This window comes from Methanococcus voltae, from assembly GCF_017875395.1.
Taxonomy (GTDB): Archaea; AGJL01; Methanococci; order Methanococcales; family Methanococcaceae; genus Methanococcus; species Methanococcus voltae_C.
In genome coordinates this window covers 115,344-169,746 of record NZ_JAGGMO010000005.1, presented here as the reverse complement: position 1 = coordinate 169,746, position 54,403 = coordinate 115,344, and the positions used below count along the sequence as shown (strand labels likewise).

Sequence of the window (54,403 nt, the reverse complement as noted above, 5' to 3'; positions counted from 1 at the left end):
GAAATAAAAACAACTTAACTGTAGTAGCTCAAGACAATCTTGGAAATGAAGCTACTGAAGAAGTTATTTACGTAGTAGATGCAGAAGCACCTACATTTAGTGGGGTAAGACCTGTAAACGATCATGTTTTCATCGACGATAAAAATATAATTATTAAAGCGGTAGTTAACGATGAAAATATCGATACAGTCAAAGCTATAATCACACCGGTAGATGGAGCTTCATTACCTGCTGAAACATTATCCCTTAAAGGTAACGTTTATCAAAGCAACCCTATTGCAGGATTAACAAACGGTACATACTTATTTACAATAACTGCTAAAGATACATTAGGAAATGAAAACACAACTGAAGAATATAACTTCTCAGTTAAATTAGTAAGTAACGATACAGTTAAAGAAGCATTAAAAAACATTAACATTAGTGCTGATGTTTGGGATGAAATAAACATTAGTAACGTAACAACCGAAGAAGAAGAAGGTTTCAATGTTACATCAATTAACTTAAACAATGAAACTTTAGAAATTCCGGTAATGAAAAATGTTTCAACAAATATTTCAAAAGAGCTAATCATAAAACTTAAAAAGTCTAATGAGAAAGCTAAAGAATTAAAAACTACCTTAAAAACTTCCGCTGAAGCTCAAGACTCATTAAATAAAATTAAAGAAGCAATGGCTGATGCAAAAGTTTTAAACAATGGATTTAACGTTACAAACGTTACTTCAGAAATGACTGTAAATTCAAACAAAGTTTCAGCAAACCTTAAATTTATTGCAAATAACACCACCAAAAAAGGATATGTTATATTTAGAATACCATTAAGTGACTTTACCGTAAAAGGAGTATCAATTAAAGTTAACGATAAAAAACACGCTATAACAACTGAGAAGTCAGAATTTGGTTGGTATAAACTCTTAGATAATGATGGTGCTAGAGAGTTAGAATTAACTTTATTACAAGACCCTGAAGTTGACGTTGAATTTGAGAAAACCTTACCTACTACATCATCTGGTTCCTCTAGTTCATCAAATAATAGGGGAAGTAGACATCACAGTACCTCAGATTCAATTACAACAAGTAGTATGATTTCAGGTTCAAAAATAGTTTATGCAAATCTCGATAAAGACTATGCAAAATCATTAAAAAGTTCAGTTTGCGAATGTACAGAAGGTCTTAAAATAGACGATGATACAATTATCGTTGGCGGTCCTTTGGCAAACGCATTAACAAAAGAATATATGAACCAATTCCCAGTTTCAATTACAAATTCAAACCCTGGAGAAAATAAAGGTACCATACAAATGATGACTATTAAGTCAGAAGGAACTGGTATAGTAACTGAATACAACATTGTATTACTTGCTGGTTCAGATAGATTCGGTACACAAGCTGCCGTAGAATACTTTAAAACACTTGAAGAAGTTCCTGAAGAACCTATTTATGTAGAATGGACATCTTCAGGCGTTAAAGTAGTAAATAACTAAGTTGATAAAACTTAAAAGTTTTATCGAGTATACCAAAATAGTAATTAATATATTTAAACACAAAAATACATATTACATATTTAAAATTTTTATTTTTATTTTTATTTTTCAAATGTTTTTTACAAATATAATCTCCTAATTAAAAAATTATATTTTTAAAATTAACATTTTTTACAATTTTTTAAAACATGGTATAATTTTTATTCAATTTAGGGTAACTTTTATATATTGAGATTTAAATATATAAGTGGGTTGAATAAATAATAGATATACTAAATGTCGTATGACGTATATATCTAAATTTGAGGATATTTAAAATTTTTAAAATTTTTAAAACGGTGATTAAATGAAAAATAAAGTTGTAGTAGTGACTGGAGTACCTGGCGTTGGTAGCACCACATCATCACAATTGGCTATGGATAACTTAAGAAAAGAAGGCGTAAACTACAAAATGGTTAGCTTTGGTTCCGTAATGTTTGAAGTTGCAAAGGAAGAAAACTTAGTATCTGATAGAGACCAAATGAGAAAAATGGACCCTGAAACCCAAAAAAGAATTCAAAAGATGGCAGGTAGAAAAATAGCAGAGATGGCTAAAGAATCACCTGTAGCAGTAGACACCCACAGTACTGTATCAACACCTAAAGGTTACTTACCAGGATTGCCATCATGGGTATTGAACGAATTAAACCCTGACTTAATAATCGTTGTAGAAACAACCGGTGATGAAATCTTAATGAGAAGAATGGGCGACGAAACAAGAGTTAGAGACATTGATTCAGCTTCAACAATCGAACAACACCAATTTATGAACAGATGTGCGGCAATGTCATACGGTGTTTTAACAGGAGCTACTGTTAAAATCGTTCAAAACAGAAATGGATTATTAGACCAAGCTGTTGAAGAATTAACAAACGTTTTAAGATAATAAAATAATAAAATAATAAAGTAGTAATAAAATAATAAAGTAAAATAGTACTATAATAATATATTAATAAAGTAGTAAATAAAAAATAAAATAAAAAATAAATTCTAACTTTTTTGATTTTTGATTTTTGATTTTTAGCTTTTTTAAGTTAATATTCTGTAAATTAGATATCTGCAACAGATTTGCAGTAATCCCTAAGTACATCTACAGATTTTTTAAACGAGTTGTATTCCCAATCTTCCATTTTAATTGGTATTATTTCTTCGATTCCTTTTTTACCAACTTTTACTGGTACTCCTACACAGGCATTACCTTCTATACCTTCTATTTCATCTTCGAGAAATGTGGATAACGTTAATAATCTCCTATCATTGTTCGCCATACATTTAACAATATTAACTATTGCAGACGCAGGACCATATTCAGAGCCGTTTTTTAACCCATTTATACGTTTCCCGTGTGTTTTTATACTATTTAAGATATCATAGTAAGGGAAATTTTCATAATTCGGTAATCTACGCACTGGGATACCACCAATAGCTGCAGAGCTTATCAACGGTACCATACTGTCGCCATGTTCACCAACAATCCTCGCCCTAACATCATCTATATGGACATCAAAAAATTTAGCGATTGCCACCTTAAAACGCATCGAATCCAAGTGCGTACCTAACCCAAACACCTTGCTTTTATCGTATCCACTTTCCATTAGTGCTTTGTATGTCATTACATCTACCGGATTAGATACCATAAATATTTTAGTATCACAGTGCTTCGCAATCTCTTTTGAATAATTTTTTATAATTTTGGCGTTAGTCTTTGCTAAATCCAAACGGGACATATTGCCGTTACGTTTAGCCCCGGATGTTACAATTATCATATCACTGTTACATAAATTTTCAATTTCTGTATCACTATGAATTTTTATTTCAGCATCTCGCCCAGAAGCTGCTAAAGCATCATAGATATCCATTTTTACGCCTTCAAGCATATTCAATGATTTTTCACGAGCCACAAGGTTAATATTTTTAATGTATTTCTCACGTGCCAATAAAAATGATAGTTGTGAACCAATTTTACCGGAAGCCCCTATAACAGATATCTCCATAATTTCACCATTAACGCATGTGTTACATTTTTAATATTAATTTTTAATCTTAATATTAATTTTTATTGTTATTTTTATTTTAATTTCTAAATCTATTAATTTACCTATTTACATATTTTAATATTGTATTTTTTAAGTTTAATATATTCAGAATTATAATAAGTTTTTAAATTTCTATTGTATAAAATAAAACCAAAATTAATGACAATAATATGTGTTTGAAGTATTTATATTTTTATACAACTATATAATTATACAATTACACAAAATTTTAAAAAAAGATGAAAATTGATAGTAATGGCAGATAATTAATCTAATTTAATCTAACTTAGATTTCAATATTTTTACAACCTTTCCAGGTTCTGCCCTACCACGTGTTAATTTCATAACTTGCCCAACAATTGAGTTAAGAGCTTTATTGTTTCCAGATTTGTAATCTTCAACCGCTACAGTACTATTTTTAATAGCTTCTTCACAGAATTGTTCTAATTCGCTATCGTCACCCACAACGGTAAGACCTTCTTCCGCAATAATTTGTTTCGGTGACTTTTCACCCTTGTTTTCAACCATTAATTCGATAATTCTTTTACCGATTTTCTGGCTAATGGTTTTGTTGGTGATTGATTCGATTAACTCAACGATTTGTTCGGTTGTTAATCCACTATCTACGAAATCAACTTTATTGTACGTAAGAACTCTTTTTAATTCGTTTCTAATCCATGTTACAGATAAAGCAATGCTTTTTTCATCTGCTCCAAAGTGTGAAACTACTTTTTCAAACACATCTGCAAGTTCAAGGTCTGAAACTAAAACTTTAGCGTCATCTTCTTTAATACCATACTCTTCAACAAATCTTTTTTCCTTGTCGATAGGAGTTTCAGGCATTCTTTCTTTAACTATCTCAACCCATCCATGGTCTAATACGATAGGTTGTATATCCGGGTCAGGAACGTACCTATAATCGTCAGCGGTTTCCTTGCTTCTCATGGACTTTGTAATCATCTGAGCTTCCATAAAAGCCCTTGTTTCCATTTTAATTTCTCCGCCCCTTCTTAATACGTTCTTTTGTCTGATGATTTCATACTTTAATACTTTGAAAACACCTTTTATTGAGTTAACGTTTTTAACTTCAACTCTTTTACCTTGAACGCCGTTGTAATTAATGGATATGTTTGTATCTGCTCTCATGGTACCTTCTCCCCTAAGGTGACCAATGTATCTAAACAATCTCATTAACTGTCTTAAGAATTCCCTTGCTTCTTCAGGGCTTTTCATATCTGGTTCGGTAACTATCTCTACTAATGGAGTACCGCTCCTGTTGTAGTCTACAGTACCTAAATCAGGTTTATATTGCCCAGGGTCTTCTTCCAAGTGAACTTCTGTAATTTCAACGCCTAAGAAGTTACCTTTTACTCCAATAGGTACGGAAGTTTTTTGATATCCGCTTGGTAAATCAGGGTAGTTGTAATGTTTCCTTTGGAAATAGATATCTTTATCATAAACCATTTCACAGCCTAACATTTTAGCAACCATAATTGCAACATCGATTGCTTCTTTGTTAGGTGGCATTGGTTTTGCACCTGGATGACCCATACATACAGGACATACGTTCGTGTTTGGTTCTACATCTTTGTAGTTTGTAGGGCACATACAAAATAATTTTGAATTTGTATCCACTTGTACGTGAATTTCAAGTCCACATTTCATTGACAAATCATCGCTCATTTTTCCACCGAATGTATCAATATTAATTTTATAAATTTTATAAATTTTAAATTTTCATTATTCTATACACTTTATACGTTTTTACGTTTATATAAGTTATACTATTTAAATTTAAATAAATCTATCCATTTTAATTTATTAACGTATAATAACATAATAAAAGAATAGTACAATAATCCAACAATCCAACAATCCAACAATATCATAATTAGAATGGTAATAAAATATTAATACAGCAATAAAATATTAAAATAGAAAAATAATTTAGTTTATAATTCTTTCAATTGGTACAACTAAAATATCTCTTCCATCTAATTTTTCCAACTGATTAACGATTGTAAATATCTGATTTTCCTCTACAACAGCTTGTATTGCAACCATTGGCACATCGGTATTTTGATATGATTTTACTTCGGAGATTGTAGGTCCATTCATACCTGGAATAACCTTTATAATTTCTTCTACGTTACTTTTTGGCGCGTTTAACATGATAAGCCTTTTAGATTGTGCATACATAACGCTTCTTATTGCATTCATCAATTCGCTTATTTTTCTAGCTTTTTCCTCATCTTCAAGAGCGTTTTTATTTGCTACAAGTCTCGTCGTTGATGAAACTACTTCACAAACTTCCTTAAGTCTGTTTAATTTTAAGGTTGTACCTGTAGATGTTAAGTCACAAATTAAATCGGCAATCCCAATAAATGGAGCTATTTCTGTAGCACCACTTAACTCGATTATTTCAAGGTTTAAACCCTTTTTCTCCAAATATTTTCTGGTTAAACAAGGGAATTCCGTAGCTATTTTCATTCCGTCTTTAATATCTTCAAGACTGTTTATTTCAGAATTTTCTGGGGATGCGATAACTAATCTAGCGCTTCCAAATTTAAAATCAAGAAGTGTATCAATTTTATCTTCAGTATCCCTTTCCAACATTAAATCGTAGCCCGTAACTCCAACGTCTGCAACGCCATCGGCTACAAATTCAGGAATATCTTTCGCTCTCGCAAACATTACTTTTATTTCGTCGTCAACAGTGTTTGCAAATAAGCTTCTTCCTCTAACGGTTATTTTTAAACCCGCTTTTTCTAATATTTCATTAACTGGTTTTGAAATTCTTCCTTTGTTTGGTAGTGCAAGTAATATCATGCCATCACCTAAATAATTAGAAATCCTAGTAAATTTTAATAAATCTAGAGCTAATAATTTTAATACATATAATAAGTTAATAATTTTAAAATATCATGAGATATTAAGTACATCAAATGTATATAAACTTATTATTTATATTTATTTGATGTAATTTAACAAAATTTCGCAAAAATGTAAAAAATTCTAAAAAAAAATTTAAAAATCAAAAAAGTTACTAAACTTTTACCCATTATAACTAATATGGTCGTTATAAAGTTTAATTTACTGTTAAATCACAATCGAGTGCATATAATTAATTCTTGCAGTTATTTTATATATGATAAAGGGAAATAATTATAGGAATAGTTATATTGTTGACATATTGCTAATATATTTATAAAATTAACGACATAATATACTTATTAAAAAATAAATAAATATTAGAATAATAAGTCAAAAATAAGAAAAATAGCGGACATATGAAAAATAATCGACAAAATAGTCCCAAAAACTATTTATTCTTATAAAAATATAATCATATAAGTGTAGTTTTATATAAAAATTAAGTTTAATTCTAATTAATTCAAATTTAATTCTAATTAATTTAAAATTAATTTAAAATTATAATTAACGTTAAAACTAGCATAAAACTATAAATTTAGAAATTATTATTTATTTGTATCTATTCGATTGTTAGATTTATTCCTACGTAACTTAATGCCCTAATAACATAATCGTACAATCTTATACTAGTACCTTGTATACATTATGTAATATTGAGTTATATTCGGATAATTGTAGTTTAATCGTGTATTTAATGTAATAACCAGTATATGGGAGAAAATATGCATAAAGAACAACTAATGGAACTTCATCAATTTTTTGTACATGTATTCAAAGAAATAATGCCTGACCAAAATAAATGTGAATACTATGAAATCTATGAAAAATTAGATGTAAAACCTCACCACATCCACAAATTAAAAACAGAACAAAGAGCAGCTATATTTTTACTTGCAGCATGTATTGCAGAAGGTTTATCTGAAAAAGACGAAGCAATCCCTGATAACCTATCTAAAAGACTTGCAGACAATGCTTTTAAATATATAAATACAAAGTCAGCAGATAAGTTAAGCACAACGTCTGAAGACGGTCTCCATAAAATAAATGCAGGAGATTCCAAAGGTTTAGTTCGTAACTAAGTTGTTTTAGTGTATTATTTAGTTTATTACTAATTTAATACCCTAATACGGATTAATTCTCGAGATACTCCTCAATATTTTAAAATATAAAAATACATTCTTTAAATATTTAATAAGCTTATTATCGTTTATTTTACTTTTAATTTTACTTTTAATTTTAATCCATATATTAGTCAATTTATCCGTATCGCTATATGTGTGTATAAAATAATATATAACCCTAATTTTCAAATAGTTTAATGTAATTTAAAATAATTTAAGATAATTTAATGTAATTTAAAATAATTTAAAATAATTTAAGAGTGATTTCATGGTTCATAAAAATTTAAATTCCGATAAAAGTGCAAAAGTGCAAAAAATGCAAAAAATACAAAGTATCTTAAATGAAGTTTTAAAGGATGTTAAACCCTGCGAAGATGAAAAGACTCATTTAACTACTTTTTCAAAAAAGGTCATTGATACAATAAATAAAATGAAAGAATACCCTATTTTAAATGTTGTACGGGTGGGTTCGACTGCTAGGGGTACCAATCTAAAAAATGACCACGATATCGATATTTTTTTAAAATTTGAGAAAAATACTGATAGAGAAGAATTAAAGGAAATCGGTTTAAATTTTGGAATGGAACTTGTAAAAAAATTAAATGGAAAATATTGGATAAAATACGCAGAACATCCTTATATCACTGCAAAAATTGATAAATTTTCATTAGACCTCGTACCTTGCTATGATATCCAATGGGGCGAAAAACTTATATCTTCAGTTGATAGGACGCCATTACATAACGAATTTTTGTTGAATGCCTATAAAAGATATGAAGCTTGCTCTAGCAATGCAATAACTGACGATGTAATAATCTTAAAAAGGTTTTTAAAGGGCATAGGACTTTATGGTTCTGATTTAAAAACTGCTGGCTTTTCAGGTTACCTATGTGAATTATTGATTTATTATTATGGTGGCTTTATAAATCTATTGGATTCCGCTAGAATGTGGAAAGCAGGTAAGAAAATACTTTTAACGGATATTTTGGAGATATACAACATAAAAAGCCCAGAATGGAATACAGAATATTTAAAAAATCCAAATATTTATTTCAATGAACATTACGCCAATATAAGTTTAATAAATTTAAATAATTTAGATGAAAATAATTCCAACATCATAAAATTAAAAGAATACAAATTTTTGGATAATAAAGATTATAAAAATCAACCATTAATTGTTTATGATCCATCGGATTTAGATAGAAACGTAGCAGCCGCATTAAGTACTGAAAATTTCTATAAATTTGTACTTTACTCTAGAAAATTTTTAGAAAATCCAAATATCGAATATTTCTATGATTATGATAAAAAAGTGCTAAATAACATAAATGATAGGGAAAAAGGTTATGAATTATGCTTAAAAATACCTAGAAATCCTGAAATAGTGGACGATATCATATATCCGCAAATGGATAGGCTACAAAAGAGTATTTCTCACATATTTGAGGACAATGACTTTACCATTGTAAGATTTTCAAACCATGCAAATGAAAGTTTCTGTTATATATCTTGGGAATTCTTAATTTCCGAAATGCCTGACGTAATGTGTAAAATGGGACCTCCTATTTACTCACCCAAAGGTGTTGATAATTTTATAGCACATAATCCAAAATATTTCGTGAAAGAAGATAGATTATACGCATATTGCCCAAGAAAGTACAAATCGGTTGATGAATTATTGTACAATATCGTAGAAGGTAACTTACGAAAAATAATAACTTATCCTAAGTACGTAAATCCCGAAGAAGGGGAAATTTTAAAGGATAAGTATATCGAAAGAATTTAAAATAATAAATAAAAATAATAAATAAAATAATAAATAAAAAATTTGATAATGAATAAATATAAATATGTTGATATACAAATATAAAATACTAAACTAGTGATAACTATATAAACTATAAAACAATATCTAATTAAATTACTAAATACTACTTTAATATAACCTATTTTTACGGTTTATGTATTATGTTATTTTTAAAGGAATATAATACATTTTTAGCAAATTTATTCAAAATTAACACTATAGTTTAATTATAGGGTCAACTATAACGTGTAAACTATGCTTTAAACTATAATTTAATCTACAAACTATAAATTATAACCCATATAAATTATAATTATAAATTATAATTATAAATTACAACATATACTCGCATAATATGACAACAGGACGCAAAGTGAAATTATGGATAGCAGTACATTAATCTTAGAATGTAATGAATTTTTAGATAGCTTGGCGGATTTAAATTTAAAGGTATATTGTACTGTATACGATAATTTAAGTATTTTAAATGATGATAATCCACTTAATAAATTTGATAATGTAGAATTTGATAATTTAAAAGATGAAAATGACACAGATGTAGAAAATACCATAGATAATAAAGATAATAAAGATAATAAAGATAATAAAAACAATAAAAACAATACCGAATATAAACCCAATAAATTTGAAAATTTTGATAAATATAGTATTTATTCAAATGAAAAGCAACTTTTAAATGATTTAGAAAAAAACTTGGTAATTTTAGAAGATTATAGGGAAAAAATGGAGTTAAAAGGTTTTGATACTCCATATATAGGTGTTGGTAGACTAAACGGTGGTGAAGAAGACGATATATACGATATATTGAATTATTCATCTTATTTAAGACGCGTAGTCGATGAAAAAAAGGGCTCGCTCGAACGTGTTAAGTATGCCATAGTTTCCCATAAAATAGCAATCGGTAACTTACAGGACTCCGGAAATTTAGATTTAATATGTAATTTACCCTACGATGGCTCTTACAAAGAATTTTTATTACAATTGCCTCATTACGTAGTCAAAACTTACAAAAAATTCCTAACAATCTTAAATTCGGAAGGTAAATCTACTTTAAGCTCTACAACATTATCTATTGTTATAAAGGAAAATGGACGGAGAAAATTTAAGCGTATTAAAGTCGAAGAAGAAGATTATGAAAAATATATTCGGGATACGTATGGAGACGCGATAATAACCTCTATAAAAAAGAATTATACAAAAAGTAAGCTTTTAAACGACCAATACGTTAAAAAAATTCTAGCTTTATCTTATCTGCACACTTACCAGTCACTAATTGGGGATAAAATATTAAAAAACATTTCAAAAATGTTAAACATGAGCGAATTATCCTTAATAAGTCAGTACAAGCAAATTTGTCAAAATTATGAGCGTGCCGACTGTGACGGTGGTATCATAGATGTTAGGCAAATAAATGAGTTAAAATTTAAAAAATTACAATTAATTTCTAAATTGGAAGATTGCGGATTATATAAGGACGGAAAACCTTTAAAATGTCTCGAAAAATCTCTTGAAGTTGAGAATGCCATATTTGAAGACGCCTGTTTAAATGTTCCACTATCTTATTTATCAAATGATTTATTGAAATATTACTTAAATAACACGGCAGATGAAAGGACACGTTCAAATTTATTCCCTTCGATATTGGTAACCCCCTCAAAATCTCAATTAGCATGGTTAAGGCTCAAAAATGACCATAAAAAAGTTTTAAACTACAAACTAATATTGGAAAAGGAATTCCCAAAGTATGATTTACCGATAAAATTAACTGGTGGTATTTTATTGTATTTGGCTTACGATTGGGATCTTGTAGAAAACTATGGTTACTCTAAATCTGAAATAGAATCAGTCTTAAAAATTATTTGCAATCTTGAAGATATAACTAAAAAATTAGACTGTGAGCCTTTCGATATTGCAAAATTAAAAGAATACAATAACATTAAGAAAAAGAAGACTAAAAAATTCTTAAACGCATTGGGGAAAATCTAAATTTACTTAAAATAATTTATTTAACATAATTTAATCAAAATAAGTTATTTAAAATAAGTTATTCAACTTAATTAAATTTCTTGGATTTTTTCACATATTTCACATATTGTTTTAGAGCCAACTGCTTCAAATTCATGATTACAGAACTTACAAACTACTTTTTTAACTTTTAACTTATTTTCATCAATTACAGTATATTTTTTCAATTCATCACTTTCAAAATCCAAATTACTCACCTTACATTATTCAATTTCATGATATTTGGTTATATCTATTTTTATTATTTATAATTTCGTATAATTTTTTAATTTTTTAATTTATTATAGTTTATTATAGTTTATTATAATTTTTTATAATTTCTTATCTAACCCACAGCCCCTAAAATCTAAACGTTCCGTAACCATACCTTCAGGTTTTAATTCCCTAAAAACCTGTGCTTCAAATGAATAGATGTTGACATCATATTCTAACCATGCAGTGGGGTGCATACCTGCTTTAGTACACAAATTCGAAAGATACTGCTTTTTACTCCAATTATATTCTTTTGCAATTTGGGGTAGTAATAACCCTCGATATGTACCAAACTCAATAATCAAACCGTGTTTACCTATGCTCATTTTTTTTATATAGTCCATTGGGTTTTCGACGTCCAAAAGTTGAGGATGTGTCAATATACTAACTTCTATATCTATTTTCTTTAATTCATCACGTGTTATGGGTGTAAAACGTGGGTCGTGGACTGCAGCACTAATTGCAGCTTCCTTTAAGGCATCTTTAAGGGGCATAACAGGTTCTGGTATTCCAATACATCCTCGCAAGTTATTGTCGGACTGAGTGTATAAAGATATAAAAACCCCTCTAGTCTCACTAAATATTTTCGGAGCATTAGATATAGAGTAATCCGTACCGTTTAAATAATTCTTCAAAATTTGCCTTGTTTCATGTACTGCAAAAGTACCTTCTTCAAGAGATAGCTTCAAAAGGACCCCCTCCTCAATATCGAAGTTTACCCGTATTTTTGTGTTATTTTTCTTAATTTACTTATTTTATATTCCCATACAATATTTTCGTACAATATAATTTTCATATAATATATATTATATTTTTACGGTATATATTAATGTTATACAAATTAACGAATATTGAAAATAAAAATATTAAAAATAAAATAAGAAGTACATAAAAAAGAATAAAATATTAAAACTAATAAAAAAATAAAAAAATAAATGTAATAATAAAAAAATAATAGATAATAGATAATAGATAATAAATAAATTTTATTGTTCTATTAATTCAGATAATCCTATTTTATCAATTGTTTCAAGAATTTCGAATTTTAAAGATTCTATACCTTCTTTATTGATGGATGAAACCTTAACAACGTTAAAGTCTTCTAATTCTTTTTCCATATCTTCAATTCTTGCGATTTTGTCTTCATCCATATCCACATTTTCTAAATCGGATTTTGTCATAGCAACAATTACCGGAACGCTAAAAGTCTTTTCTACTTCCTTGAGTAAGCTCATCTGTGCGTCAACTGTAAAACCGCAATGTTCAGTAGGGTCTATAACGTAAATTAAAGCATCAGACAAGTAGTTTATCGCAATAACCGCGTGAAGCTCAATATCGTTTCTTTCATAGATAGGTCTATCCAAAACACCTGGTGTATCAACAACCTGGATTCCTTCTTCAGTATATCCGATGTTTAAACCTTTTGTAGTAAATGGGTAAGTGTTTACTTCTGGTTCTGCGCCTGTAAGGGTTCTTAATAATGTAGATTTACCTACGTTAGGGTATCCTGCAATAACTATTGAAGGTAAATCCTTAACTGTTGGTATATTCTTTAATTTGTTTTGTGCAACACCTAAAAATGCCAAATTAGGGTAAATCTGTTTTATAATTGAAGAAACTCTACCTACAAACTGTTTCCTGTAGAATGAAGCATCCTGTGGAGATTTAGCTTTTTTAGCTCTTCTTGAATATTGTACACCTAATCTTTTGATTATATCTGAAGCCCATTGAATTGCAGCAAGTGATTTTTTAAATTCGTCACTTCCCACCATAATTTCCAATATTTCCCTATAAAATGGCTGTAAATTGTCAACTGATGGCGTTTTTTCAACAATTTTTATTAAATTATCTGATAAAACTGATGAAATAACCCTAATTTTGTTATCTTCAATAATTCTTGATTTAGGGGTACTTAATCCTCTAGTTGTAGTCCTTAATTCCCCAGCTAATTTTTCAGCTCGCAAGTATGCTTTGTCCATTAATTCATCAGGATATAATATGGACGGCATTTCTTTAAACGGGTTTGCTTCTACTCTTCTTTTTCTTGCCATAGTTCTCACCATTTCCTACACTAAGTTATAATCTTTGTTATTGATTAGTGCCGTGTTTATATAACATATGCTAACGTGTCTTAGCATATTATTGTAACTTGTAATTAGATAATAATCGTTTAACTATATATATCTTATTTAAAACCAAAAGTTAAACAATTAAATATAGTTAAAAATGAATAAAAATATTAAAAAATATTAAAAAAATAAAATAGGAGATAAATCAATGTATTTAATCGAATACTATAATTTAATCTCAAATTCTTCTAAATCTTCTAATTTCATTTTATTTTCTGTTATTTTAGTAGGTATGTTATATACCTTTTTAGGTTCTGACGGTTTTCCTTTAAGCCCCAATATTACAATATCGGTTTCTGGCTTTTCTTCATAAATAGACACTAATTCGTTAACAGGATATGAATCTTGGTATACTGCATAGACTGATTTATCAAACAAGTACAATGCACCATTTTTCTCAATAAGTCCATTTGATTTTAAATATTCTACGAATTTTTTATGATCTAAATTATCAAATTCGATAGTTTCTTTATTTTCTACATTATTTGTTATTTTAATATCCTTATCTGTGTCTATTTTATTATTGTCATTATCAATATTTTTATTTGATATGTTAATTTCAATGCTATCGTCAGTTTCAAATTTTTCAATTTTTATGGGGGTAACTGTATCTTTTTCAGTATTTTTATTATTGGTATTGTTACTAATATTAGTATCATTAGTACCGTTAAATTCTTCAAAACTTACGTATTCGTCCATATTTTCATTTTCATCGATTTTAGTACCTTTTGAATTTCCAAAAGGATTTAAAAATCTTTTAAGATTAAGTGAATTTATAAAGTCTTTAAATTCTCCAAAAAATGAACTGGAGCTTTTTGAATTATTAAATTCTTCTTCGCTTTCGTAAATTTTAATTTTCTTAGTCTTAAGTTTTCTATCTACCTTGGTAAGTTTTTTATAAATCCATTTTATTGTGAAATATCCGAATAATACGAAAATTCCTGCTATAATAAACGGAATTAATAAAAGTAACCCTATCCAAAAGATTATTTTTAAAAATAATGGTACTGAAGAAGATTTTCCATTTATATATACTGGCATATTAACACCTTTTAGTGTCATTCTTTTAAATTAATTAAGTTATTTAAATTTTTAAAATATTTTAGTATTATTTTATTATTTTATTATAAATCGATTATATGAAATATATTGAATTACCTATATTAAACTATCTATGTATAAGATATAAGGCTTAAAATTTAAAACCAACTGTCTATACTACTCTGTGATAATTTATTTTTAATCAGTCCGTCCAATTTTTCAGATGACGATTTAACCCTATCTTCTGAAAAATCATTTTCTTCAACTAAAAATTTAAAAATTCCTTCTAAATCCGGTCTTTTTAATTTTAAATCGCCTTTTTTGTATTCTGAAAGTTCTGGCTTATCAAATATTTTTCTAATTTCTGAATAGTTTTCTATCTCAGGCACGTATTTTTCCATCTGATTATTTTTAACTATATCAAGAGCTTTTTTAGGACCTAATCCCTTAACACCTTTTGGATTGTAGTCCGTACCTATTAAAATTGACATATCAATCAATTGACTACGAGTAACGCCCAGTTCTTCTAAAACTTCACTTAATTCTATGTATTCTAATTCTTTGGAGCCAGAGCTAGTCATATTTTTTATTACTTTGTCCGCACCGTATAGTAATGAGTCATAATCTTGACTAACAACTGCAAAAGCATCTCCATTTTTTACTATTTCTGCACATTGGGCTTCTCCTTCGGAACCAGACGTTAAATGGGGTACTCCCATTAAATCCAAAAGTCTTTTGCAATTTAAAATCATATTTGTATCCAAATAATTCATTCTCTTTGCAAATTTTTGCATTTTTTCAGTGTCTTCCTCTTTTTTTGCAACAAGGTATTCACTAAGTGCTTTTTGTCTCGTTTTACGCCTTTCTTCTCGTGTAACTTCTTTTAATTCATGAGCCTGACCATCGAAAACCCATATCGGTGTTAAACCCATTTCAAGCATATTGATGGTTTTATAAAATATACCGTTATAGGCAGAAGTTACTTCTCCGCTACTATTTTTCAAAGGCGTCCCATCTCTCAACCTTATACTGGATAAAAATTGATAAATTACATTCATAGCATCAATTGCAATTTTTTTATTGTTAAGCTCTTTTTTTGAAATTGATTTTTTTGAAATTAATTCGTTAAGTTGTACTCCCATGATAACACCAAATATTTAAATTATTTAAATTATTTAAATTATTTAAATTGTATTTTTCTATTTTCTATTTTCTATTTTCCGTTATTTTATAAATTTATATTGCACTACTTTATATATTAATTTTAAATTATATATTAATATATAATAAATAACCTATATTGCTGTAAATGACATATATCAAAATAACTAAAAATATAATTATTATATAATTATTATATGATCATGATATAACTATAAATTATAGATACAGCTATACAAGAATCTATACAAGACACATAAAGCGACGAGAAAAGAGGGAAAAAATGGTTAAAAAAGCAATAATTCCGGCAGCAGGTTTTGGTACAAGACTATTACCAATTACAAAGGCGCAACCTAAGGAAATGCTCCCCGTATTGGGTAAACCCATAATTCAATATGTAATCGAGGATTTAGCAGAAGCAGGTATCTCAGATGTTATGATTGTTACTGGAAAAGGAAAATATGCAATCGAAAACCATTTTGATAAAAATTTCGAACTCGAAGAACGTTTGAAGAAGGATGCAAAATGTGATGCTTTAAAAGCAATAAGTGATATTAACAATTTAGCGACAATATATTACACAAGACAAGGGAAACAACTAGGATTGGGGCACGCAATTGGTTGCGGTAGTGAATTTGTCGGTGGCGAGTACTCTATTTTAATGGTGGGGGACACAATATACTCTAAAAATGTTGCAAAGGAATTAATGAATGCACACGAAAAATATGGTTGCTCAGTAATTGCACTTGAGAGAGTACCTGAGGAAGATGTTTCAAAATATGGGGTCATAGCAGGCAAACAAATCGAAGAAGGTGTTTATGACATTGATGATTTGGTAGAAAAACCGCCAGTTTCAGAAGCTCCATCAAACTTAATTATCACCGGAGCTTATTTATTATCTCCAAAGATATTTGAACATATTAAAAATACCAAACCAGGGCGTGGAAACGAAATTCAGCTAACCGACGCAATGAAAACACTCTTAAATGAAGAAAAAATTATAGGAATCGAATTAAACTACAAAAGATATGATATCGGAGATATTAAAGGCTGGTTAGAAGCTAATGTTGAATTAGGACTCGAAAAAATACCGGGATTTAAAGACTACTTAAAATCATTATGTGAAGAAGGAATTGATAAAAAATAAATTATAATATTTAACTCTTTTTTTAAATTTTATTTATCTTACTCTAATTTTTTAATCATTGATTTATTTATTTTTAGATTTAAATATACAAATGTTAAACTTTTAAACTTTTAAACTTTTAAATTTTTAAAACTTTTTAGATTTAATAATGTTTAATCTTTTTAAAATAGCAGTGTTTAAGTTCGTTAAATCAATAAAAAGATGTGCTCAGTCGTCCCCGTTGTCTTCATCGAGCTTAGCTCTCCGCGAAGTCGGCACTCATCATTGCACACACATTCCATTGTAAATATAAAACTTGTCTAAATTATTATTAATGTCATTATCATATTTAAAGAGTTGTATGATATACACTTACTAATAGATGAATGTAACTATTAGTAGATATTTAATTGTCCCGAAATAGTAATAAATATTAAATATCGTTTGGATTTATGTGACGATAAGTAATTATCCTAATTATTTAGGATATTTAGTAGTTTATTCAATTTATATCTATTTATTATTCATATGGAATTTACATTATGTCAATCAGCCCGATTAATTATATTTACCTTATTATATAAATTAGTTTTTATTATGATTTATCGTCGAGCTTATTTAGTTAAATAAAGTCACTATTTTAAGCACAATATTAATGCTTATTTTAATTCAATTTCCTTGTTACACCATCTTTTGACAATTTCCTTTAGTATGTCATAAGAACTATGGAAAGGACATTCTACATATTCTTCAACTTTGATTATTTCAGTTTCAAAGCCCCTTTCTAAAAGTTGGCTTTTCAATTCCTCAAGCTGATATGTAGTTTGATCAGGACCTAATACAATTATATCGGGTTTTATATTTAATATAGGTTCTAATTTATCTGTTAAACTACCCAATATGGCTCTGTCAACTGGTTTAAGTGTTTCTATCATCATTTTTCGTTGTTCTTCAGGAATAACTGGTTTTCTTCCTTTAATACGTTTAACAGTTTCGTCTCTAGCAAGTACAACGACTAATTCATCCGCGTGTTTTTTGGCAAAGTCAAGTGTGTTAAAGTGTCCAGGGTGCAGTAAATCAAAAGTACCTGCAGTTAGTGCAACTTTTTTCTTGGCATTTCCGTTATTATTTTTTAATTCGGGGTTATTTTCGTTTTTTGACATGTTAATCACGATAATCGATAAAATTATAATTTAATTTAATATACATACCATATAGTTAGCGCATATTTAGTGCATAAATAGTATATACTTAATTTATAACATACTAATATCTTCAATAATATATAAACTATATATTTTAAATTTACTAGCTATAAAAAATATCTAGTATCTAAAATTAAAAATATAAAAAATAAATAAAAAATAGAAATAAATAAAAAATAGAAATAAAGATAAAAATAAAAAAATAATTATTTATTTCATCAATAAATTATCTAAATACGTCAAATTCTTTTTTTCTAATTAAATCTTTTCCCGTACCTTTTTGTAATGGAATAGGTGCATTTTTAACAATAACTACAGGTATTCCTTCATTAGATTGTCCCATGATAACAGAAGCAGCTGCAGCTAACTCGTCAGCAATTCCCACTTCAGTGGTTTTTAACTCACGACCAAATAGGTCCTTTTCACCTTTCCTATCCCATAATGCACAGATACCACTTACGCCAATTGCAACACCACAAGAACCGTTTCTAAATGGCCTACCCATGCTATCATTAATAATAACGCCAACATCTAAGTTCGTTAACTCTTTAATTCTTTCCCTTATCTTTTCAGCACTAAGGTCCGGGTTTTGAGGGAGTGGCTTAACTAAGTCTTTAGAATTACTTTCATCTACACCACTGTTTGCACAAACAAAGCCGTGTTTAGTTTCCGTTATTATAAACTTATCCCCTAACTTTACAATTTCATTTGCCTCATTTAATATAATTTGAACTACTTCAGGGTCTTTTTCAAGTTTTTTGGCAATTTCTTTTGCTATTTCAGATACTACAACGTCTTTTTTATTTATAACATTGTTTTCAGATTTTGCAACAACTGTTTCAGCAATTACAATTATATCGTTATTTTCTAAGGGATATTCTGCGATAATTTCTGCTAAATCTTCGCCACCTTTAATCAAGGGGATTTCTAAACCTATTAATTCCATTTTTCTTTTTTCAATTACGCCATTTTCAATTATTTTTGACATACTACCACTAAGATAATTTTTTAAGTAATATATTATTAATTTATTATTAATTTAGTATTAGTTTATTATTTAGTTTATATTCTTTTAAAATATATAAATTTACTCAATAAATCCATAATTAGTAATTATATGTTGAGTATACCATATTTTACCGCAGGGGCTAAAGCTATAATTAAAACTAAAAGTAAAGCTCTACCCATTTCCGCAGAAGCTCCCAATATATCGCCTGTAACACATCCCATCGTTTTGTTTGATTTCCAAGCAAAATACATTCCAAAGAATGCGGAGATTGTCGCAAGCATAATGGCTATTTTAAATACGCCCAACAAGTAACCAATCAATAAAGGGGTCAATATTCCAATTAATAAGAACATTTCGTTAGATTTTTTAACTAAATACCGTCCAGTACCCTCTGTAGCAGGAATACCACAAGTAGCACAAGCTAACAATACAAGTCTCGAGCAAGTTTCTACAAGTATGACATATTTCATAAACTCAAAAATTGAAACATTACCGTATAAATGTGCTAGTGCAAATACTGACGCAAATTCAACAAATAATAAAAACATTATTCCGCCAATACCAATGTTTACATCTTTCATTACTTCTAATTTTTTCCTTTTATTCCCCATTACCATCCAAGCGTCTCCGTAATCGCCCAATCCATCAACATGGTGGAATCCTTGCATATATAAAAGTGTACAAAGTACGATAATACCTGCAAGTAACGGAGCGGAAAATTCAATACTGTAAAGTCCATAAGCTATTAAAGCTCCAAAAAGCCCTATTAATGTACCGATAAGTGGCATAAACCAAAAATATTTGGCCATGTCTTCAAAACCGCACGTTACATTTGCTACAGGTATTTTTGTCATAAACGCAATTAGTGCTTTGATTTCTTGTAACATTATTATCACGCATAATTATTATTATTATTATTATTATTTTATAATCCGAAATTATAACTTGAAATTATAACTTGAAATTATAACTTGAAATTATAATCTGTAAAATTAATCAATATTTGTAATTTAATAAACTGTAAGTTCAAATAATTATTTTATATCATATTTAATACTATAGCAATATAAACTATATACATATGATTATTAAAATTAAATTATATTGATTAAAATAGACTTAAGAAATAAGGATAAATAATAAATTAATAAAATAATAAAAAAAGTAAAAAATAAATTAATAAAATAATAAAAGCCTAATTCCAAATTAGATTTTTTTCAACCTATCTGCACTTACAACTTCTATTCCTTTGCTAGTAAGCACTTCAATACATTTTTCGTTGTTTTCAGTTCTTAAAACGGCTAAAGCTTTGTCATTTAATGCAAAAGCATACATATATTCAATGCTAATTTCTTCTTCAGAAAGATACTTGGAAGCTTTTGAAAAAGAACCAACTTCATTAGGTATGCAGATGCAAACAATATCTGTTAAACCAACTGAAAATAAATTGTCTTTGAGTGCTTTTAAAGCTTTTTCAGGGTCTGAAACTACCATTCTTAATATTCCGTACTCTGTAGTATCTGCAACGCTTAAAGCTACTATATTAATATTTTCTTTTTCCAAAATTTCCATAACTTCGTATAATCTACCGGATTTATTTTCTAAAAATACAGACAATTGTTTAGCAATCATAAAACTCACCATTAAGTAATTATTTAATATTTTATTAGTATAATTTAATATATTTTGCTATTTAATTATATTTTTACCTAATTTTATTTTATATTTTTTAGTATATGCAATATTCGATTTATATTCAATTATATCATGGCATAATTCTTGAAAAAATAAATAATTAGTAAATAATTAAATAATTAGTAAATAATTAAATAACTAGTAATTAACTAATAATTAACTAGTAGATAAGTAATAACTAATTATTTACTGAATAATTCTTTTATCAACTACTCTTTTTGATTTTCCTTCTGTTCTACCAAGTGTTTTAGGTTCTACCAATTTTACGTTTACATTGATTCCAATTACATCTACAATTGCTTTTTTAATTCTTTTATTTAATTTTTCAAGTTCCTTAATTTTATCTGAGAAGAATGCAGGGTCAACTTCAACGAGTACGCTTAAAACGTCCAAGTTGTTGATTCTATCGACCTCAAGCATGTAGTGGGGTAAAACTTCGTTAATTTTAAGCAAAGCGCTCTCAATTTGTGATGGGAATACATTAACACCCCTAATAATGAGCATATCGTCACTTCTACCGGTACATTTGTTCATTCTTACTAATGTCCTACCACATTCACATTTTTCATAATTAAGACTTGTTAAGTCCCTAGTTCTATACCTTAAGAGTGGTAAACCTTCTTTTGTAACAGTTGTAAATACTAACTCACCTTTTTGACCTTCAGGGAGTTGTTCAAGTGTATTGGGGTCAATAACTTCTGGTATGAAGTGGTCTTCATTAATGTGTAAACCAGCTTTAGCTTCACATTCACAAGCCACACCTGGACCCATAATTTCGCTTAAACCATATATATCGTATGCCTTAATACCAAAGCTTTCCTCAATATTTTCACGCATAGCTTCAGTCCAAGGTTCAGCTCCAAAAATACCCACTTTTAAATTTAAGCTTTTAGGGTCAACGCCACGTTCTTGCATAGCTTCAGCTAAATATAGGGCGTAAGACGGAGTACATGCAATTACACTGGTTTTAAAGTCTTGCATTAGTTGTATTTGTTTTTCTGTGTTTCCACCAGATATTGGTACAACAGTAGCTCCAAGTCTTTCACCACCATAGTGTAAACCTAATCCGCCCGTAAAAAGACCGTATCCGTATGCAATTTGTATGAAGTCGTCTTTAGAAACACCTGCAAAATTCAATGTTCTTGCCACAATTTCTGACCAAATAGTAATATCTCTACGAGTGTATCCAACTACGGTAGGCTTACCTGTAGTACCGGAAGATGCGTGAACTCTCACTATATCTTCCATAGGACTCGCAAATATCCCGAATGGGTAGTTGTCTCTTAAATCCTGTTTTGTAGTGAATGGTAATTTTACTATATCGTCTATACCTTCAATATCTTCAGGGTAAACGCCCAATTCTTGCATTTTATTTCTGTAAAATGGCACATTGTAGTACACACGATTAACAGTTTCACAAAGTCTTTTACTTTGTAATTCTCGCATTTCTTCCCTATCCCTACATTCGATGGTTTTGTTCCATATCATAAAATCGCCCGGTTTATTTTATTATTGATTATATTAATTCTTAATTATCATATTTATCATATTTTATCATATTATATATAATTTATATTAAAATATACGGGTTATTAAAATTAAAATAATACTACTAAAAATTCAAATAAAAGAGATAATAATACGAATAAAATAATATGTAAAAATAAAAAATAAAAATAGAAATAAAAATAGAAATAAAAAAATACTTAAAAATGAGAAAAAAAGTTATTTAAAGTCTGTGCATGTATTTAAATATATTTTCGTGTTGAACGGTAATTTTAACGTTAATTTCAGCACCTAATTTTTCTAATTCTTCTTTAAGTTCTGACAATTGTTTGTTTGAGCTTTCAATATCAATCATCATAATCATTGTAAATAAATCTTGCATGATAGTTTGTTTTATATCCACAATGTTTGAGTTACTATCTGCAATAATTTTTGTAATTCCTGCAACAATCCCTGGTTTGTCCAATCCAATAACGGTTATAACAACGTTTTCCATAATAACACCTTAATGCCTTTTAATTATTCAAAGTTTAATGATTTAAAATCAATAATAAGATTATATAATCTAAGTACATTTTAACTAATAATTCATAATATATAAATTTATATCTTAATGCCCAACTGCCTTTAAATAAACCTAGCGGTTTATATCTCGCCAACATTATGTTGTCGATGGGCGGACGGCAGAGAGTAAATAAATATATATTATTTAATTACGCTTAATGCCCAACTTGCCCAACTGCTTCTGGGCGATTCGCATAATGGTAAATCTTACGATTTGCTTATTAAATAATTCTTTCAGAGTTTTAAATACTGACCGCTCATTGACAATGTAGTCGGCGAGCTATAAACCATCAGATTTATTTAGGGGTAGGTACGGGAATATAAATCCCTATCAATATTTTAACTATGGGTATTCATTGATAATTATTTTTATTATTCTTAATTAGGTTTAAATATTAAAAATGGATACCATATTATAACTTACATTACATACCAAATTATAATACAAAAACAGTACAGAAATAATACAAATTATAATACAAATAATACAAATAATAATAATAATAATAATAATAATTAAAATATGCTGGTGACAAAATGACATCTTACGATTTAGAGCAAATAAAATCAAAACAACCATTATACACAGGAAAAGCTAAATCCATTTACGAAATTGACAACGAAACCGTTTTAGTTGAATTCAGGGATGACATAACTGCAGGAAATGGTGCAAAACACGATGTAAAAAGCGGAAAAGGATATTTAAACGCTTTAATTTCAGCAGAATTATTCAGAGTACTCGAAAAAGCAGGAATTCCAACACATTTCATCGAATACATTGAGCCTACAACTACAATCGCAAAAAGTGTTAAAATCGTACCTATCGAAGTAATCGTTAGAAACATAACCGCAGGTAGTTTATGCAGAAAATACCCATTCGAAGAAGGAAAAGAATTAAAAACCCCAATAGTTCAATTTGACTATAAAAATGACGAATACGGCGACCCTATGTTAAACTACGATATCGCTTTAGCTCTCGAAATTGCTACACTCGAGCAATTAAATGAAATTAAAGAAATCGGTTTAAAAGTAAATGACGTTTTAGTTAAATACTTCGATAACATTGGTATTAAATTAGTAGACTATAAAATTGAAATCGGCCTTACAAACGACGGTAAATTAGTTGTAGCTGATGAAATAAGCCCTGATACAATGAGATTATGGGACAAGGAAACAAACGATGTAATGGATAAAGACGTATTTAGAAAAGATTTAGGAAATGTTCTCGAAAAATACGAAATAGTTGCTAAAAGAATGGGTTTATTAGAATAATATACTAATATTTAGAATAAATACCCTATAATTTGATATACTTTCGTAAAAAGAAAAGAAAAAAAGAAAAAAGAAAAAAAAGAAACATATTAATAATAAAGGTGATACTTTGTATAAAGCTGAAATTACTGTTAAGTTAAAAAAAGGCGTTTTAAACCCTGAAGGACAAACAATATTAAAAGCATTAAACTTTTTAGGTTTTAATGAAGTAAGCGATGTTAAATCATTCAAAAGTATTGAATTAGAGTTTGAAGCAGAAAATGAAGAAAAAGCAATGGAAAGATTAACTGAAATGTGCAATAAATTATTAGCAAACCCTGTAATCCACGATTACGAAATAAAATTAGAAAAAAACTAATTTAGAATTATTAAATAAATATTAAATAAATATTAAATAAATTATTATTTTATTTATTAATTTTTATTTATTAATTTTTATTTTTTTAAAATTCTTTAAATATTCTTTTTAACATAACATTGATAGGCGTTGGATTATGGAACGCACGTATAGACTTATTTTCAATGCCATTTTCATCTAAAATTTGGGTTAATCCGCCCAATTCTCCAGTACCGAATATTAACGCTGACGTTTCTTTATTATAAACCATTTTATAGGTTACTATATAGTTAATACCTGCATCATTATGTGTTAATCCAAATATGTAGTCTACGTCAAATTTGTCCTTTAAACCATTATCAATAGGTTGAAAACCTACACCTTTGAGGTAGTGATGTTCAGGGTCTGCAGATTCAATTAATTTTAATGCAGAGGGATTTCCTGCAACATAAACTTGATGTCCCTTGCTTTTGAGTAAATTTAATAAGAACATGAATGAAGGGATTAATAAGGGAGGCTCCGGACAGCCCAATAATATTAAAATATTCATAAATTCACCTTTTTAAATAGTTTTAGTAACGCCAATAATAGTCTTAATAATTCTAATACTTTTAACAATTCTAATAATTCTAATAATTCTAATAATTTTACTATTTTTTAATTATTTTGTTATTTTTTATTTTTCTTAAAATGAATTACCTAAATCTATAAATATTATATAAAAATATAAATTACCACTATATTAATGTTAGATAATATAGATAATCATTGTATAATTATTGTATAATCATAGTTTATACTTATTATTATATTTTGTATTTTATATATTCATAATTACATATTCATAATTATCTAAATTGTAATCTCATAAAAAAGTTAACTCAAGTGACTTAATAATAGCTTAGAAGGTGGAAAAATGCCTAAAATGGTATTATTGCCCAAATTAACAATGTCCTTAGGGGGCTACATTAGAGAAACAGTACAACCTTATGAAGAGGGCGAGGCAGAAGCTTTCCCTTATCAAAATGTTATAGTTGGAAATCCATTAGATGAGCCAGTTAAGATTGATGTACCGGCTTACGACGATGAATGGGTTGAAAGACACAAAGATTTAGGATTAATTGTAGTTCCAATTAGTACCGAAGATGACTTTGTAGGTATTTTTAAGATGGTACAGAATAAGGTTAAAACTACCCAATAATAAAAAGGAAATAAAATTAATAATATTAAAAATAATAAGTAAAGAAGAAAAACTAAAATAAAAAATAAAATTAAATAAAATTAAATAAAATAAGTAAAAAAATAAGTAAAAAAATAAGTAAAAAAATAAGTAAAAAAATAAGTAAAAAAATAAGTAAAAAATACTAAATTACAATACTAAAACAAATAAAATAAAAATCTGATGCCTTGGTGAAAATGTGATAAAAGGTGTATTATTTGACCTTGACGACACGCTGTATAACTCTTCAGAATTCGCTCGAAGGGCACGGAAAGAAGCTTTAAAAGCAATGGTGGACGCAGGATTGCATAATTCAGAAGAAGAAGCTGAAAAAGTTCTTAATCGTATAATCTTACAAAAAGGTTCTAACTATAGTATGCACTTCAACGATTTGGTAAAGGCTTTAAAAGGAGACCATGACCCAAAAATAATTGCTACGGGAATTATAACGTACCACAATGTTAAGTTTTCATTATTAAGACCATTCCCTGATACAATAAGTTCTTTAATTAAATTAAAGAGCAAAGGTTTAAAATTAGGGATATTAACTGATGGAGTCACATTAAAACAATGGGAAAAATTAATAAGATTGTCAATCTGCCCATTTTTTGATGAAGTTATAACTTCAGAGGAATTCGGACTTGGAAAACCCTATCCTGAATTTTTTGAACATGGACTATCTAAAATGAATTTAAAACCTGAAGAAGTTGTTTACATTGGAGATAGGGAAGATAGGGACATAATACCTGCTAAATCCTTAGGTATGAAAACCGTTAGAATATACCAGGGTAAATACAGCGATATAAAAGAAACTAGTGCCGATTATTCAATAAATAGCCTTTCGGAACTCCCTGATTTATTAGAAAACATGTAATTATAACCACAAATCCCCCTTTCTATAATTTTTATAATTATTTTTTATGTTAGGTTAACTCACATATACTTAAAATTATATTTTTTTTATTAAGTTTACCAAAATTTTCGTAAAATTTTACAAAATTTACTTACAGTTTTATCGATTGATGTAACTAGTATACATTAACATTATAATACGCGTTAATCACTCTTAAATTTCATTAAAACTCTCGAAATCTTTTTCTTTCAAAAATTTTATTTTTAAGTTCTCTTAAAAAATATGTTAGCCTAACTCATACTAATATATATAGTTTTCGACTTGAATTTAGAAGAATTATTTATATAGTGTACGGTACTATATGTATATGACTCACACGAGATGAAAGTATGCCAGAACATATATTGTCAGGGATTAAAGCGATAGTAGCTCTAAATTTAAGAAAAGAAGGTAAATTACAACGTGAAATTGCCGACTATCTTGATATGGATCGCTCAATCGTTTCCCATTATTTGCATGGTAGGTATCCCTCCAGGAAAGTAATTGAAGTTTCTGAAAAGATTGTTAAATTACCAATGGAGTTAAGCATACCCATAATAAGTTCATTGAGTGATAATAAACAACTTACTAAGAAATTAATCAATTCTTTGTACAATATTGCTATTATCTACAAATCAAATGCTTGCATAGGTTGTGGAAAGTGTTTAGAGTGTCCTTATGACGCAGTAAGCACTAACGATAATATCGGTATTTCTATAGACCACGAAGCATGCGTTTTATGTGGCTATTGTATTGATGAGTGCCCTGTTTCAGCAATACGGTTCAAAAGTACGGGAGAACCAAAATTTGAGTTAATTTCCCAAGATTTTGAATAGTCGTGTCATTCGTGATTGATTTGACTTGATATATAATTTGTATCAATTATAGCAAATATGTTGTAAGATTGTAGATACCTAACTATTAATCGTAAAGATTAAAACCAAAATAATTCATAAATATTATTATAAAATTATTATAAAATTATTATAAAATTATTATAAAATTATTATATGAATTAAAATTTAAATGAACTATATAGAAATATATAAATTTATGGATATAATTTAACTGTTGACCGATATTACTACGGTAAATTAATATATTTTTAAAATTTGCATTATTAATATTTTTTATGACATCAAATATCAATGAAATATCAATGAAATACCAATATCCGAATATCAATAAAATATATTTACTATTATATAACCCACAAAATACAATTTTAATATTTTTATTATGATAACTTAGCTAAATATACATAAAATACCGTTAGTTAGCAAGTCATAATACTTATTCGTTGTAATTATACATATGGATGGAGGCATATAATGAAAAATGTTATTAAAGACCAAAATGACGGCGTCATCCAAATTAAAAGAGAGGGCGTTGAAAGCAGAATCTTAAAATGGGAAGATTGTGTTTGTGTTGGTTGCGGAATTTGTAGCGAAATTTGCCCAACAAAAGCTATAGATATGGGACCTTTAGGTGCTATCTTCAAGGGAGACATCGAAGCGGATAAATTAGATATCTCCGAAAAATGTGTATTATGTGGTATGTGTGCTTGTGCTTGTCCATTTGATGCAATGAACTTGTCAATCAACGGCAAATCAATCAAAGAAATGGAACAATACCCAAAAATAAAAAGAGACATTGAATTAAACCAAGACAAGTGTGTATTGTGTGAACAATGTGAAATCGTATGTCCACAATGTGCTATCGAAGTTGAAAGAGAACTTCCTGAAAGAAAAACACTCGTTTTAGGTGAAATTAGCTTTAATGACAAGTGTGTATTATGTGGTATCTGTGCAGAATACTGTCCTGCAGACGCTATCGAATTAATACCAAACGATTTAAACTCAAAAACCTTAAAACCATACAAAGACATCGTTGTAGATACTGATGCTTGTGTATACTGTAAAGTATGTGAAAAAGCTTGTCCACACAATGCTATTGAAGCAATCTGTTACAAGTGTCCATTAGCAAACAGAATTCCAAAACCAGAACTCTACAAAGAAATCAAAGGACAAACAACCATTGATAAAGAAGTATGTGTAACCTGCGGATGGTGTGCTAACATCTGTCCAAAAGACGCTATCGAAGTTCAAAAGCCTTTCGAAGGAGAATTAATCGTTAACGAAAAAGCTTGTAACGCTTGTGGTGCATGTATTTCAGTATGTCCATGTAACGCATTAGTATTCCCTAAATCAGAAAAGCAAGGAGAAATTCCTCCAAGAGTTGAAGTTAACCAAGATGTATGTGTTTTATGTGGAGCTTGTACACACGCTTGTCCAGTAAGTGCATTGGATGTTAAGAGAACAAAAATAAACATGACTGATGCAAAAGCACCAGCTTGGGAAAAAGCATTCTCAAAATTATTAAAATAATTTGTTAAACTAATCTGTTAAACTAATTTGTTTAATTATTTAGATTTAAGAGAATAAAAAAAGTATGAGTAATCATACGCCCTAACAATTATACGTAATACATAAAGGTGATTAAATGTACAGTCTTAAAGTGTACCCTGAAAGATGCCACGGTTGCGGAAACTGTGTTGTAGCTTGCCCTGTAAACGCACAAGACGCTGATGTATTCGGTGGCAAAGGTCCAAGTAGTGACGAAAAATTGATAATGAGAATTGAAAATGGGGTAGTAACCGTTTTAAAACCTGAGTTATGCGGTGGTTGCGGTGCTTGTATTGAAGCTTGCCCCGTTGATGCAATAGAACTTGAAATTATCAAAAAATAAGTAATTCAGATAATTACTTAAAATAAATAATTAAAATAAATCGAATGAATAATTAAAATAAATAAAATAAAAATTTAATTTTTGAAGTATAGCGGTGTAATTCATAAATTAATTATTATCCTATTTCATAATCCTTTAAAATGTCAAAAAAGAAATATAATCAACTAAAATTTTATTAATTAAGATTTAAGCTTAAAATACTCATAAGATACTAATCATAAAATAATTTGGTTAATAAGTAACGGTTATTAGCCGAATAGGTGATGATATGAAATTCATGCTAAATACGGGTAGAACCATATGGCAAGGTGAAGCCATAGAAGCAGGCAAAAATTTAGAACTTTATAAAAATGCTGCGGCAGTTTGTTACATGAACGGTAGCGATATGCTAAAATTGGGCGTTAGAGATGGTGACAATATCGAAGTTACCTCAGAATACGGTGACGTCGTAGTAAGTGTAATGACAACCAAAGAAGAAGCCCCTGCAGGAATGATATTTATACCAATGGGGCCATGGGCAAACAGGATTGTACTCCCAGATACGGAAAGTACTGCTATGCCATCATTCAAAGGACCTATTGCAGTAGATGTTGAAAAAACCGATAAAAAAGTTTTAATGATGACCGAATTAATGAGACAAGCATACATCGAATAAATTTTGATAATTATTTAATAGTTATTTAATAGTTATTTAATAGTTATTTGATAAATTAGTATGGTAAACCCCATTAGTTTCATTAAAAAGTTTTATAAAAATTAACATATCATTAATTGATCATAAAAATCAAACAATTCAAAAAAATATCAACTAAATGACCTTAAATTATTAATTACATCCATAATCAAAATATTCAAAATATTCAAAATATTAAGAAATACAATAAATACAATAAATTTGAATATTATAAAAATATTCAAGGGTGATTTCATGGAATACATTATTAAAAATGGTACCGTATACGACCCTACAAATAAAGTAGATGGCGAAAAAATGGATATCTGCGTTAAAGATGGTAGAATTGTGGAAAAAGTTTCCAACAATGCTACTGTACTTGATGCAAGTAATAAAATCGTAATGCCTGGTGGTGTCGACTCACACAGTCACATTGCAGGAGCTAAGGTAAATACGGGTAGGACATTAAGACCTGAAGACAGTAAAAAAGACGTATGGCAAAAAGAAGGCTTAAGAAAAGGTTCCGGATTCTCAGTACCTTCAACTTACAAAACAGGCTACCAATACTCCGGTATGGGTTACACAACAGTTATTGAAGCAGCTATGCCACCTTTAATTGCAAGACACACCCACGAAGAGTTTGTAGACTTACCTCAAATTGATAAAGCAGCTATGCCCTTATTCGGTAACAACTGGATGGTTTTAGAATACTTAAAAAACGGCGATTTAAACATGTGTGCTGCTTATGTAGCTTGGCTTTTAAAAGCTACAAGAGGATTTGCAATTAAAATCGTTAACCCTGGAGGAACTGAAGCTTGGGGTTGGGGTAAAAACGTTCACGGTTTAGATGACGAAATCCCTTACTTTGGAATCACACCAAGAGACGTTGTAAGAGGTTTGGCACAAGTAAACGAGATGTTAGGTCTTCCTCACTCAATCCACGTGCACCCTAATAACTTAGGTCACCCTGGAAACTGGGAAACTACACTCGATACAATGGACTGTGTAAAAGATATCAAAGCAAAACCTAAACATGGTAAAAGAGATACCGTTTACTACAATACACACGTACAATTCCACTCTTACGGCGGTACAAGCTGGAAAGACTGTGTAAGTAAAGGTGTAGAAGTAGCTGAATACGTAAATAAGCACGACCACTTAATGGTCGATATCGGTCAAATTACACTCGACGAAACAACCACAATGACTGCAGACGGGCCAATGGAATACGATTTACACATGACCAATGGTTTAAAATGGGCAAACTGTGACGTTGAGCTCGAAACCGGTTCCGGGGTAGTTCCTTTCATCTACTCACCAAAAGGACCTGTTTACTCATTACAATGGGCTATCGGTTTAGATTTATTCTTACATGCTAATTCCGATAAAGTTATTTTAACAACTGACCACCCTAACGCAGGACCATTCATCAGATACCCAAGAGTTATCGCTTGGTTAATCAGTGAACAATACAGAAAAGACTGGATTGAAAATAGAGTTCACAAATGGGCAGCTCAAAAAAGCCACATAACCGATACAGATAGAGAGTACACCATGTACGAAATAGCTAAAATTACAAGAGCTAACACTTCAAAAGTACTCGGTTTAAGTGACGATAGAGGACACTTAGGTTTAGGTGCAAGAGCAGACTTAGCAATCTATGACATTGATCCAGAAGAGAAAAACGGTAAAAAGATTGAAAAAGCGTTCCTTGAAGCAAATTACGTATTTAAAGACGGTGACATAGTGGTTAAAGACGGAAACGTTGTTAAGGAAGTATTCGGTAATACAATCTACGTAGATGCTAAAATAAACGAAGAATTAGAAGCTGAATTGATGAAAGATTTAGAGCCAAGATTTAAGAAATACTACTCAGTTAACATCGAAAACTACCCAGTTCAAGAAGCTTACGCTAACCAATGGGAACCTATAAACATCGATGCTACAGAAATCAAATAAAATAATTGAAATTGAAATTAAAAATTATTAGAAATTTCTAATTTAATTTTTTTAATAATATAAAATAAATAACTAAAAATTAATGATTAAAGCTTAAAAATTAAAAATTAAAAATCAACTAAATAACTCAAATAATAATTGTAATATTACAATACCAATAATGCGATTATTAATATTCAAAATATATTAAAAATATATTCAAATTATTAAATAATCACCAAATAACGGGTGAGATAATGAAAGAAATTGTATTTACGGTTAAAAAAGATATTGACGTACCTGTAGAATTAGACAGTTTATTACCTGTTAAACTCCAGGAAATGAGTGCTGAAGAAATCAAAAAGATTGAATTACCTCAAGGAAATAAAAAAATTTCCGTAGAAGAATTATTTAATCTAAATATCGAGGAAAATGACGCTATAATCACTCCAAAAGTTACAATCAATGGTTCTTCAATGAAATTAAAGAGAATCGGCGAAAAAATGGAAGGCGGAGAAATCGTTGTAAACGGTGACGCTGGAATGTATGTGGGAGCTGAAATGAAAAGCGGTAAAGTTACTGTAAACGGTAATGCAGAATGTTGGGTTGCTCAAAACTTGAAAGGTGGAGAGGTTATAATCAACGGTGATGCAAAAGATTACGTAGGTTCAGCTTACAGGGGAGATTGGAGAGGAATGAGTGGCGGTAAAATTACCATCAACGGAAATGTAGGAACCGAAATCGGTGAATACATGAAAAAAGGTTTAATCATAGTAAATGGAAATTGTAAAATCATGCCAGGTGTTCACCAAAACGGTGGAATTATTATGATTAACGGAGAAGTTGAAGGAAGAGCAGGCGGGGAAATGTTAAAAGGAGCTATTGTAATAAATGGCCCTTTAAAATCCAAATTGCCATCTTTTGAATACGAAGGAATTGTTGAAGACCCAGTTATTAAATTAACTAAAAAAGACGAAGGAACACCAGTAAAAGGTACATACTACAAATACATCGGTGATTTCGTAAACAACAAACCTAAAGGACAGCTCTACTTATCTGTAGAACACAATGACCTTACATGTTAAAAAACTAAAAATTTAAATTAAAATAAATTATATTTTTTATTTTATATTCTAGCATATATTTTTTATTTTTATTTTTTTATCTTTTTATTATAATTAGCATATTTTTTATTTTTTTAATCGTCTCTCTGTAATAATTGTTCTATTCGTCCATCTTTCATTCTAATAACTTTTGTGGCATATTTTAAAAGCGTACTGTCGTGTGTAACCATAATAATAGTTATACCTTGGTCGTGTAACTCTTTTATAAGCTTCATAACTTGTTTACCACTTACACTATCTAAATTACCCGTAGGTTCATCGGCAAATAATATTTTTGGTTTATTAGATAACGCCCTAGCTATCGCAACTCTTTGTTGTTGTCCGCCGGATAATTGAGACGGCCTATTATGTTCTTTTCCTTTTAAACCTACTAAATTTAATAGTTTCATAGCTCTTTGCGTTCTTGGTTCCGTTTCCAAATTATCCAAGACCATCGGTAACTCGACATTCTGTAAAGCTGTCAAAGTGTTTATTAAATGGAACTGTTGAAATATGAAACCGCCTATTTTACGTCTAAATACGGCTCTTTCACTCTCTGTCATATTCAGAGTTAATTTACCGCTAATAGACAATTTCCCCGAAGAAGGCGTATCTAATAATCCCAATATGTTCATTAGAGTTGTTTTACCACACCCACTAGGTCCTAATATCATTACAAACTCTTTTTCATATATCTTAAGATTAACATCCTCCAGAACTTTTGTTTTAACGTCTGTACCAAATATTCTGCAGATTTTTTTGGCATCAATAAAAACTTTTTTCCCTTCATCATCTTTTTCAGTAGCAGGATGGAAGCCTTCATAGGGGTTGTATGAAACATCTAATATTTTTTTGCAATATTCTCTTTCAGTATATAATTCGCCATCGTGCTTATTATTGTCAAAGTTATTTTTTAAACTCTGCTCTTCATTAGTTTCTTTTGCTAGCGTATCGCTTTCCATAATCCCACTTTAAAATACTTTAAAATTTTATACTCTAATTACATTTATCGCATATATTATTTTGAATTTAATACATTTAATATGTTTTGATTGAAAATAAAAAAAATAAAAAAATAGCGAATTTAATTATATATTATTTAAAATATATATTTTAAATTCTTAATCTCCACGCAATGTTTGAATAGGGTCTAATTTGGCACCACTTCTTGATGGGAAGTAACCACTTAGTACACCTACAATGAATGAGAATGCAAGAACGCTAAGTATTAATTCGGGAGTTATCCAGGCTTTTATATATCCATAACCCGCACCTGACGCAATATACTCTGCAACCTTAGCAATAATAATTCCCAATATCGTACCAGCTATTCCCCCCACCAATCCAAGGAAACCAGCTTCTACAACGAATATTTTTAATATTGTGCTGTTTTCGGCGCCTATGGCTTTTAATATACCTATATCTTTTCTACGTTCTAATATACTCATGTGCATGGTGTTAGAAATACCCACTGCACCTACAATTAAAGATATGCTCGCTACACCAACTAAAAACATTGTAAAGACTCCAAAAATGTTAGAAACTTGTTCGGCAATATTTTGAGCCGTATAGACTTGAAAATCATCCTCATTTCTCTCATCTTCAAGATCTTCCCTCATATCTTCAGCTATTCGTTCTACCTCATCAACATCTTTCACATAAGCTATTATATATTGATATTTGTCAGAATCAAATAATTCGCTTGATTCCCGAGGTATTACGAGGGTTTTAGCTTCTCCAGGGTCACCTACTTCTTCTAATATCCCAACTACTTTGTATTTTTTGTCGGATATTATCAATTTGTCCCCTACCTTAACATCCCTCTCGTAAGTGTCATGTGCTACTCCATTTCCTATGATACAGACAGATTTGTCACCATCTTTTAACCATCTGCCACTTTCTAAATTATACTTTAGGGCTTCGGAATATATTCTTGTATATTGAGAGGGGTCAACACCATTAACGGTTAAAAATTGTTCCTCTCCTTTCTTAAATTCCACATTCGCCCCTTTCAGCGAGCCGTACATCACCGACTCTACGCCCCGAACTTTTTCTACAACTCTTACGTCATTTTTGTCAAATTCAACAACTGTACCAGTTGCTCCGAGACCTTTAGAATAAACGGATACTATATTAGCTCCTACACTCGTAATACTATCTTGTATGTAGCTTTGAACACCATATCCGAGAGATATTAAACTAACAATTGCCATTATCCCGATAACAATACCAATAATCGTTAAAAGGCTCTGGGTTTTCTTTTGAATCATGTTACGCCCAGAGAAATAAATAACATCTTTCAATTTCATAAAGCCACCAAGCTATACTGTATAAATATCACTATTAAATTATAATATTAATTCTAATATTAATTCTAATATTGAATTAAGGTATTTTAAATCGACATATATAATTATGAAGCATGTATCTTATATAATTTTCATAAGGAATAAAATTGTAATATTAATATATGATGTTACATAAATTAATAGTGTATAGAAAATTTAGGTTAATAAACTAATTGTTTAAAAATAAAATAATGTAAAATAGAATTATAAATTTAAAGTTTCAAAAATTTAATTGAGTGAAAGTATGTTAAAAACAAACATAAAATTTCAAAAAATCAAAGAAAAATCAAAGAATAAATCAAAGAATTATTCATATTTAAATTTATTATTTGTATTACTCTCATTAATGATTTTATTGCTGTCTGTAAATTCAACCAGTGCTTTACAGGTAGATAACCCTCAATACACTGTAGATACCAATACATTCAATACTTCAAATCCTAAAATCATACACCCCGGGGATGATGTAGATATATGGATTAAAATAACAAATGACAATACCGACAAAGAATTAAAAAACATAGAGATCGAGTTAACACCTAAGTACCCTTTTGAAACTAAACAAGTAAATTCAGTAATTGGAAAAGCTACTTTATCTCATTTAAATGAAGGAGAGTCTGATGTGGTACATTTTAAAGTACACGTGGATGAAAATGCACCTTCGGGGGAATATCCAATAATTTTAAATGCAAAAGCAATTAGATATGACGATGATTACGAATCAACCCAGGAAATGGGTAAAACATACTATTTACCAATTTATGGGTTAGCAAAGTTTGAAATGGACTTATACGGTGAAAGTCAAATAGAACCGTCCGAAACTAAATCAATATCTCTAAATATACATAATAAAGGTACTGGAAACGCAAAATATCTTTCGATTTCATTTGCAGGTTCTGAAAACGTGAATATTGTAGGACCTACAACGCATTACGTTGGACTTTTGAGAGCATCTAGTTCCGATAATATAAAAATTAGTGCAAATTCCGTGCCTGAAGCAAATCCTGGTGTTTATCCGATAGATGCAACTTTAACCTGGATAGGCGAAGATGGGGTAAGTTACTCTGCAAAAATGCCTATAAATCTTGAAGTAAAAGATGTAATTTATGATAATCAACCTTACGTTTACTTAGAGGAAATTAAATCAATTACGCCAGGGTATGAATTGTCTTTTGCATTAGCAAATCGAGGTTCAGCAGATTTAAGCTATTGTGTAATGAAATTGACAAGTCCAAATTTATCCGATGAATATATAGCTTACATTGGGGATTTAGAAGGCGATGATTCCGACAGCGGTATCTTTGAAATAGGGTCCTTTAATTCAGGAGCCGGTGGAAAATTACCTGTAAACCTTGAAGTTACATATTTCGATAGCTATCACAAAGAATACACTATAAACAAGGAATTCACTGTGGACATACCTGCCAAAACCTCTGAAGATTCAAATACTATGATTTTCGGAGTAATAATCGGGTTACTAATATTGATTGTAGCTTACTACCTCTATAAAAAAAGACAAAAAAAGAAATTAGCTGAACAGCTTGAAAAAGAAAATGAAGAATAAATAAATAAATAAATAAATAAATTTATTTTTTTAATATTATTTTTTTAACATTATTTTAGTTTATTTTTATTTTAGTTTATTATTTTAATAAATAATATTATAATTTATTTTAAAAAAATAGAAAATAATTTATTATTTTATTTTTTAGAAGTTAATATATTCTACAACTTCTTCATTGTAATTATAGTAGGTGCCCTTAGAGTCGTTTATTTTGGACACTTCTTCTTCACTAGTTGAAACACTGTTTTCATCACTAGCATAAGGGCTTTTGCTAGTTGATAAGCCCGTATTATCATTTTCATTATCTACAGTATTGTAGTTGTAGTTTGAATTAGTGTCATAAGTGTTATAATTAGTTGTACTATCCGTATTATCATTATTGGTATCCACGTTAGAATCTAAGTAACTATTATCTATAGATTTAACATCTTTACCTTCTTTAACGGCATTGCTAACTTCTAACATCTTATCCATCTGAGCATCAATACTCTTTAATTCATCATCAACCGTATTAAGAATATCGCCAGATTTAGCAACTGTATCCGTAACATTTGCTATTGCACTAGTCATATTCTCAGTATTAGACATCTCGCCTGCTGAATCCATGGTTTTTTTGGATAACTCGTAGGTTTTATTGGCTATATCTATGTATTTGTTGGCTTCGGTTGTAGTATTGTTTATTTTATCTTTAACATCATTGTACTTATCGCTATAGGACCATTCTCCAAATATTTTGGCTCCAAAAGCAACAATAACTAACAAAATTATTAACGGTATAGTTAATTTAAAATACTTTTTTAACATAATTACCACATAGTATATTATTATCATTATTCATATGATTATTATTGAAATATTTTCATGCCTTAATAATGAATATCAAATGTTTACTTTATAAAATAAAAATTAAAATTAAAATTAAAATTTATAGCAAGCATTTTTATAGTAATTATATTGTGGTTTAAACTATTTATAATTAGTTAAATTATTTCAAAATGAAAAATAGGGATAATTATAGTGATAATCCAAAAAGACAAGCTAAAAATAAGATAAAAGTACTAATAAGACATGATAAAATCAAAATTATATAAATATTAATTATTAGTTATTCAATTTTCAATATGGGGATATTATGGATTTGGAATTCAAAAATATTTTACAAAAATACAAAGATGGTAAAATAACGGAAAAAGAGGTTGAAAAACTTTTAAAACTGTCCTATATTGAGGATATTTTAGATGGGACAGATGGTCTAAGGATAACTAATTTAGACACAAATAGGAAGTATAGAACCGGGGTTCCCGAAGTAATCTATGCAGAAGGTAAGGATATCGAAGATACAATTACTTTTCTTGTAAAAATGTATTTAAAAAATAATTATGCTTTTGCAACCAGATTAAAAAAAGAAGATGTTAAGAATCCGGAAAATTTGGATAAAATAAAAGAAATGATAGAAAATGAATTATCCCTGCACTACGAGCATAAAGATGAGCTTGAAAACTGCGAAATTATAATAAATAAACGTGCAAGGTATATTTACTTAATACGCAAAGATTACGCTGAAAAAATGCAGAATATACCAAAAATGGGAAAAGTAGGTATATTAGCAGGTGGTACTTCGGACATACCAGTAGCGGAAGAAGCAAAAATCACCGTAGAGTTGATGAATTGTGAAGTAATTCAAATGTATGACGTAGGTGTTGCAGGTATACATAGACTTTTAAAGCCATTAAAACTAATGATTGAAAAAGAAGTAGACTGCATAATAGCTATTGCAGGTATGGAGGGAGCTTTACCCTCTGTAGTATCTTCATTGGTGGATGTGCCAGTTATTGCAGTACCTACCTCTGTAGGTTATGGTATGAAGTATACGCCCCTTTTAACAATGTTGCATTCTTGTAGTCCAGGTATTGCAGTTGTTAATTTGGATAATGGGTTTGGAGCCGGTAGTTTCGCAGGTTTAATTTGTTTAAATTCGTACAAAAAACGAAATGATGAATTTTAAAGATATATAAACATATTAAAATTAATTAGAAAGTAATTTTATTTGGGATATGATGGAAAAAACATCTGAAGATTATACTAAAGAATGTAATAAAGAATGTAATAAAGAATATAATAAAAAATACAAATATGATAAAAATTTTATCACTTTTTTAAATTTTTTAAAAGAAAATACCAAAAAAGAAGCAGTCGTTAATAGATTACTTCATGATAAGGAAGATTTAAATCAAAAGGCATTTAAAATATTGTTATCAACGGTAATCAGTGCAAGAACTAAGGATGATACGACTGCAAAAGTTTCAAAAAAACTATTCGATAGAATTAAAACGCCTGAAGATTTAATCAACATCGATATAAACGAACTAGAAGAAATAGTACATCCTGCAGGATTTTACAAGACAAAGGCAAAGAATTTAAAAAAGTTAGCTAATCAGTTAAAAGATGATTACAATAATAAAGTCCCAAATGATGTCGAAGAGCTAACCAATTTGGCAGGCGTGGGTAGAAAAACCGCCAATTTAGTTGTAAGTTTAGCATTTGATAATTACGCAATTTGTGTGGATACTCATGTGCATAGAATTTGTAATCGGTGGAATTATATAAGTACGGATTTTCCAGAGGAAACAGAGCAAGAGCTTAGATTAAAGCTACCAAAAGAGCATTGGAAATCAATAAATAATAGCTTAGTTATTTACGGTCAAGATATTTGTAGCCCAACACCAAAGTGTAACGCCTGCTACGACGAAATTAAGGCAATATGCCCTCATTATTCTAAATTAGCAACATTAAAAGATAGTTTAGATACATTAAACTTTAAAAAAGTATCTAAAACAAAAATACCAAAAGAAAAAGGTACTTACGTTTTAAAAATTAATTTAAAATACCCTAAAAAAATAAAAATTGGTAAAAAAGGCAAAGAAATTAAATTTAGAAAAGGAGATTATTACTATATTGGTTCGGCAATGGGAAATTCTTTAAATTTATATAATAGAGTCAATAGACACCTTGCAGATGCTAAAGATAAGAATAATCATTGGCATATCGATTATTTGCTAGAATTTGGCAATATAAAAGAAATTTACGTCGTAGAAAGTCCTGAAGAATGTAATTTTGCAAAAGAGATGTTTAAAAATAAAAATATAGAATATATTGAAGATTTTGGCTGTTCTGATTGTAATTGTAAGAGTCATTTGTTTTATATTCGAGATTAATTTTATTTTATTTACTATTTTTATTTATTAAATTTTTATTCTATTATTTTTTATTAGTTTAATTTTTAGTTTATTTTATTTTATCTTTTTTTCAAATTTTTTTACTTTTTACTTATGAATATAATATGCGCTTATTGATAGTACTAATATGGCAATGGCCATTAAAAATACGTCGAAAGTTGTAAGTATATCCATTACGAGCACTTTTTGGAATAAGCTGACAATTAAAACCATTATTATAACTTTTAATATCTTACTTTTTAGCTCTTCCAAACTATATACTTCTAAAATATTCTTAGCTTTACCATCTTCCCATGCAATATCTATTTTTGAGACAAAAAGCTCATAAATACCAAAACTAAATATTAGCAAAACCAAACCGATTAAATAAAGGTCAATTGAACCTATAATGCCACTTAATAATCCATTATGTAGTTCATCAATAGTTATGACATTATCTGACATTACTTCTATCATTATATGAATTACTTCGTAAGAACCTGCTAAAAATAATGATACTGCACTAATAGTTCCAAAAACAACTGCTAAAATGACGATATATCGGGAACTCCAAAGTAAAGATTCGAAATTCCTTTCGATATAACTCTGTTCACTTGGTCTTTTAATACCTAACCTTTCCCTCATTTTTCGGTCATGCTCGTCTTCTTCCACCATATGGGTGAATAATTCTTTTACTTCCTCGTTAACTGCCATATGCCGTACATCTTCTTTTTCAATTTCTCTTTCATCTTCTTTTATTTCTTTAAAGTATTTATTGCTCTTAAAATACTCCTCTTTTAAATCTTTATTTTCCATACCTGTCCTAAACAATCTAACCATAAAATCCCCTATTCATTTCGTTGAATTTTATAAATGTAATTAAGCAACTGAATATAATGTCCTTCTAAATTAACTTTAAATTTCTCTGAATTTTGTATATGGTTTATTTTATATCCTGCGTGATTTATATCATTTCGCAAATCTGAAACATTCTTATAAATAGTGCAGATTTCCGAGTCAATTAACTTCGAAATTTCCTTAACATCTAATTTATAAACCGAATCGCCTTTAATAAACTCATAAACTTCAGTATCTCTATTATTTTCCAAATTATGTTCAATTATAAACTTATAAATTAAAGCATCTTCAACAGCTTCCCTAACATTTGAATTTTTTAAATCTTCAATTGTAAAATTTTCAATGTCCAATTGATAAATAACAATATTTATGATATTTTCTCGCAATAATGTGTATCCCTGCTGGGTTAAATTGTTATCAATACACCATTTAACGGCATTTAACCCATTATATAAATTTTCACTGCTAAAATCTTCTATTTTATTCAATATCATATCTAAAAGTGGTTTCATAGGTGGCATAGGGCTTCCATTCTTAACTTCTTCGATATAATACTTTAATTTATCGTATTGGAACGTATCAATCTCATATCCTCGTGAACTTTGAACATATTCCGTAAATCTCTCAATGTTATTTCCAAAACTACGTAAATAGGCACCGTATCTATTTTCACCTTGCGATGCTTTAGATATTAAATTACCTCTTTTTTCAGCCAATTCATGTATTTCTTTTGAATCACCATTATGAACGAATTTATCGATAGCTTTTGTCCAGGAAAGTATTATATCAAGACTAGTTATATCAAACACTGGTTTTAAATCCGATTTATTATCCAAATAGCTAATACATCCAATTTTTATGTCTTTAACAACTTTTAAATAGCTTAATATTGTAATGGTTAAAATTGGAATTAAATAATCTTTGTTTGATAATTTTAGATACACTGTTTCTTCATTATCAATTAATTCATATAATTTATTGAATAATTCCCATATTTCGTTATCCATATCATAATTAGTAGGTCTAAATTTAATTATTTTTAAATTATTTTCATCAAAATTGTCTAATTCATAATTTAATAAATTACATGTATTATCTACGTTATCGGTTTTTAAATCTTTTTTATCGTAGATATATAGCGCATATTCTTCAACAGAGATTATTTTGGACATTTTTTCACGAGTTTTTTCATTGATTTTAATTTGTTAGATATAATTTCAGTTATTCACATTATTATCTAAATATGTTTACGATTATTTTTAAATATGTTGTTTTATTTTGAGAAAATTACCTGATAAAATAATGAAAAGAAAAATAATAACAATAATAATAATAAAATAATAATAAAATAGTAATAAAATAATAAAATAATAATAAAATAATAATAGATTAAAGTAATAAATTAATTCCATCCATAAGTGCTTCAACAGAAGCTTCAATAATATCAGAATGGGCTTTTTTAACTTCTACTACTTCGTTTCCACGTCTTAAGTTAACAATTACTTCAATAAGTGCATCCGTACCGCTACTAACTGCTTTAACAGTATAACCCTCAAGTTCAATGTCTGCTACACCAGTTAACGCCTTACGAACAGCATTAATTGCAGCATCGACAGGACCGACCCCATAAGCAGCTTCCCTAATATTATCAAGTTTTATATCCTTTGATATCTTTCTATCGTCGCCCCTTTTACGAATATTTGTCGAATCTTCTAAATCAAACGAATTGGATAAATCAGATAACTCGAAAGAGTCAATTCCTCCAGGATTATAATCCTCTGCAAATTTTAAGTTAATGGAAGCAAGTGGGGTAACTTTATTACCAGATATAACGGTTAACTCATCCAAATAAACTTTTTTAGCAATATTTACTCCTTTAATTTCGCTGATTATAGTTTTTAAATCTATATCGGATATATACTTCCCCAAATCACCGTAAGCTTTTACTTTATCATACACCTGGTTAAATTCTTTATTATTTAAGCCTATATTCATTAAACTAAGCTTATATTTTAAAGCAGACTTTCCACTGTGTTTTCCAAGAATTATTTTTCTATTATTGCCTACTTCTTCAGGTAATATCGGTTCGTAAGTACTTGTATTTTTAATTAATCCGTCAACGTGTATGCCTGCTTCATGGGAGAACGCATTTTCACCAACTATAGATTTATTGGCTGGAATTGGCACTTTTACCAGTTTGGATATTAAACGAGATGTTTTAGATAATTGACTATGAACAATATCAGATTTTATGTCATATAACTTATCGAGTGTCATAACAACTTCATCAATGGGTGCGTTTCCGGCACGCTCACCAAGTCCGTTAACCGTTACATGGCACTCTTTTGCACCTGCGTTTATTCCTGCCACAGTATTGGCCGTAGCCATACCGAAATCATTGTGACAATGTATGGATAAAGGTGTTTTGATATTCTCAACAATTTTTTTAACCAACAAACTTGATTTATCAGGAGTTAAGATACCCACAGTATCGCAAATACATGCCCTATCTATATTATATTCTTCCGCATTTTTGAACAATTCAATCAAAAATTCAGGATCACTTCTAGTAGCATCTTCTGCAGAAAGTTCCACAACTAAACCGTGTTCTTTGGCGTATTCTATGGATTTCAAAGCTGATTCAACTATTTCTTCTTTAGATTTCTTCATTTTGTATTTCATATGAATTTCAGAAGTAGGGATTACAATATGAACGCTATCAACGTTACATTCTAGGGCTTTATCGATATCTAAGGGTAAAGACCTAACAAATGAACATATTTCAGCGTTTAACTTTTGATTTACAATTTGCTTTATTGCTTCTCTCTCGCCTTTTGAAGTTATTGGACTACCTGCTTCAATAATATTAACGCCTAATTTGTCAAGTTCCATTGCTATTTCTAATTTATTACTCGGTGTTATCGATATAGATGGTGTTTGTTCGCCATCTCTTAAAGTAGTATCGAATACAACCACTTTTTTTGAATTTTTCATAATATCCCTACTTTTAAATCCCTTAATATATGTTATATTTTATTAAAATTATTTATTAAAATTATTTTATAAATTTATACGTTTACCTTTTCAATTAATACATTACCCAGTAGCAAAGCATCACCCACAAAAGAGCGAATAGCGTCATCTACGTTACAAACGATAGGTTCACCGTGCAAATTGAAGCTAGTGTTTAGCACTGAATAACAAGATTGAGAATTTAACCCAAAATTATCTCCTAATGACCTGATAATTTCATAATAGGCCGGATTATACTCTTTTTTTAACATTTGAGGTCGGCTAGTGCCATCGTGGTGTATAACTCCACTCATGAGACTATTGGATTCTAATCTGTAACTTTTAAACAAAAATGCCATATGTGGACTATAGAATGGGTTTTTAACATAATCTGAAGCATGTTCCCATAATACAGTTGGTGCATAAGGCATGTGCTCATACCTATTGAGTAATTTATTAATTTTTTGAGCGTTTTCACGGGTTGGCAATGCTATAATGCTTCTATTCCCTAAAGCACGAGGTCCAAATTCCATTCGCCCCCTGCAAATGCAAATTATTTTATTATTTATTAATAAATTAGCAATACTATTTGGAATTTCATTTTCTTCCAAATAGGTAATTTTAAAATCTTTAAAGTTATTTACTAAGGTATTATTTTTAATTTCTAAATCCTCAATATTGGAAATATGAATATCGTTCCCCAAGTATGTAGTCATATTCTTAATATTTTCCGATTTAGATTTAACTGAGGACGCTAATAGACAAGAACCAATACTTAAACCTTCATCAGATGGAAAAGGTGGTACATAAACCGAATTTACACAATCCATATTGTTTATTTCCATATTTAACTTAACATTTTGAGCAACGCCTCCTGAAAGTACAATATCTTCAATTCCAGTTTCTTTTACAAAATTTTCAATCATTAATTTGGTTGTTTCTTCCAATTTTCTCTGAATAATTTTTGAAAGAACTATTTTTTCAGAAATACTGTTGAAATCACAAATAGGATACGATTTGGACATTTTAAATAATTTTTCTAATTCTTTGGTTGATTGATTACCTATAACGCCCAAATAATTTGTAAATGTTTTAGTTTTTGTATGGTATTCGATAATTTTATTTTCAACGTTCGAAAGGGTTTTTTCATAGATTTCATTATATTTGGAATCTAAATCATAACCTGCTAAACCCATAACTTTGCCTTCATCCTCCATGGGTTTAAAACCTAACAATTCAGTGAATGAAGCGTAAATATCGCCCATAGAGTTAATATTATCACTTTGAGCAATGGTATCTATTTTATTGTTTTTTGCAACCGATACCGTAGAGGATAAACCATCGCCTGCACCATCAAGGGTAATAATTAAGTACTCCTTTCCTTTTTTAAAGTCATGATTTAACTTATATAATGAAGCATGACATAAATGATGGTCAAAATATAATAAAGGCTTGTTTTGACTATTTGAAAACTCTTTTAATTTATTTAATCGGTTATTTTTTCTAAATTTTCCACCAATAGTGATTAAATCAATTTCCGGATGTTGATATTGATATCGATTTCCATCATCAGTTTCGGATTTAGAATTTTTAAAAACATTGTTTATTGAATTTTTAGGAAATCCTCGAATGTTTTTTACCCTTGTAATTCTTTCTTCGCTTATAGCATATTCAATTTTACATTTATTACCTTTATCATCGTTAAATAATGATATACTCGAATTATGTCCGTCATTAATCCCTAAAATCATGCTATCGCTTCAAATCATAAGTTTAAATATTTATCTTTATAGATATATTTTTCTATTTTTCCATATTCTAAATATTTTATTATCAAATATTTTTAATACATCACTCATAATTAAAATTATGGGTATAAAATAAATTAAAGGCATGCTAATCATAGATTAAACATAAGTAAAATAATATCAAACTTAATTAAAATCAAATATAAAAAAGAGAATGAAATAGTCTTAAAAAAATTAATAATTGTTGTTTATTTAACATTTATTTTATTAATTTACATCTTCAATAAATGTTTTATGTAATTTTTTCAAGCAATTTTCAAGGTCTTTTTCACCAATTACGAATGATATATTAGTTTCTGATGAACCTTGTGCAATCATTTTAATATTTGCACCACTTTCAGCTACTGCAGTGAATAAATCGCCTGCAATGCCTTTTGAGCCTTTCATATCGGAACCAACTGCTGAAACAACGCAAACTTCTTTATCGAAGCTTACATCTTTTATTAAATGGCAACCGTCGAATTCTTTTTTAAGTTCTCTTACACATTTAATTGCTTCAAGCTCTCCATCATAAATAACAATTGAAATGTTGGTTTCTGATGAACCTTGGGTGATTAAAATCACGTTTGCGTTTGACCTGCCAAGTGCGTTAAATATCCTCGCAGCTGTGCCACTTACGCCTACCATACCGCCACCAAAAATATTAATTAAAATAACATCTTTAATGGTTGTTATAGCTTTAATAGGTCTGTCACTTGGTTCAATATCGCCGTTGATAAGTGTACCTTCGTTTTCAGGTTCGAATGTATTTTTAATTTTTAAAGGAATTCCTTTTTCCATAACAGGTTCAACTGTTCTAGGGTGCAATACTTTAGCACCAAAGTAAGCGAGTTCCATTGCTTCTAAGTATGACATTTTAGGTATTTTTTTAACGTTTTTAACCGTCCTTGGATCTGCTGATAACACACCGCTCACATCGGTCCAAATTTCAACCATGTCAGCTTCAAGTCCTGCACCTACAAGAGCAGCAGAGTAGTCACTACCCCCTCTACCTAGTGTAGTAATTTCCTCTTCTTTAGTACCTGCAATAAATCCGGTAACAACAGGGATAACGCCTAATTCTAATAAAGGTGTAATTGTACCTTTAACTCTTAAATCAGTTACTTTTGCACATCCGAAGTTGTTATCTGTAATAATACCTGCTTCTCTACCTGTAAGACATATTGATTTGTTTTCATTATCTTTTATAGCACCACATAAAATAGGTGCACAGAGTCTTTCTCCAAATGAAAGTATGAAATCTTTTGATTTTGGGGTTAACTCTCCTAAGTAGGTTACTCCCAATAATACTTTTTCCAATTGTTCTAGTGTATTTTCAATTACAATTCTTGTTTCTTCTTGAATTTCCGGATTTTCAATTGCTTCTAAGATTGCCAGATGATGCCTATCCCGTACATCCTGTATGAACGAATTGACTCTCGCAATATCCCTAACATCCAGGGCCTCTTTGGAAATATCTATTAGCGAATTTGTAATTTGAGTCATTGCTGAGGTCACAACGACAATATGGTTATGGTCTTGGTGGTTGTCACCATTACCTCTTTTGAACCTGTCAGATACTATTTTTGCTACATTTTTAATTCTCTTACCGTCGCCTACAGACGTACCGCCAAACTTCATAACCGTAATCATCATAATCACCATATTGTTTTTATTTACTTATGTAGTAATTCTATATATGCGTAAATTATTAATTATATTTATTATATTTAATTATTTGCATATATGTAACTATATTTATGTAACTTTGAGTAAATTTAACAAAATAACATGTCTATTAATTAAAAAATGGTCAAAAAATTTAATAGAAAACATCATAAATATATAATATAACATACGATATTGATTAAATAGAAAATTAAAATAATCATATATTTAAATAAATATAAAATCTATGAAGTATATTGTAATAACATAAATGATATACTGTTGTAATATTGAATATTGCAATATTAAATTATTGTAATATTAAAGTAAATTAAATTAATATCCCTTAATATCCCTTAATATCATATTGATATTATGTATAACATCATAAAATAGCAATAATAAATTAGGTGAAGATTATTATGTTTGATTTTCTGTTAATACGTGACTTTTTACAGAATTTAGTTTTAACATTGGCTTCTTTAGGAATTTTAGTTGCATCTATAAAGCTTTGGACTCAAAGTGATATTAGTAAAAATATAGTTTATGCAAGACTTCACATTGTAGGAATCGTAGATATTTCCTGTATCGTTATATTGTTTATGTTTAACCAACCACTTTTAGCACTTGTTTATTTGATATTATCGCCTTTTTCGGCTCACGCAATTGCAAATGCAAATTATAACGATGAAATTTCAAAATAATTGAAATAAATCTATAATTTATAATAAATAGTCGATAATAAATAACAACCAATAGATAATCAATAAATTTATGTTAGAATGTATCAATGTATCCTTAAATATGTATAAGTAATATAAAATGGTAATTCGTGAAAAAATGGTAAATATAGAAATTATAAATATTTTAGATGTCTTTGTAATGTTTTTAGTATTATTGTCCTATGTTGGTGCATTAATACAAAAAGATTTAATCAAATGCGTCGTTTTGACTGGTTTAGGCGGTTTAGGTTTGGCGTATTTGTTCAGTAGCCTATTAGCTCCTGATGTAGCGGTAACCGAAGCTATATTGGGGGGTGCAGTTTTACCCGCATTCTTTGCATTCACTGTAAAAAGAACTCAAAGAATTGATGAATGACTTATATATTTTCTCTTTTAATATTTATCAATACATTAAACTAAAAACTAAATATACTCGACTACTCAGTCAATATATTTAATTTTAAATAACATGATCTAATTTTCAGCTTATTATATAATTCTCCAAAAATGGGGTAAATTATATTATAGATGAAAGATGAATATATTGTGCATATTTGCAATAACGACGAATAAGTACTTAAATTATATTGAGATAATTAATTTCAATTAATTTTTTGATTAATTTAGTACCTCTAGGTTCGTAATTAGTCAAATATATTTAAATAATACGTTCGTTAAAAGTAATAAAATCTATAATTTGTCCTATTATCGCAGTAAATTTAAACAGATTAGTATTAATATGTATTATAATAAATCTTATACTGTGGTATCACATATAGATAATTATTAATAAAACTTTATCTTAAAAAAATAAAAAGAAAAAAATCCCCCTAAGGGGAGTATATCAATCTCACGTAATGAGTGTAAGTTTACACTCGAGAATAATATATCAATTTTTGATATATATACATTTGTACTATGTACATATTAAATTGTTTAGGGTGGTAACTAATTATAGCATATGTCGTATATAATTCATATAGCATATGCTTATGAGTGTATTTCCATTTAATCAATTTGGGTGTACTGTTTAGTTGTATATATATTCTTACATTCGGGAGAGAACATTTAAAGAAGTTGGTATGTATGATTAAACTATTGGCAAGAAAGAATGTAAGGAAAATACTCGATATCTTAGAACAAGAAAGAGAATTGTATTTCAGAGAAATATCAAAAAATACTGGCATAAATACGGGTAATTTATCCGAAGATTTGAATAAACTATACTATAAAGGTTTAGTTTCTAAAAGGTCTGAGGATATTGAAAAAAATTTACCCAAAGTTTATTACAGTATAACAGATTTGGGAAAAGATGCGTTGAGTATTTACCAAGATGTTGATTTATTAGAACAAAAATGTGTTGAATGTGGACAATTAGAGTTAAATGATGATTCTAATGACACATTTAATGGAGTGATTAACTCAAGAAAATAATCTAATAAATATATTAAACAATGTTGAAATATATTAAAAACATATTAAATTAATACAAAATAAAATTAGAATAAACTTAAACAAATGATTGAAAGTGATATAATAGAATAATATTGTTTTAATATAAGGGATACAATATAAAATTATTAAACTATATAATTTTATATTATATGCTTTAAAAATTAATTTATTATTTGTTAATTTATTATTAACATGCAATTAATCAATTTATTAATATTATTTATTTTAATTTTGGGTATTTTACTTTTTTAACCACAATTTAGTCCATATTTATGTTTCATCCACTTAGTATCTCTCTAATTCTGAAGCAATAACGTGTAATATCTCGTTAGCCAACATATTAACTTTTTCAGTTCGCTCTGAAACTTGTAATATCTTTTCCTTTAACCTTTCAGCGTCACATTCTTCAATATCTCTCGCTTTAATGGTTTTTCTTTTATCTTTTGCAGCATTCTCTTCGGCAATTTTTGTAGTGGTTACTATCATTTCTTGAAGAATGTCAACTAAAGCAACAACTGATTCTGTAGACACGTACATATCAGTATTATCTTTCATAATTCTTTTAACGGTTCCTTTTGGTATCATACTATTCACCTATTAGTTATCTATAAAATTATAATATCAATAGCTTATTTTACTAAATTTAAACAAGTTTTTATAAGCCAATATTTTTACAATTGTTTATATTAAATATGCCTTTAAATTATTTAAACCTATGTTATTTATGTTATATTTTGGTGAATTACGGATTTATATTTATTTTCTACCCATTACTAATCATATTATTTATTTTATAAATTTTAAAAGTTTTAAAGGTTTTAAATAAGTAATTTGTTTATTTATCATAGATTTAAAGAATAAATAATATATACTTTAAAAGCATATAATCCATATTATCGAATGTTTAAACAAGATTATATTTAATATACTAACTACCTATTAGTGTGCTACATATTCTACTATTATTATACTAAAATTACACTACAAAATAATATTATAAACTATATTATAAACTATATTATAAACTATATTACAAACTATACTACTAAAACGGTGACGGTGATTTTATCATGCCCGGAGTACAAAAATATTATTCCACAAAAGCAGTATGTGAATTTGAAGCATTTTCAAACTTTAAAAGAATACTATCAAATAGTAATTCAACTGAATTTTATAATTTAAAAATTACAAATATTTTAAACCATAAGTATTACCATGTAAAATTCATAACAAAAGCTACTCAAGAGGATTATACGTTTTTGTGCCAACAGTTACAAAATGCCGGCTTAATTATCTTAGATTGCATAGATCTAGTATTTAACGCATATTTACTTAAAATCTCTGGAAATTTACATGATTGTGTAGATATACAAGAAGAATTATTGCAAAATTTATTAGAATATGGTGCAATTCCTTTAAAAACTGAATTAGAATCCGTAGATTTATGTACGGCAGATTTAAAAATATTAACTTCAAGTAAAAACCCACTACATAGTATCTCATTCATGGATTTAATGAGGAGAAAAAGCGATTTAAAATACTCGGTAACTCCAACAAACAGTTCTGAATTTGAATAATACATAATATGATTAAAAATAATAATTATAATACTAAAATTATTATTAAAACTATTATTAAAACTATTATTAATATACTACCAATTTATTATTAACAATTTATTACCAACACATTATCAATCAATCGAATAACTTAATTATTAGAATTAAAGAGTTAATCTTATTAATTAGTTAACGAAATAATAAGTACTAGATTATGGGGCAGTAGTTTAACCCAAAGGTTAATGTTCCCAATAGACTTGGGATACGGTGGTTTAATGATACTTGAAAATATATTTTCAAAAAATAGGAAATTTAGGACCTTGGTTGAAGATGGTCTTATTGCAGAAGCACTAAATCAAGCACGGTTAGATGAGGAGTTACACGGCGAATTATATGCGATGTTAAAGTCAAAAAATCCTAAAATTAGGGCTAATTCATTGCATGTACTCACAAAGGTAGCAATTAAAGAAAAATCTTTTAATTATAATGCCTTAGTCCAGCCTATGAAAAGATTATTGGCAGATCCTGAAAGACACGTTGTACTTACCACATTAATTTGTGTAAAAATATTCTTAAAAAGTTTTTCAGAAGCTTATTCTGAATTTGAATCATCCGTATTGGCACTACATAAAGGTACGATTGATTTAGAGATTCGAGAATACACCAATGAGATAGTTAAAGCATATGGGTCATTTAAAGGACAAAAAGTAGAGAATGGTCACGAAGTTTTACGTGAAAGATTTAAAAAGATAATCGATAAAGAGTCTCAATCCACACTCGTTACAAAGCTAAAGGAAATTTCCGAATATATTCACGATATTAACCCAGAAGCAAGTAACGTGGAAATCAACAAAGAAAAATTAAATCGTATGGTTAATAAAGAGAAAATAATGTCTAAAAAAGTCGATTTAAACATGATAAATGGAGATTTCGATGAAATAAACCCTATGGATTTAATATGTAAGATTTCAAGTATTCAAAATTCTGGAAAGGATGAAGTAGTTAAAAACATGGATCGGTTATTGGAATTATCCTGTTCTAGGAGTACCATAATTCGTAATGCTGCTTTAAACGCAATTTATGAGATTACCAAGAAATATCCTGAAGTAACCTATTCCAATGTTTCATTTTTAGAAAAATATTTGTTACAATATGGTAGTAATAGCGTAATATTTAAACATACAATTCAAGAATTGGCTAATACTTATGATTTGTCAAATTATGCTCTATATAGATTAGTTCAAAAGTCTAAATTAAAAAGTAACTCGAAAAATAATGAGAAAATAAGTTTAAGGTAGAACTAAGAAATAATAATAATAATAATAATAATACTAAAAATAATACTAAAAATAAATAAAACATAAAACATAAAACATAAATTGATATAAAAAATAAGAAATAAGATTAATAAAAAAATAAAAGATAATTCCATATTTTTGGTATTTTATTATTTTTATTCTTCAAAATTTATATATTCTAAACCGCTGTATATCATAAATCGATTAATTCTAGCAAAACCCAATAATATTATTTTTTCTTTATTTGCAAGGTCTATCCCGTGATTCGTAGATGGTGACTTTGTAATAATAACACTACAGCCCGCATTTACGGCTTTTTTTACCATTGCAGTAGGTTGCCTACCACTCGAAACGATTATACAATTTGAGATGTCCAAACCGTTTATTTTCGCATATCCGATAACTTTGTCAATCGCGTTATGTCGTCCAATATCTTCGTAGTATGTAAGTTTATTCCCTTCCATATCAAATAATCCTGCCCAATGCACGCCTCCGGTTAACTCCCAAATGTTAGACATCGTAGGCATTTGTACCATAATCTTCTTAATGGTACTTAATTTTAAATTTAAATCATTTCCTGTTTTAATTTCGTTTAAATCATTACTTTCAGTATATAGTTTTAATTTAATTATTTTTCTATTTTTTAAACCTTCTATTTCATCACTTTCTTCAATTATTTTAATTTCCTTAATTTTTTCATCTTTTTTAAAATTACCTTCACTTATAATATGTCCAACCAATAATTCCTTTAATCCATTTGGCGATGCTAAAACTTTACCTTTATATTCCTCATTTTTATAAAATTCACAAATTTGTTCAACTACTACAATATCTTGCTTGTTTTTTAATCCTTTTTCTTCATCCCAGGAGTAAGCGTCTCTTAACGTTACAGTATCTTTAATATCATTATCTAAATTATTGTACCTATCCATACGACTTATTTTATCCGATTTAGGAATATTTTTACCATTTTTATTCGAATTATTGTCCTTATTATTCGTATTTTTCATATCTATCCCTACATAGTTTTATAATAATCATACGATGACTACATCGAAATTATCCGATTATTTAATTCTAATGGATAATATTATATAATACTAGGTTTAAATAAGATTTGATTAGGATTGTGATGAAAAGAGGGTTATCTGACTTATGATGATTACACCTATACTGAATCCTACTTATTCATATGAAAAATAAGAAATAAAATAAGAAATAAAAAGAAAATACTATTTTAAAATTATTGTACTTAAAACTAATAATAAATCTAATAATAAATCTAATAATAAAACTAAAAATAAAATTAAGTATATTTAATTATAATTTAAGTTATTGTCCATTCCAAATTCCAACAAATAACATGTGGTCTTTTTCAAATGGTTCAATATTTATAGCATCTACGATTTTGAAACCGTTTTGTTCCATGATTTCTTTTTGAGCTTCAAATATTACTCTAGGGTTTTCTGTAACATCGACACTTCTTGCTTTAATTGATATCATACCATATCCGCCTTCTTTCAAAAACCATTTGGCATTTTTTATCAATATTTCAGCTTGGTTTGGTTGTGCAACGT

General features: G+C 28.7%; 49 protein-coding genes and 1 pseudogene (1 of these 50 running past the window's edge). 24 read left to right on the top strand and 26 right to left on the bottom strand.

The features are described from left to right. Positions 1-1,484: pseudogene (locus J2127_RS06685) on the top strand (hypothetical protein); the annotation flags it as partial. Between the two features lie 346 nt (positions 1,485-1,830). Next, on the top strand, positions 1,831-2,409 hold the full coding sequence (locus J2127_RS06680; RefSeq protein WP_209732787.1) for an adenylate kinase: 579 nt from the start codon (positions 1,831-1,833) through the stop codon (positions 2,407-2,409). A gap of 163 nt (positions 2,410-2,572) precedes the next feature. On the opposite strand, the gene J2127_RS06675 is transcribed toward J2127_RS06680, so the two are convergent. The 3 genes from J2127_RS06675 to hisG form a co-directional block, all read right to left on the bottom strand. Next, on the bottom strand, positions 2,573-3,517 hold the full coding sequence (locus tag J2127_RS06675) for a malate dehydrogenase (RefSeq protein WP_209732786.1): 945 nt from the start codon (positions 3,515-3,517) through the stop codon (positions 2,573-2,575). 318 nt (positions 3,518-3,835) lie between these two features. Beyond that, on the bottom strand, positions 3,836-5,242 hold the full coding sequence (gatB, locus tag J2127_RS06670) for an Asp-tRNA(Asn)/Glu-tRNA(Gln) amidotransferase subunit GatB (RefSeq protein ID WP_209732785.1): 1,407 nt from the start codon (positions 5,240-5,242) through the stop codon (positions 3,836-3,838). A 264-nt stretch (positions 5,243-5,506) separates the two neighbouring features. After that, positions 5,507-6,388 carry an ATP phosphoribosyltransferase gene (hisG, locus tag J2127_RS06665; RefSeq protein ID WP_209732784.1) on the bottom strand — a complete coding sequence of 294 codons (882 nt, stop codon included), beginning with the start codon at positions 6,386-6,388 and terminating at the stop codon, positions 5,507-5,509. Positions 6,389-7,215: 827 nt separating this feature from the next. Here hisG and J2127_RS06660 point away from each other — a divergent pair. From J2127_RS06660 to J2127_RS06650, 3 genes are all read left to right on the top strand, one after another. Beyond that, on the top strand, positions 7,216-7,572 hold the full coding sequence (locus J2127_RS06660) for a UPF0058 family protein (RefSeq protein ID WP_209732783.1): 357 nt from the start codon (positions 7,216-7,218) through the stop codon (positions 7,570-7,572). A gap of 358 nt (positions 7,573-7,930) precedes the next feature. Then, entirely contained in the window at positions 7,931-9,403 is a 1,473-nt protein-coding gene (cca, locus tag J2127_RS06655) for a CCA tRNA nucleotidyltransferase (protein ID WP_432442930.1), read from the top strand. Between the two features lie 402 nt (positions 9,404-9,805). Beyond that, a complete protein-coding gene (locus J2127_RS06650) occupies positions 9,806-11,431 on the top strand; it encodes a DUF530 family protein (protein WP_245326495.1) in 1,626 nt (541 codons plus the stop codon). Positions 11,432-11,502: 71 nt separating this feature from the next. On the opposite strand, the gene J2127_RS06645 is transcribed toward J2127_RS06650, so the two are convergent. The 5 genes from J2127_RS06645 to fen all read right to left on the bottom strand — a co-directional run bounded on the left by J2127_RS06645 (position 11,503) and on the right by fen (position 16,034). Next, positions 11,503-11,658 carry a hypothetical protein gene (locus J2127_RS06645; RefSeq protein WP_209732781.1) on the bottom strand — a complete coding sequence of 52 codons (156 nt, stop codon included), beginning with the start codon at positions 11,656-11,658 and terminating at the stop codon, positions 11,503-11,505. Between the two features lie 123 nt (positions 11,659-11,781). Then, the gene (locus J2127_RS06640; protein WP_209732780.1) at positions 11,782-12,411 is read right to left on the bottom strand and encodes a TIGR00296 family protein; all 630 of its coding nucleotides are present in this window, start codon (positions 12,409-12,411) and stop codon (positions 11,782-11,784) included. Positions 12,412-12,708: 297 nt separating this feature from the next. Further along, a complete protein-coding gene (locus tag J2127_RS06635; protein WP_209732779.1) occupies positions 12,709-13,773 on the bottom strand; it encodes an NOG1 family protein in 1,065 nt (354 codons plus the stop codon). Between the two features lie 243 nt (positions 13,774-14,016). Continuing rightward, positions 14,017-14,892: a hypothetical protein gene (locus tag J2127_RS06630; RefSeq protein ID WP_209732778.1), complete on the bottom strand. Its 876-nt coding sequence runs from the start codon at positions 14,890-14,892 to the stop codon at positions 14,017-14,019. Between the two features lie 158 nt (positions 14,893-15,050). Next, entirely contained in the window at positions 15,051-16,034 is a 984-nt protein-coding gene (gene fen / locus J2127_RS06625) for a flap endonuclease-1 (RefSeq protein WP_209732777.1), read from the bottom strand. A 302-nt stretch (positions 16,035-16,336) separates the two neighbouring features. On the opposite strand from fen, the gene galU reads away from it, so the two are divergent. Further along, positions 16,337-17,200, top strand: a complete 864-nt coding sequence (gene galU / locus J2127_RS06620) for a UTP--glucose-1-phosphate uridylyltransferase GalU (protein ID WP_209732776.1) — start codon at positions 16,337-16,339, stop codon at positions 17,198-17,200. A 638-nt stretch (positions 17,201-17,838) separates the two neighbouring features. Here the strand turns inward: galU and J2127_RS06615 are convergent. From J2127_RS06615 to J2127_RS06590, 6 genes are all read right to left on the bottom strand, one after another. Continuing rightward, entirely contained in the window at positions 17,839-18,342 is a 504-nt protein-coding gene (locus J2127_RS06615; RefSeq protein ID WP_209732775.1) for an adenylyltransferase/cytidyltransferase family protein, read from the bottom strand. A 268-nt stretch (positions 18,343-18,610) separates the two neighbouring features. Next, the gene (locus J2127_RS06610) at positions 18,611-19,372 is read right to left on the bottom strand and encodes a coenzyme F420-0:L-glutamate ligase (protein ID WP_209732774.1); all 762 of its coding nucleotides are present in this window, start codon (positions 19,370-19,372) and stop codon (positions 18,611-18,613) included. Between the two features lie 125 nt (positions 19,373-19,497). Further along, on the bottom strand, positions 19,498-20,280 hold the full coding sequence (cobS, locus tag J2127_RS06605) for an adenosylcobinamide-GDP ribazoletransferase (RefSeq protein WP_209732773.1): 783 nt from the start codon (positions 20,278-20,280) through the stop codon (positions 19,498-19,500). 319 nt (positions 20,281-20,599) lie between these two features. Beyond that, the gene (locus J2127_RS06600; protein ID WP_209732772.1) at positions 20,600-21,025 is read right to left on the bottom strand and encodes an acetolactate synthase; all 426 of its coding nucleotides are present in this window, start codon (positions 21,023-21,025) and stop codon (positions 20,600-20,602) included. A 249-nt stretch (positions 21,026-21,274) separates the two neighbouring features. Beyond that, on the bottom strand, positions 21,275-22,576 hold the full coding sequence (locus J2127_RS06595; RefSeq protein WP_209732771.1) for a phenylacetate--CoA ligase family protein: 1,302 nt from the start codon (positions 22,574-22,576) through the stop codon (positions 21,275-21,277). A 241-nt stretch (positions 22,577-22,817) separates the two neighbouring features. Beyond that, on the bottom strand, positions 22,818-23,090 hold the full coding sequence (locus tag J2127_RS06590) for an ACT domain-containing protein (protein ID WP_209732770.1): 273 nt from the start codon (positions 23,088-23,090) through the stop codon (positions 22,818-22,820). A 605-nt stretch (positions 23,091-23,695) separates the two neighbouring features. Between J2127_RS06590 and purC the strand changes: the two genes are divergently transcribed. Beyond that, positions 23,696-24,430 (top strand): phosphoribosylaminoimidazolesuccinocarboxamide synthase, encoded by a 735-nt coding sequence (purC, locus tag J2127_RS06585; protein ID WP_209732769.1) that lies wholly within the window; start codon positions 23,696-23,698, stop codon positions 24,428-24,430. A 109-nt stretch (positions 24,431-24,539) separates the two neighbouring features. Then, the gene (purS, locus tag J2127_RS06580) at positions 24,540-24,788 is read left to right on the top strand and encodes a phosphoribosylformylglycinamidine synthase subunit PurS (protein ID WP_209590562.1); all 249 of its coding nucleotides are present in this window, start codon (positions 24,540-24,542) and stop codon (positions 24,786-24,788) included. An 85-nt stretch (positions 24,789-24,873) separates the two neighbouring features. Here purS and J2127_RS06575 read toward each other — a convergent pair whose 3' ends face one another. Continuing rightward, a complete protein-coding gene (locus tag J2127_RS06575) occupies positions 24,874-25,317 on the bottom strand; it encodes a DUF1890 domain-containing protein (protein WP_209732768.1) in 444 nt (147 codons plus the stop codon). Between the two features lie 366 nt (positions 25,318-25,683). On the opposite strand from J2127_RS06575, the gene J2127_RS06570 reads away from it, so the two are divergent. The 8 genes from J2127_RS06570 to fwdC all read left to right on the top strand — a co-directional run bounded on the left by J2127_RS06570 (position 25,684) and on the right by fwdC (position 33,322). Then, a complete protein-coding gene (locus J2127_RS06570; RefSeq protein WP_209590564.1) occupies positions 25,684-25,968 on the top strand; it encodes an energy-converting hydrogenase B subunit P in 285 nt (94 codons plus the stop codon). Positions 25,969-26,185: 217 nt separating this feature from the next. After that, entirely contained in the window at positions 26,186-26,860 is a 675-nt protein-coding gene (locus J2127_RS06565; protein ID WP_209732767.1) for a TIGR02253 family HAD-type hydrolase, read from the top strand. A gap of 368 nt (positions 26,861-27,228) precedes the next feature. After that, positions 27,229-27,714, top strand: coding sequence for a 4Fe-4S dicluster domain-containing protein (locus J2127_RS06560; RefSeq protein WP_209732766.1), 486 nt, complete (start codon positions 27,229-27,231; stop codon positions 27,712-27,714). A 495-nt stretch (positions 27,715-28,209) separates the two neighbouring features. Continuing rightward, entirely contained in the window at positions 28,210-29,265 is a 1,056-nt protein-coding gene (gene fwdF / locus J2127_RS06555; RefSeq protein WP_209732765.1) for a tungsten-dependent formylmethanofuran dehydrogenase subunit FwdF, read from the top strand. A gap of 115 nt (positions 29,266-29,380) precedes the next feature. Beyond that, entirely contained in the window at positions 29,381-29,626 is a 246-nt protein-coding gene (locus J2127_RS06550) for a 4Fe-4S binding protein (protein ID WP_013180263.1), read from the top strand. Positions 29,627-29,894: 268 nt separating this feature from the next. Then, a complete protein-coding gene (gene fwdD / locus J2127_RS06545) occupies positions 29,895-30,281 on the top strand; it encodes a tungsten-dependent formylmethanofuran dehydrogenase subunit FwdD (protein WP_209732764.1) in 387 nt (128 codons plus the stop codon). Between the two features lie 273 nt (positions 30,282-30,554). Beyond that, the gene (gene fwdA, locus J2127_RS06540) at positions 30,555-32,258 is read left to right on the top strand and encodes a tungsten-dependent formylmethanofuran dehydrogenase subunit FwdA (protein WP_209732763.1); all 1,704 of its coding nucleotides are present in this window, start codon (positions 30,555-30,557) and stop codon (positions 32,256-32,258) included. Between the two features lie 236 nt (positions 32,259-32,494). Next, complete coding sequence (gene fwdC / locus J2127_RS06535; RefSeq protein WP_209732762.1) at positions 32,495-33,322, top strand: tungsten-dependent formylmethanofuran dehydrogenase subunit FwdC; 828 nt, start codon at positions 32,495-32,497, stop codon at positions 33,320-33,322. 113 nt (positions 33,323-33,435) lie between these two features. Here fwdC and J2127_RS06530 read toward each other — a convergent pair whose 3' ends face one another. Beyond that, positions 33,436-34,110: an ABC transporter ATP-binding protein gene (locus J2127_RS06530; protein ID WP_209732796.1), complete on the bottom strand. Its 675-nt coding sequence runs from the start codon at positions 34,108-34,110 to the stop codon at positions 33,436-33,438. A 351-nt stretch (positions 34,111-34,461) separates the two neighbouring features. Next, the gene (locus J2127_RS06525; protein ID WP_209732761.1) at positions 34,462-35,649 is read right to left on the bottom strand and encodes an ABC transporter permease; all 1,188 of its coding nucleotides are present in this window, start codon (positions 35,647-35,649) and stop codon (positions 34,462-34,464) included. A 283-nt stretch (positions 35,650-35,932) separates the two neighbouring features. Between J2127_RS06525 and J2127_RS06520 the strand changes: the two genes are divergently transcribed. Then, entirely contained in the window at positions 35,933-37,252 is a 1,320-nt protein-coding gene (locus J2127_RS06520) for a COG1361 S-layer family protein (protein WP_209732760.1), read from the top strand. A 144-nt stretch (positions 37,253-37,396) separates the two neighbouring features. Here J2127_RS06520 and J2127_RS06515 read toward each other — a convergent pair whose 3' ends face one another. Then, entirely contained in the window at positions 37,397-38,014 is a 618-nt protein-coding gene (locus tag J2127_RS06515) for a hypothetical protein (protein WP_209732759.1), read from the bottom strand. Between the two features lie 370 nt (positions 38,015-38,384). On the opposite strand from J2127_RS06515, the gene larB reads away from it, so the two are divergent. Together larB and J2127_RS06505 are read left to right on the top strand one after the other, a co-directional pair. Then, the gene (gene larB, locus J2127_RS06510; RefSeq protein ID WP_209732758.1) at positions 38,385-39,257 is read left to right on the top strand and encodes a nickel pincer cofactor biosynthesis protein LarB; all 873 of its coding nucleotides are present in this window, start codon (positions 38,385-38,387) and stop codon (positions 39,255-39,257) included. Positions 39,258-39,399: 142 nt separating this feature from the next. Further along, entirely contained in the window at positions 39,400-40,467 is a 1,068-nt protein-coding gene (locus tag J2127_RS06505) for a DUF123 domain-containing protein (protein WP_432442929.1), read from the top strand. Between the two features lie 108 nt (positions 40,468-40,575). Here J2127_RS06505 and J2127_RS06500 read toward each other — a convergent pair whose 3' ends face one another. The 5 genes from J2127_RS06500 to J2127_RS06480 form a co-directional block, all read right to left on the bottom strand. After that, positions 40,576-41,307, bottom strand: coding sequence for a YqhA family protein (locus J2127_RS06500; protein WP_245326494.1), 732 nt, complete (start codon positions 41,305-41,307; stop codon positions 40,576-40,578). Positions 41,308-41,315: 8 nt separating this feature from the next. Continuing rightward, positions 41,316-42,497, bottom strand: a complete 1,182-nt coding sequence (locus J2127_RS06495) for a TM1812 family CRISPR-associated protein (RefSeq protein WP_209732756.1) — start codon at positions 42,495-42,497, stop codon at positions 41,316-41,318. Positions 42,498-42,714: 217 nt separating this feature from the next. Next, positions 42,715-44,319, bottom strand: coding sequence for a (R)-citramalate synthase (locus J2127_RS06490; protein ID WP_209732755.1), 1,605 nt, complete (start codon positions 44,317-44,319; stop codon positions 42,715-42,717). Positions 44,320-44,393: 74 nt separating this feature from the next. Beyond that, positions 44,394-46,088 (bottom strand): carbamoyltransferase C-terminal domain-containing protein, encoded by a 1,695-nt coding sequence (locus J2127_RS06485; protein WP_209732754.1) that lies wholly within the window; start codon positions 46,086-46,088, stop codon positions 44,394-44,396. Between the two features lie 264 nt (positions 46,089-46,352). Further along, entirely contained in the window at positions 46,353-47,777 is a 1,425-nt protein-coding gene (locus J2127_RS06480) for an aspartate kinase (RefSeq protein WP_209732753.1), read from the bottom strand. Between the two features lie 437 nt (positions 47,778-48,214). On the opposite strand from J2127_RS06480, the gene J2127_RS06475 reads away from it, so the two are divergent. The 3 genes from J2127_RS06475 (at position 48,215) to J2127_RS06465 (ending at position 49,948) form a co-directional block, all read left to right on the top strand. Continuing rightward, the gene (locus J2127_RS06475; protein WP_209732752.1) at positions 48,215-48,496 is read left to right on the top strand and encodes a cation:proton antiporter; all 282 of its coding nucleotides are present in this window, start codon (positions 48,215-48,217) and stop codon (positions 48,494-48,496) included. A gap of 136 nt (positions 48,497-48,632) precedes the next feature. Then, positions 48,633-48,890, top strand: a complete 258-nt coding sequence (locus tag J2127_RS06470) for a DUF4040 domain-containing protein (RefSeq protein ID WP_209590581.1) — start codon at positions 48,633-48,635, stop codon at positions 48,888-48,890. A 710-nt stretch (positions 48,891-49,600) separates the two neighbouring features. After that, entirely contained in the window at positions 49,601-49,948 is a 348-nt protein-coding gene (locus tag J2127_RS06465) for a winged helix-turn-helix domain-containing protein (protein ID WP_209732751.1), read from the top strand. A gap of 306 nt (positions 49,949-50,254) precedes the next feature. On the opposite strand, the gene J2127_RS06460 is transcribed toward J2127_RS06465, so the two are convergent. After that, a complete protein-coding gene (locus tag J2127_RS06460) occupies positions 50,255-50,554 on the bottom strand; it encodes a histone family protein (protein ID WP_209732750.1) in 300 nt (99 codons plus the stop codon). A 485-nt stretch (positions 50,555-51,039) separates the two neighbouring features. Here J2127_RS06460 and J2127_RS06455 point away from each other — a divergent pair, with 485 nt between their 5' ends. Together J2127_RS06455 and J2127_RS06450 are read left to right on the top strand one after the other, a co-directional pair. Continuing rightward, complete coding sequence (locus tag J2127_RS06455; protein ID WP_209732749.1) at positions 51,040-51,546, top strand: hypothetical protein; 507 nt, start codon at positions 51,040-51,042, stop codon at positions 51,544-51,546. 224 nt (positions 51,547-51,770) lie between these two features. Continuing rightward, the gene (locus tag J2127_RS06450) at positions 51,771-52,826 is read left to right on the top strand and encodes a hypothetical protein (protein WP_209732748.1); all 1,056 of its coding nucleotides are present in this window, start codon (positions 51,771-51,773) and stop codon (positions 52,824-52,826) included. A 155-nt stretch (positions 52,827-52,981) separates the two neighbouring features. Here J2127_RS06450 and fdhD read toward each other — a convergent pair whose 3' ends face one another. Both fdhD and J2127_RS06440 read right to left on the bottom strand, forming a co-directional pair. Further along, on the bottom strand, positions 52,982-53,836 hold the full coding sequence (gene fdhD, locus J2127_RS06445; RefSeq protein ID WP_209732747.1) for a formate dehydrogenase accessory sulfurtransferase FdhD: 855 nt from the start codon (positions 53,834-53,836) through the stop codon (positions 52,982-52,984). Positions 53,837-54,158: 322 nt separating this feature from the next. Then, positions 54,159-54,403 carry the 3' portion of a fibrillarin-like rRNA/tRNA 2'-O-methyltransferase gene (locus J2127_RS06440; RefSeq protein ID WP_209732746.1) on the bottom strand. Its footprint extends 442 nt past the window's final position, so the window shows 245 of its 687 coding nt (coding positions 443-687); the start codon falls outside the window, past its right edge; it ends in the stop codon at positions 54,159-54,161.

Bases quoted from the DNA above. Each gene is read 5' to 3' on its own strand.
- J2127_RS06615 (WP_209732775.1), bottom strand. From the start codon at position 18,342: ATGTCAAAAAACGAAAATAACCCCGAATTAAAAAATAATAACGGAAAT.
- J2127_RS06460 (WP_209732750.1), bottom strand. From the start codon at position 50,554: ATGATACCAAAAGGAACCGTTAAAAGAATTATGAAAGATAATACTGAT.
- J2127_RS06595 (WP_209732771.1), bottom strand. From the start codon at position 22,576: ATGATATGGAACAAAACCATCGAATGTAGGGATAGGGAAGAAATGCGA.
- J2127_RS06490 (WP_209732755.1), bottom strand. From the start codon at position 44,319: ATGAAAAATTCAAAAAAAGTGGTTGTATTCGATACTACTTTAAGAGAT.
- cca (WP_432442930.1), top strand. From the start codon at position 7,931: ATGCAAAAAATACAAAGTATCTTAAATGAAGTTTTAAAGGATGTTAAA.
- J2127_RS06650 (WP_245326495.1), top strand. From the start codon at position 9,806: ATGGATAGCAGTACATTAATCTTAGAATGTAATGAATTTTTAGATAGC.
- J2127_RS06610 (WP_209732774.1), bottom strand. From the start codon at position 19,372: ATGTCAAAAATAATTGAAAATGGCGTAATTGAAAAAAGAAAAATGGAA.
- fwdA (WP_209732763.1), top strand. From the start codon at position 30,555: ATGGAATACATTATTAAAAATGGTACCGTATACGACCCTACAAATAAA.
- J2127_RS06480 (WP_209732753.1), bottom strand. From the start codon at position 47,777: ATGATTACGGTTATGAAGTTTGGCGGTACGTCTGTAGGCGACGGTAAG.
- J2127_RS06465 (WP_209732751.1), top strand. From the start codon at position 49,601: ATGATTAAACTATTGGCAAGAAAGAATGTAAGGAAAATACTCGATATC.
- larB (WP_209732758.1), top strand. From the start codon at position 38,385: ATGGATTTGGAATTCAAAAATATTTTACAAAAATACAAAGATGGTAAA.
- J2127_RS06590 (WP_209732770.1), bottom strand. From the start codon at position 23,090: ATGGAAAACGTTGTTATAACCGTTATTGGATTGGACAAACCAGGGATT.
- fen (WP_209732777.1), bottom strand. From the start codon at position 16,034: ATGGGAGTACAACTTAACGAATTAATTTCAAAAAAATCAATTTCAAAA.
- fwdD (WP_209732764.1), top strand. From the start codon at position 29,895: ATGAAATTCATGCTAAATACGGGTAGAACCATATGGCAAGGTGAAGCC.
- J2127_RS06675 (WP_209732786.1), bottom strand. From the start codon at position 3,517: ATGGAGATATCTGTTATAGGGGCTTCCGGTAAAATTGGTTCACAACTA.
- J2127_RS06475 (WP_209732752.1), top strand. From the start codon at position 48,215: ATGTTTGATTTTCTGTTAATACGTGACTTTTTACAGAATTTAGTTTTA.
- J2127_RS06575 (WP_209732768.1), bottom strand. From the start codon at position 25,317: ATGAATATTTTAATATTATTGGGCTGTCCGGAGCCTCCCTTATTAATC.
- J2127_RS06525 (WP_209732761.1), bottom strand. From the start codon at position 35,649: ATGAAATTGAAAGATGTTATTTATTTCTCTGGGCGTAACATGATTCAA.
- fdhD (WP_209732747.1), bottom strand. From the start codon at position 53,836: ATGAAAAATACGAATAATAAGGACAATAATTCGAATAAAAATGGTAAA.
- J2127_RS06485 (WP_209732754.1), bottom strand. From the start codon at position 46,088: ATGATTTTAGGGATTAATGACGGACATAATTCGAGTATATCATTATTT.
- J2127_RS06630 (WP_209732778.1), bottom strand. From the start codon at position 14,892: ATGCCAGTATATATAAATGGAAAATCTTCTTCAGTACCATTATTTTTA.
- fwdF (WP_209732765.1), top strand. From the start codon at position 28,210: ATGAAAAATGTTATTAAAGACCAAAATGACGGCGTCATCCAAATTAAA.
- J2127_RS06495 (WP_209732756.1), bottom strand. From the start codon at position 42,497: ATGTCCAAAATAATCTCTGTTGAAGAATATGCGCTATATATCTACGAT.
- cobS (WP_209732773.1), bottom strand. From the start codon at position 20,280: ATGTTACAAGAAATCAAAGCACTAATTGCGTTTATGACAAAAATACCT.
- J2127_RS06500 (WP_245326494.1), bottom strand. From the start codon at position 41,307: ATGGTTAGATTGTTTAGGACAGGTATGGAAAATAAAGATTTAAAAGAG.
- J2127_RS06570 (WP_209590564.1), top strand. From the start codon at position 25,684: ATGCCTAAAATGGTATTATTGCCCAAATTAACAATGTCCTTAGGGGGC.
- J2127_RS06600 (WP_209732772.1), bottom strand. From the start codon at position 21,025: ATGATTGCTAAACAATTGTCTGTATTTTTAGAAAATAAATCCGGTAGA.
- J2127_RS06635 (WP_209732779.1), bottom strand. From the start codon at position 13,773: ATGGCAAGAAAAAGAAGAGTAGAAGCAAACCCGTTTAAAGAAATGCCG.
- J2127_RS06550 (WP_013180263.1), top strand. From the start codon at position 29,381: ATGTACAGTCTTAAAGTGTACCCTGAAAGATGCCACGGTTGCGGAAAC.
- J2127_RS06455 (WP_209732749.1), top strand. From the start codon at position 51,040: ATGCCCGGAGTACAAAAATATTATTCCACAAAAGCAGTATGTGAATTT.
- J2127_RS06520 (WP_209732760.1), top strand. From the start codon at position 35,933: ATGTTAAAAACAAACATAAAATTTCAAAAAATCAAAGAAAAATCAAAG.
- fwdC (WP_209732762.1), top strand. From the start codon at position 32,495: ATGAAAGAAATTGTATTTACGGTTAAAAAAGATATTGACGTACCTGTA.
- J2127_RS06560 (WP_209732766.1), top strand. From the start codon at position 27,229: ATGCCAGAACATATATTGTCAGGGATTAAAGCGATAGTAGCTCTAAAT.
- gatB (WP_209732785.1), bottom strand. From the start codon at position 5,242: ATGAGCGATGATTTGTCAATGAAATGTGGACTTGAAATTCACGTACAA.
- J2127_RS06470 (WP_209590581.1), top strand. From the start codon at position 48,633: ATGGTAAATATAGAAATTATAAATATTTTAGATGTCTTTGTAATGTTT.
- hisG (WP_209732784.1), bottom strand. From the start codon at position 6,388: ATGATATTACTTGCACTACCAAACAAAGGAAGAATTTCAAAACCAGTT.
- galU (WP_209732776.1), top strand. From the start codon at position 16,337: ATGGTTAAAAAAGCAATAATTCCGGCAGCAGGTTTTGGTACAAGACTA.
- J2127_RS06680 (WP_209732787.1), top strand. From the start codon at position 1,831: ATGAAAAATAAAGTTGTAGTAGTGACTGGAGTACCTGGCGTTGGTAGC.
- J2127_RS06450 (WP_209732748.1), top strand. From the start codon at position 51,771: ATGTTCCCAATAGACTTGGGATACGGTGGTTTAATGATACTTGAAAAT.
- J2127_RS06660 (WP_209732783.1), top strand. From the start codon at position 7,216: ATGCATAAAGAACAACTAATGGAACTTCATCAATTTTTTGTACATGTA.
- purC (WP_209732769.1), top strand. From the start codon at position 23,696: ATGACATCTTACGATTTAGAGCAAATAAAATCAAAACAACCATTATAC.